A 54,589-nucleotide genomic window follows, 5' to 3' on the forward strand; every position below is an offset into this window, starting at 1 on the left:
ATGGTACTGCCTCCATGGTGTGGGGTGGGAGAGTAGGTTGCCGCCGCATTTTCTTCGAGGAGGGGCGGGGTCCTTTTTGGGCCCCGCCCCTTTTTTTGTGCTCGAGCTTGTGAACACGTGAAAACGTGTCCACGCACCCACCGCACCCCACCTCAATCCACGATCTCGATCTCCATCGCATTAGCCAATGCGAGGAGGAGTCCCTGGGCGTCCGTGGTCTTCACCGAGACCCCTTTCAGGCTCTCGACCCCCGTCACGCCGAACAGTTCGCAGTCGGCGAACCGGGCCTTCTCCGCCCTCGTCCGGTGGAAGCGCGCGCGTTCCAGGTTGCAGCCCTCGAAGCGCACTCCCCTGATGTCGGCCTCCTGGAAGTCGACCTCGGACAGGTTGCAGTCGCGGAAGACCACGTTCTTCAGCGTCGAATAGCCGAACGAGGCCATGTCGACCCTGCACCCCTCGAACACCGTGTCCCGGACGGTGCACGCGGACCATACGGCACCGGTCAACCTGCTCCCCGTGACCGTCGCCCGCATGAGCGACCCGTCCCGGACGCGTACCCCGGCCAGGTCGGCGTTCTTCATGTCGACGTCCGACAGGAGCGCGCCGCGCAGGTCCGAACCGGTCAGGCGCGTATGGGTGAACGTGCATCCCTCGAATTCGGTGGCCAGGACCGCGCGGTCGGTGAGGTCCAGTCCCCCGAACGCCAGCGCGAGGTACACGCCCTCATCCCGGAGGTCGTGCTCGGGGAGGTCGGCCTCCGTGAGCTCACCTGGGATCGCGGGGGCCTGGGGCCGGGCGGCGCGTGCGGCCCGGTTGCGGTTCGACGGTGGCATGGGGGCAGCCTAGTCGGGACCACGGACGGTGCCGCTCGTTGTAGGCTTCCCCCTCCACCGACCACCCCTGCTCCCTCTCGAAGGGAAGACCGTCCCATGTCCTCTGAGACCTCGGCGAGGCTTCTGCGGCTGCTGTCCCTCTTTCAGGCCCGCAGGGACTGGACCGGAACAGAGCTCGCGGACCGGCTCGACGTGACACCGCGGACGGTGCGGCGCGACGTCCAGCGCCTCCGGGACCTCGGCTATCCGGTGGACGCGACCCCCGGGGTCGCCGGCGGATACCGCCTGGGGGCGGGGTCGGCCCTGCCGCCGCTGCTCCTGGACGACGAGGAGGCGGTCGCCGTCGCCGTGGGGCTCAGGTCCGCCGCGGCCGGCGGGGCGCTCTCGGGGATCGAGGAGACCTCGGCCCGCGCGCTGGCCAAGCTCGAGCAGGTGCTCCCCTCCCGTCTGCGGCGCCGTGTCGGGGCCGTGCACGCCTACACCGACGCGATCGGACGCCGGGCCCCGATGGTGGAGGGCGGGCACCTGACGGAGATCGCCGCCTGCTGCCGTGACACGGAGAGCCTGCGCTTCGCCTACCGCGACTACGCCGGGAACGAGACACGGCGCCTGGTGGAGCCGCACCGGATGGTCCATGTCTCGGGGCGCTGGTACCTGTTGGCCTGGGATGTGGACCGGGACGACTGGCGGGTCTTCCGGCTGGACCGGATCGTGGACCCGCTCTCCCGGGGACCGCGCTTCCGTCCGCGCACTCCCCCGGACGACGCGGCCACCTACGTGGCGAAGAGCATCTCCAGCTCGCCCTATTCGCACACGGCGCGGATCCTCCTGCACGCGCCCGAGGCGGAGGTGACGCAGCGGATCTCCCCGCTGGTCGGGGTGCTGACCGCGCTGGACGACGGCACGTGCGAGCTGCGCACCGGCGCCCACGGGTGGGAGACCCTGGCGATCCACCTGGCGTTCCTCGGGTTCGAGTTCACCGTGCTGGAACCGAAGGAGCTGGTGGGGTACCTGCGGGATCTGGGAGACCGGATCGGGAGGGCCGTGGGCTCCGACGGCTCCCCCAGTGTCCCCGGGGCCACCGGTGTCCCAGGCGTACCGGGGGCCACGGGTGCCTCGCACGCCTCACCCGCTCTGCACGGTCCGTACGGTCCGGACGGTCCGCATGATGCGGGCGGTGCAGGTGCTCGGGGCGGTCCGGAGGGCGGATAGGGCCGGGGGAACCGATGCGGCGGTGGGGGCCGTCCCCGCGCCACTGAAATGTCGACAAAGCGGCAGGTCGATATTTCGACTCGTCACTAAAGCGGGAATCAGCGTGTCCGAAACCAGGGCCTTCCGCGGTCCTCCCCGCGCCTGCGCGCCCGTGGCCGCACGGCACCGGCGCCGGGCACACGCGCCTCCGCCCGCACCGCCCGTGGTCGGGGTGCGGGTCGTCGCGGCGGCGCTCGGCCGGCCGCCCTCCCCTGCGGATCCGTGCCGGTCCCACCCCATCGGCCCGCCGCGTCGTCGGCGGGGCGACGGCACGCCTGAAGAACGCGGGGCGGTCCCCGCGTGCCACCGTCGTCCGGCGGGGGAGCCGGTCTCGGACCTGCGGGGGCTAATCCTCGTCGTTGGCCGGAACAGGCGGTGCGTCCATGAGCTGGCGCACCAGCGCTATGAACTCTTCGTCGCTCATCGCGGCCCAGTCCACACGCTCGTTCATGGTGACCGGTTTCCCCGGCTTGAAGATCGATAAGCATGATGAGCCGGATCCGGCCGATGTCATCGTGGTGAACAGGCCGTGGCGCCCGGTCGTGTCCGTCGGCGCCCCGATGGCGGACGATCTCGCCCGGTGGGCCCAGCGTCCCCTCCTCCGCCGGGCGGGGGCGGCTCAGATGCGGCGGTTCACCGCGCCGCGGCACTGCGGGCAGCGGCAGCGCTTGTTGAAGCCGGTCACCGTGCCGTGCGGGATGTCGGGATCGCGCTGGGCGGTGAGCGTCGCGTCGAGCTGATCGCCGAACTGCCCGAGAATCCTGGCGGCGGAGAACACCCGCTGCGGGGTGAGGCCGAGCTCGCGCGCGGCGTCGTCGATGTGCGTCCCCTTGCGCAGCTTCGCGATGAGGCGCGAACGCACCGGCGGCGGGAACTCCTCCTCGGCGTTCGCGATCAACTGCTCGGCGTCGTCGATGGGGTGGCTCATTATCGTCCTTCTGAAGGGTCTGTCCTGGTGCATGGTACGCGTTCGGTGACCCATGTGTTCTGTGGTGACCCTGGTCACCTGTGGTAGGGGAAGCATTCCCGTTCGCGTAGGCGTTCAAGATGGACGAAAGTCGGGACCCCGGGACCCGAATGTTCCCCTCCCGGGCCGGAGCCGCGTGAATGGCGCCGCTCCCCGGACGAGGTGCGCCGTACCCGGTGAAGCGAAGACGGCGCGGGCCTTGAATCGCAGGGGTGCACCATGGCCTGGCTCGTCATCGTCCTCTCCGGGCTCCTCGAAACCGTTTGGGCCACCGCCCTGGACCGGACCGAGGGCTTCACCCGCCTCCTCCCCTCCCTCGTGTTCGCCGCGGCCCTCGTCGGAAGCATGGCGGGGCTGTCGTACGCGCTGCGCAGCATTCCGGTCGGCACCGGGTACGCCGTTTGGGTGGGCATCGGCGCCGTCGGCACCGCGGTCGCGGGGATGGTGTGGCTGGGGGAGCCGGCGAGCCTGCCGCGAATTCTGTGCCTGCTGTTGCTGGTCGGCGGCATCGTCGGGCTGAAGGTCCTGCACTGAGGGGGTGAAGGTCCCGCCCGTAAGGCGGGGGCACGGGCCCATTCGCGGCCGATTTCTAGGAATTCATTGCTAGAGGCTAGGCATAGTGCTTCGCTAGTGCCACGGAAACGGTACTTCGCGTGTACGGGGACAGCGCTATGACCAGCCCCACCGTCCGTCGACGCCGACTCAGCGCGGAGCTGCGGCGACGCCGTGTCCAAGCCGGAATGACGCTCAGCGACGTGGCCGACGTCCTGGAATGGTCCCCGGCCAAGCTGGGCCACATCGAGACGGGGATCCGCAAGTGGCCCTCGGTGATGGAGGTATCGGCGCTGCTCAAGCTGTACGGGGTGACGGGAGGGCAGCGCGAGGCCATCCTCACCCTGGTGCGGGAGTCGCGGCTGCGCCCGTGGTGGACCGAGTACGAGGACGTGCTCTCCTCCGCCTACGTCGGCAACGAGGCCGGCGCGGTCGCCATCGACACCTACGCGGGCATCCTCGTGCCCGACCTGCTGCAGGTGCCGGAGTACACGGCGCTGCTGGCGCGGGCGCAGGGGCGGGGCGAGCGGTCGGCCGAGCGGATGGTGGCGGCGTACCTGAAGCGCCAGGAGGCGCTGGACCGGGACACCCTGTGGCGGTACCACGCGGTGCTCGAAGAGGACGCGCTGCGCCGGGTGTCGGGCGACCCCGACCTCCTGCACGCGCAGTTGCGGCGCATCGTCGACCTGCAGCGCGGCAACGACCGGGTGACGGTGCGGCTGCTGGCGGCGTCGGCGGGGCCGCACGCGGGATCGGCGGGGCCGTTCACGGTGCTGGAGTTCGATGAGGACGAGGCGTCGCTGGCCTATGTGGACGCCCCGCACGGCGGTTCCATCGTGGAGTCGGAGGAGGGGGTCCACGGCTGCCAGGAGGTGTGGCGGCGGCTGAACGCCACCGCCCTGACGCCGGAGGAGACCCTGACCAACCTCAAGCGGCTGTCACTGCTGACCTGAGGCGTCCCCGCCGGCCTCCCCGGGGGCCGCCCCGGGCCCGGTGTCCTGTGCGGCCCTGGGGCCCCTGGGGCCTCCGACACCTCCGGAGTCCCCTGCGCCCCCGGTACCCCCGGCATCCCCGGCCTCGGCGGCGCCCTCCCCGCCCCCTGAGGGCGCGGGCAGGCCCGCGGCGGCGTAGGCCTCCTTCTCGTCCAGCGTCTCGTGCTCCAGGAGCGCGTGGGCCATGGCGTCCAAGCGCGCGCGGTTGTCGGTCAGAAGGCGCCGTGCGACGTCGTAGCACTGCTCCACGATCCTGCGCACCTCGGAGTCGACCGCGTCCAGCGTCGCGGGGGCGAACACCTGTCCGGGGCGTTCGCCGTCGGGGCCGGGCAGTACCGTCATCGGCCCGATCGCCTCCGACATGCCCCACCGGCCCACCATCTGACGGGCGATGGCGGTGGCGTTCTCCAGGTCGCTCTCGGCGCCCGTGGTGACCACGTCGAAGACCAGGGACTCGGCGGCCATGCCGCCCAGGGCGCCGGTGATCCGGCCCCTCAGGTAGGCGGCGTCGTAGCCGTACCGGTCGTCCTCGGGCGTGGACAGCGTCACCCCCAGGGCGCGGCCCCGGGGGACGATGGAGATCTTGCGGACCGGGTCGGCGCCGGGCTGGAGCATGCCCAGAAGCGCGTGACCGGACTCGTGGTAGGCGGTGCGGGTGCGCTCCTGCTCCGGCATCACGACCGCCCTGGCGGTCCCGAGCTGGACCTTCTCCAGGGCGTCGGCGAAGTCCGCCGCCCGCACCGCGTCCTCGCCGCGCCGGGCGGCCAGCAGCGCCGCCTCGTTCACCAGGTTGGCCAGGTCGGCGCCGGTCATGCCGGGGGTGGAGCGGGCGACGGCGCCCAGGTCGGCGTCGGGGCCCAGCGGGACACCGCGGGAGTGCACGGCCAGGATCGCCTCGCGGCCGCGGGTGTCGGGCGGGGAGACGGCGACCGTGCGGTCGAAGCGGCCGGGGCGCAGCAGGGCGGGGTCGAGCACGTCGGGGCGGTTGGTGGCGGCGATGACGACGATGCCCTCGGTGCCGCTGAACCCGTCCATCTCGGTGAGGATCTGGTTGAGGGTCTGCTCGCGCTCGTCGTTGCCGCCGACGGAGCGGGCGTCGCGGGTGCGGCCGATGGTGTCGATCTCGTCGATGAAGACGATGGCGGGGGCGACCTTGCGGGCCTCGGCGAACAGGTCGCGGATGCGGCTGGCGCCCACGCCCACGATCATCTCGATGAACTCCGAGGCGCTCGCGCTGAAGAACGGGACCCCGGCCTCCCCGGCCACGGCGCGGGCCAGGAGGGTCTTCCCGGTGCCGGGCGGTCCGGTGAGCAGGACGCCCCGGGGCAGGCGGGCGCCGAGGCGGCGGTACCGGTCGGGCTCTTTGAGGTAGTCGACGACCTCCTCCAGCTCGGACTCGACCTCGTCGATCCCGGCGACGTCGTCGAAGGTGACCCGGACGGCGGAGGTGTCGACGGGGGTGGCCGAGCGGCTCTTGCCGAGCCCGGCCATGCCGCCCATGCCGCCCATCATGCTGCGGCCCTTGCGCAGCATCCAGTACCAGAGGAGGCCGAACAGCAGGACGGGGAGCAGGGCCCAGAAGAGGTTGGCGAGCAGGCCGCGCTGCTGGGTGACGGGTTCGGCGCGGACCACCACGTCCTTGTCGACCATCTGCGCGTAGATGTCGTCGTCGGCGAAGACGGGGCGCTCGGTGGTGAAGGTGGTGTAGGTGTCGCCCTTGGACCCGCCGGGGACCTGCTGGGCCTTCTTGAGGGTGCCCTCGATGGTCTCGCCGCGCGAGTAGACCTCCTTCACGTTGCCGGCCGCGACCTGCTGCGTGAAGGAGGTGTAGGGGACGGTGGCGGCGCCGCGGCCGTCGGTGAGCCAGGTGAGGCCGAAGACGACCAGGTAGACGGCGGCGAGGGTGACGAAGAAGCGGATCCAGGAGCCCTTGGGGCGCTTGCCGGGCGCGTCGCCGCCGGCGCCTTCGGCGCCTTCGGCGCCGCCGTCGCCGGGCGGTACGCCCTCGGTGCGCCAGGGTGCCCGGTCGCTCCCCTTCCCGGCGGCCGGGCGGTCCCTGCGCCCGCCGCCCGGCCGGGAACCGGCCCCGGTCCCTGATCCGGGGCCCGACCCGGATCCCGGGTCGGCACCCCGCCCCGCGCTCCCCTCCCCGGCGTCCGAGCCGCCTGGCCGGTCCCGGCCCGGCCCCTTGCGTTCGTCGGCCATGGTCCGCCTCCCTGCGTCTGCGCTGCTCACGGTAGGTCGGCGGGCCGCGCGGAGGTGTCCGGACACGCCCAGGTCCCGCCGAATCGAAGCGAAGCGGACACCGCCGCCGACCTGGGCAGCCGAGGGAAACACGCGGCGCGGCGGGAGATGCGCCGGGGGGTTGCTAGTCTGCAGGGAGACAACCCCATAAAGTTCTCTACCGACGCCTTCCGCTCGGGTGGAAGGGCAGAGGGACTCCGGCCTGGTGCCGGGGGCTTTCGCTCTCCGAGCCGCGCGTCCTTTCCTGACCCGAATATCCGTGATCGAAGAAGGGGTCCACGCCGTGAAGAAGATCATCGTGCTGGTGCTGGTGGCCCTCGGGGCGTTCGCCGTCTACCGGAAGATCCAGGCCGACCGCGCCGAGCTCGACCTGTGGACGGAAGCCACCGCGGCCAGCGAGAACTAGTCCAGCGCAGACCGGCGAGCCACGGCACGGCCGCGTGCCGGTGGCTGCCGTCTGCGTTCCACCCGTGGGCGGCGTTCGTCCCCTTGCGGTGCCCACACCATCCCCTCCGCGAGGGCGGTATGCTCTACGCGTTCCCATGCCGCCGCACGGCGGCATGCCCGGGGCCATAGCTCAGTTGGCAGAGCGCTGGTTTTGCATACCAGAGGTCAGGGGTTCGACTCCCCTTGGCTCCACTCGCATCGACCCAGGTCGCAGACGTGACGACGGCCGCCCTCCCACTCAGGGAGGGCGGCCGTTGCACATTCAGTGCACATGAGTCCGGCCGATCGGATCGTCCCCGTGCTGAACGGCGCCGAGGGACACCTCCGAAGCCGTTGGGCCCACCACCGCCGGTGGCGTCATGCCCGCCACTGGCGGTCGCCGAGTAGGGCCGCCTCGGATCCTCCGTCGGCGAAGATCAGTCGACGATCTGCGCCTGGATGGCCTGCATCGTCTGCTTCGCCGTGGACTCCATCAGGTCGTCCTTGTCGGTGAAGTAGTGCCAGACCAGCCCCTTGGCCACGCCGGCGCGCTTGGCGATCCGGGTCAGCGACGCGCCCTCGTAGCCGCGCTCCACGACCTCCTGAACGGCGGCCTCCATGATCTGCTTCCGCCGTTGCTCCTCGCTCAGCCGCTGACGCGGGCGCCGGTCAGGGGGGCTCGTATCCACGGCGCACATGTTACGGCCGATCCCGCGCGGAGCCGGATCACCCCGCGTCCGGCCAGTGGGGGCCGAGGTAGGGGTCGGGGTTGGCCCGGGCCCAGTCGGCGAGGACCTTGGCCAGACCCGCCGCCTGCGCTCCGCCGGGAGGCGGGTTCCGCTTCAGTACGAAGACCAGCGCCACATCGCGTTCCGCCGCGAAGTCCACCACGTTCTCGGTGACCACGGCCCTGCCCTCCGATCGGGCCGTCGCCGCGACGAGTGCGTCCTCCGCCGCCTGCAGTCCGATCTCGAACACGTGCACCGCATCGTGGCCGTAGGTATCGCGCAGCAGGCGCGCCGTGGTGGGAGGGTACATCTCGTCGATGAGGAACATGCTCATGTCAGCAGCGCCTCGCGTCCCTCTGCGGCGCGACGGCTGCGCTCGGCCGAGGCGCGGTTGCGCTCGATGCGGCCGTTGACCTCATCCGCGTGCTCGGAGGCATAGTCCACGGCGATGCGGACGAGTCGGGGGTGCAGCTCCGACTCGGCGCTGAGCGTCGAGATCCGGTGCTCCTCGCTGCCGTCGAGTTCCTGCAGCCGGGCGACGACCTCCCAGACGTCGGGCCCTGCGGCGAGGGCCGCGCGTCGGTCGTGGGCGGGACCGCGGAAGACGATGCCCGGGAAATCCCGCTGGTCCACGCCTTCGATGATGAGGCGCTCCAGCAGGGCCGTGGCGCTCACACCCTCCTGGGCGGCTCTGCTGTCCAGCCGGTGCTTCGCCTCATCGCTGATCCGGAACGACGTGCTTCTCGCCATGTTCGTCTCCCCCGAGCTCGCGTTGACCGTACCGCAAGTGTAGCTCGCATGCGCTACGGCGAGCCTCGGGTGATGCCTCCCAGGCGGGTCGGGGCGGGCGCCGTCCGGCAGGAATGACGTACTTCGACGGGAGAGTGTCACTGCCTTCTCCAAGGCGTTGAGCTGGTGATATGCAAGGTCATTCGAGGTGACCTCCTGTGGTTCACCGGTCGGTGGGCCGGTACATTCCTGCCATGCACACCGTCGCCGTCCTCGCGCTCGACCGGGTGATCCCGTTCGACCTCTCCACTCCGATCGAGGTCTTCGGGCGGGTCCGGCTGCCCGACGGGCGGCCCGGGTACCAGGTGCGGATCTGCGCCGAACGCGACGAGGTCGACGCCGGGGCCTTCACCCTCCGCGCCCCCTGGGGGCTGGACGGGCTCCGGGACGCCGACACGGTCATCGTGCCGGGCGTCGCCGACCCCGCGGCGCCGCTCGCGCCCCCGGTCCGCGACGCGCTCAGGGCGGCCGCCGAGGCCGGGACGCGGATCGCCTCCCTGTGCGTCGGCACGTTCCCCCTCGCCTCCACGGGGCTCCTCGACGGGCTGCGGGCGACCACCCACTGGCGCGCGGCGGGGGCCCTGGCGGACGCGCACCCGGAGGTCGACGTCGACCCGGACGTGCTGTACGTGGACAACGGCCGGATCCTCACGTCGGCCGGCGCCGCCGCCGGGCTGGACCTGTGCCTGCACATGATCCGCCGCGACTACGGCTCGGCCGTCGCCGCCGACGCCGCCCGGCTGTCGGTGACGCCGCTCGAACGCGAGGGCGGTCAGGCGCAGTTCATCGCCTACGACCACGCCCCCGCGCCCCAAGGGGCGGAACTGGAGGGGCTGCTCGATTGGCTGCGCGCCAACCTGGGCCGCGACCTCACCCTCGCCGACATCGCCGCCCGGGCCGGCACCAGCACCAGGACCCTCATCCGGCGGTTCCGCGACCAGACCGGCACCACTCCGCTCCAGTGGCTCCACCGGGCCCGTATCCGCCAGGCGCAGCACCTGCTGGAGACCACCGGGCACTCGGTCGAACGCATCGGCGGCCAGGTCGGTTTCGGGTCGCCCACCGCGTTCCGGGACCGCTTCAAACGCACGGCCGGCGTCACCCCTCAGGCCTACCGGCGGATGTTCGGCTCGGGCGGGCGGCGGCCGGCGGCCTGAGCCCCTGCACCGGCTCCGGCCCCGGGACCGACTGGGCCGTCCTCCCGTGCGGGAGGGCGGCCGTCGGCGTCTCCGGCGCGTCGTCCGCTACGCCCCACCGGCCTCCTCCTGTCGGGGCAGGCGCAGGAAGGCGGCGACCAGCGCCGCCGCGGCCAGCGCGACGGCGGCGTTGGTCCCGATCGCGAACCGCAGGCCCGGCAGCAGGGCGGCGCCCGCCCCGGTCGCGATCGCCGACATCACCGGGGTCCCCAGCGCGATGCCGACCTGCTGGCTCAACGTCACCAGGCCGGTCGCCAGGCCCTGCCGGTCGGCCGGGACCCCCGTGGTGGACGCCACGGTGTAGCCGACGATCGCGGCGAGGTTCGCGGCGCCGCCGATGAACGCGGCGATCAGCAGCGGGACCAGCCAGGCGCGGTCGTCGGAGACGAACGCGAGCGGGAGGGTCGCGGCGGCCTGGACGGCGAAGCCGATCACGATCGTGGTCCTGGCGTTCGTCCGGCCGATGACCTTCGGGGCGACGAGGCCGCCGAGGACCGTGCCGATGCCGAGCACCCCCAGGATCAGCCCGGCGGTAAGGGCGGTGAAGCCGAGGACCTCCTGCAGGTACAGCGTCAGCAGGAACACGAGCGATGTCTCGGTCGCGAAGGCGAGGAGCCCCGCCGTGTTGCCCCAGGCGATGGTGCGGCGCCGCAGCAGCGACGTCGCCACCAGCGGCTCGGCGACACGGGACTCGATCGCGAGGAAGACCGCGAACAGCACGAGCGACCCTGCGATCGGCCCCCAGGCGCCGGGGTGCGTCCAGCCGTCGTGGCCCGCCGTGTCGATCCCGAACACCAGGGCGGTCAGGGCGAGCGTGATGGCCACCGCGCCGGGGACGTCGAGCCGGGGCCGGCGCCCGCGGGCCGGTTCGCGCAGGACGAGCGGGCCGACGAGGATCACGGCGGCGGCGACGGCGACGTTGACGAAGAACGCCCACCGCCACGAGACGGCCCCGGTGAGTACCCCGCCGAGGACCGCGCCGGCCGTGAACCCGGCGGCCATGAGCGCACCGTTGAGCCCGAGCGCCCGGGAGCGGGCCGGCCCCTCGGGGAACATCGTGGTCATCAGCGACAGCGCGGCCGGGGTGACCATGGCGGTCGCGACGCCCTGTCCCACGCGGGCGGCGATCAGCACCGCCGGTCCGGCGGCGAGCCCTCCGGCCAGGGAGGAGGCGCCCAGCAGGGCGATGCCGACGAGGAACAGCCGCTTGCGCCCGAACAGGTCGGCGACGCGGCCGAAGAAGAGCGTGAACCCGGCGGCGCACAGCGCGAACGAGGTGACGATCCACTGCAGCGCCGAGGTGGCGAGCCCGAGCTCGCCGCCGATGTGCGGCAGGGCGACGTTGAGGATCGAGAAGTCGACGGCCAGGGTGAAGTTCGCCGTCAGCAGGACCGCCATGGCGGTCCTCTGCGCCGCGGTGAACCGTTCGGAGGGCGGGGCGGCCGGTGGCGTCGACGGGGGTGTCGACGGGGACGGGTTTTCGGTCGTGGTCATGGCGCCCACCCTCAGCCGCCCGGAACCGGGTAGCCAGCCTCCCCGTCCGGGGAGCCTCGGGTTGCCTGGCACTGACAGGGGCAGGCTCGACCACGGAGGAGGGGGCACAATCGGCCGCATGGAACGACGCCCCTTCGACACGCCTCCGTCCGGCGCGGCCACCGCGGCCACCGCGGACGCCGTGGCCACCGTGGACCCCGAGCGCCCCGTGACCGAGCTCGGCGAGTTCCTCCGTTCGCGCCGCGACCGCATCACCCCTGAGGACGTCGGCGTGCGCAGCTACGGCCGGCGCCGGGTTCCCGGCCTGCGGCGCGAGGAGCTGGCGCAGTTGGCGGGGGTGTCGATGACCTACCTGACCCGGCTGGAGCAGGGGCAGTCGCAGAACGCCTCCGACGCGGTCATCGACGCCCTGGCCCGCGCGCTGCGGCTCGACGCGGACGAGCGCGCCCACCTGTACGCGCTGGCGCGCCCGGCGCCGCCCAAGCGCCCCCGGGCGGTGAGGCCCGAACAGGCCGAGCCCGGCGCCGAGCGCCTGCTGCATGCGATGGGCGGGGTGCCCGCCGTGCTGCTGGGGCGGTTCAACGACGTCCTCGCCTGGAACCGCGCCGGGCACCGGCTCCTCGGCGGCCACCTCGGCTTCGACGCGCCCGCGCACGCCGACGACCGGCCGAACCAGATGAGGATGCTCTTCCTGGACGAGCACACCCGCGACCTGTACGTCGACTGGCACGACGAGGCCGCGCTCGCGGTCGCCTCCCTGCGGTATGTGGCGGCGCAGTTCGCCGACGACCGCCGCCTCGCCGAACTGGTCGGGGAGCTGAGCGTCAAGAGCCCCGAGTTCGCCCGGCTGTGGGCCGGTCACGACGTGCGGCTGTGCACCGGCGGCACGAAGCGGTTCCGCCACCCCGAGGTCGGCGAACTCGAACTGGGCTATGAGGTGCTGCACCTGCCCGAGGGCGACGGCCAGCGCATCCTCACGCACACCGCCGACCCCGAGAGCGCGTCCGCCGCCGCGCTGAGCCTGCTGGCGTCGCGGTACCCGTCCTCCTCCCGTGCGGAGCCCCGGTCCCGGTCCCGGTCCCGGTCGGAGGGGTGACGGCGACCGTGCGCCGCCGTCGCCGCAGGCGCCGTGCAGGGGGCCTCGCCCCGGAGCGTTCTGAGTGCGGGTCAGGCCGGGCGGCGGTCCCTGTCGGGGTGCGGCACGGTCCGGTACAGGGCCGCCGACACCGCGGCCAGCCACACCCACCCGGCGACGACGGCGGCCCACAGGGACACCACACCGGCCGTGCCGGTGGAGAGCGCGGCGCCGCCGATGAATCCGAGTGCGACCACGGTGCCGCAGCCGAGTGAGAGGAGCCGGAGCCCTGACGCGCCGCGCCGGGCGAACCAGGCCGCGGCCAGGAACGCGGCCACGGCCAAGGAGAGGAATCCGACGCCGCCGAAGGCCAGGTGCAGCAGGCCGCTCGCCGACACGGTGCCCTCCGCCGCCCCCTGCGGGTAGCCCGCCGCGGGGTCGGGCGGGAAGAGCCCGCTCCCGATCAGGGACAGCCCGTAGACGCCGACCAGCAGGCTCACGGCGGGGGCCCGGCGCGGCCCGTGCGCGGTGGCCCTCCACACGCCGGCGGCCGCGGCGAGGACCATGAGGCCGCTCAGGATGAGGTTCGCGGTCTGGACCCACCCCGACTCGCCGATCATGAGCAGGCTCAGCGCGTGCCGCCCGAAGTCGAATCCCGTGCTGGTCAGGCCCAGGGTGATACCGACGGCCAGGTAGAAGGCCCCGGCCACCACGCCCCACCCGAGCAGGGACCTCGTCACCGCCGCGCCGCGGTCGAAGCCACCGTCGGGGCCGGGTGCCGATTCCGCCATGCCGACTCCCCGCGTCGTGCCCCGGAATCCGAGTCTTCCACCCACGCGGTGCTCTGTACAGGTGTTTCCCCAGCGCAGCGCCCGAGCCGCGATGCCCGGGACGGCCGTCACGCCCACGACCGGAGCTTGTCCGGGTTGCGGACGGCCCAGATGTGGGTGATCAGCCCGTTCTCGACCTGGAACGCCGTCACGGTCACCGTCCGGCCGTCGCGTTGGGCGACCAGGCCGGGCCGACCGTTGACGGTCCGCTCCACGAGCGTCAGGTCGTCCACCCGACCGGCGAAGCCGAACAGCGTGCGCGCGATCCGTTCGGCGCCGCTGATGGGGCGGCGCGCCGTGCGGACCCGGCCGCCGCCGTCCGCGGTCACCGTGGCATCGGGGTCGAGAAGCCGGACCAGGGAGTCGATGTCGCCCTCCTCCCACGCGCGCTTGAACGCCTTCACGACCCCGGCCTGCCGGGCCGCCGGGCTCGCGGGCGCGTGCGCGGTCCGCACGCGGCGGCGGGCGGACACGGCGAGCTGGCGGCAGGCCGCCGGAGTACGGCCGACCACCTGCGCCACGTCGGCGAACGGGTAGCGGAAGACGTCGTGGAGCACGAAGGCCACGCGCTCCGCCGGGGTCATGGATTCGAGCACGACGAGGAAGGCCATGGTGACCGACTCGTCGAGGGTGACGCGGTCGGCCGGGTCGCCGAAGGGGCCGACCGGCCCGCCGCCGTCCCGCTCCGCCGGTCCGGGCAGCGGCTCGGGGAGCCACTCGCCCACGTAGGTCTCCCGCCGGACGCGCGCCGAGGAGAGCACGTTGAGGCACAGGCGGCCGACGGCCTTGGCCAGCCACGCGCCGGGGGAGTCGATGTCCTCGCGCTGCCCCGGGGACAGTGCGTACCAGCGGGTGTAGGCGTCCTGGACGACGTCCTCGGCGTCGGCCAGGCTCCCCAGGAGCCGGTACGCCAGCCCCGTGAGCCGGCGCCGTTCGCCCATGACGACGCTCAGGCGGGGGTCGACGGGGTCGCTCACGGGTTCGGACGGGACGGTCACGGCGGCGTCGCCTCCTTCGGTGGACGTCGGTCCTCACCCCCTTCGACCGGACGCGGCGGCCGATTGTGACACCGGGCGCCGCCTCACATCCGGGGCCGCTGCGCGGTCGTGTCGGTGAGAGACCGTTCGGACCCCGCTGGGAGGAGACCCGCCATGTCCGCACACCCCGCCCGCCATGAGGCCGTCGTCATCGGAGGCGGCTACGCCGGAGTGCTCGCCGCCAACCGCCTGCGCAAGCGCGGCGACGTCCGCGTCACCCTGGTCAACCCCCGCCCGGCCTTCATCGACCGCCTCCGGCTGCACCAGTTCGCCGCCGGGACGGGAGGGGCCGAGGCGGACTTCCGCGGCCTGCTCGGCGACGGCGCCCGGCTGGTCGTCGACCGGGCCGAGCGCATCGACACCGCCGCCCGCGAGGTGCGCCTCGCCTCGGGCGGGGCGGTGCCCTACGACCACGTCGTCTACGCGGTCGGCAGCACCGCCGCGGTCCCGGCCTCGGTGCCCGGCGCGGCCGACCACGCCGTCGCGGTCGGGGAATGGGAGTCCGCCCGGCGGCTCCGCGACCGGCTGGCCGGGCTGCCGCCCGAGGCCCCGGTCGTCGTGGTCGGCGGCGGGCTGACCGGCGTCGAGACCGCGGCCGAGTTCGCGGAGCGCGGGCGCAAGGTGACCCTGGTCTGCGGCGGGATGCTGGCGCCGTCGCTCAGCCCGGGGGCGCGCCGGTCCATCGCGGTGTGGATGGTGCGGAACGGCGTCACCGTGTTGGGGTCCGCCGAGGTGGCCGAGGTGCGGTCCGACGCCGTCGTGCTCTCCTCGGGTGAGGTGCGGCCGAGCGCGCTGACCATCTGGACGGCCGGGTTCGGGGTTCCGGAGCTGGCCGCCGTGAGCGGGCTGCGTACCGACTCCGTCGGCAGGCTGCTCACCGACGAGACGCTGACCAGCGTCGACGATCCCCGCGTGGTGGCGGCGGGGGACGCCGCGGCACCGTCCGGGCAGCCGCTGCGGATGAGCGCGCAGGCCGCCACGCCGCTGGGGGCGCAGGCCGCGGACACGGTGCTGAGCAGGATCGCGGGGACCGAACCGGCGCCGATCGACCAGGCCCTCGTCGGGTCGTGCGTGAGCCTCGGCCGGAAGGCCGGGCTGCGGCAGTTCGCCGACAAGGACGACGTCGCCCGGGAGCTGTACTTCGCGGGTCGCCTCGGCGCCGCGTACAAGGAGATGACCTGCAAGCTCGGCTTGGCCAAGATTCGCCGCGAGGCCCGCAGGCCCGGCTCGCTCTTCTGGTTCAAGGGCGGTTCGCGGCCGGCGGCACCGGTGGCCCCGGTGTCCGCGGCCACCGTGGACGGGGAGTGAGCCGTCCCGGCCCCCAGGTGTGCCATCGGGGCCGCGTCCGGTGGAGCGGCGCGGCCTTCGGCCACCACGGACACCCTCACGAGTCGCCCCTCAAGGTGTCGAAGCCGGACCGGGTCCGACCTGGAGCAGAGACCATCTGACCTGGTCGGACAGAAGGGCGCGGGCGGGGGCCGCTTTCGCTGGGCGGCTGAGGGGCGCCCGCCGGGGGCGGGTGCGGCTGACGGAAGCCGCGCCACTTTGGGCAGGTCGGCCCGCTGGCTATGGCCCTGGGGTGGGGGTCGATCCTTCTTTGAGGCCTTGACGGCGGTTCGTTCTTGCGTGAGGCGGCTTTCGGCCGCCCGCCGACGGCGGGCGCGACCGGCGATGGGGCACCCGCTCCGATGGGCGCCGTCCGGTCGCGGTGCAGGCGGAAGGGGAGGACGACCCACTTCTCCCGGGGCCGCCGCCTCGTCCCCGGGCCCGTCCTGGGAGAGCGGTGGGCCTCCCCTCACGCAGAGCGGGTCCGGAAGCGCTGCCGGTAGGCGTGCGGGGTGGTGCCCAGGCGGCGCCGGAAGGACCGGACCAGGGTGTCGACGCTGCCGAATCCGCAGCCGGAGGCGATGCGCTCCAGCGTGTCCTCGCTCGTCTCCAGCCGGATACGGGCCTGTTCGAGGCGGGCCGACTCGACGTAGGCGGCGGGGGTCGTCCCCAGCTCGGCCTTGAAGATGCGGGCGAGCTGGCGTTCGCCGACGTGCGCCACCTCGGCGAGGTGGGCGGCGCTCAGGTCCCCGTCGAGGTGGTGCTGGACGTAGAGGCGCAGCTCCTCGATGCGGCGCGTGGCCGAGACGGGTTCGAGCGGGACGCTGAACTGGCTCTGACCGCCGGGCCGCTTGAGGTACATCACCAGTTGCCGGGCGACGCGCAGCGCCACCTGCTCCCCGAAGTCCTCGGTCACCAGCGCCAGCGCCAGATCCAGGCCGGAGCTGATCCCGGCCCCGGTCCACACGTCGCCGTCCCGGATGAAGATCGGGTCCGCGTCGACGTGGACCTCGGGGTGCTCCTCGGCGAGCTGGGGCGCGGTCGTCCAGTGCGTGGTGGCGCGCTTGCCGTCGAGCAGTCCGGCCGCCGCCAGCAGGTGCGCGCCGACGCAGACGGAGGCGGTCCGGCGGGACCGCCCGGACAGCTCGCCCACCAGCTCCACCAGGTACGGGTCGGCCAGCGCGCGCAGCCGCCCCGTCCCGTCCTGCTCCACCGCGCCCGGCACCAGCAGGGTGTCGATGCGGCGCCCGGCGAGCGCGTCGAAGGTGACGTCGGGCAGCACCCGCACCCCGGCCATGGTCACCACCGGGTCCAGTGTCCGCGCCGCGAGCAGGACGTCGTACCCCAGCGTGCCGGAGCTCTCCCGCCGGACCAGGGCGAACACCTCGGACGGGCCGGTGACGTCCAGCAGGTCCACACCCTCGAACACGACGATGACGACGAGGGGGCGTTCGGCGGGGGCGGTGTCCTCGGTCTCCACTGGGCCTCCAAGGGGTGGGCCGATGGCGGTGTCCGGTGCGGATGCCCGGTGCGGATGCCCCGGGGCGCGATGTCCGGATCTGCGCATCAGGTGTCATTGCCGACACCCGGCGCCCCACACTAGCTTCTTCACGTGACCCGGAGGGCGCCCGGCCCCGACCGGCCCCCTCCCCCTTCCAACAGTTCCGACCACTGACGACGAGGTGCTCCGCCATGCCTTCGACCACCCTGCGCGCCGTGAACGGACTGGACGCGTCCCCCGCCACGCTCGACGACGCGGTCCTGGTCCTGATCGACTACCAGAACACCTACACGACCGGCGTCATGGAGCTGGAGGGGTGGCGCCCCGCGCTCGACGCCGCCGCCGGCCTGCTCGCCCGCGCCCGGGAGGCCGGGACCCCGGTCGTCCACGTCCAGCACGACGGCGGCGAGGGGAGCCCTTACGACATCCGGGCGGAGATCGGCGCCGTCCACCCGAGCGTCGCCCCGGTGGAGGGTGAGCCGGTCGTGGTGAAGAACGCCCCCAACTCCTTCGTCGGCACCGACCTGGAGGAGCGGGTGCGGGCCACGGGGCGGCGGAACATCATCGTCATCGGCTTCATGTCGCACATGTGCGTGACCTACACGTCCGAGGGCGCCTTCCTGCGCGGCTTCACCCCCACCGTCGTCGCCGAGGCCTGCGCCACCCGCGCGCTTCCGTCCGTCACGGGCGGTGTCACCGCCGAGCAGCTGCACGCCTCCGCCATGGCCGGGATCGCCGACCTCTACGGGGTCGTCGTCGCGGGCGCCGGCGACGTGAAGTGACCGGCCGCCGCCCTCCCTCCGCGGCCCGCCCCCGACCCCGGCGCCTCAGAGCTGGCGCAGGGCGCCGCCGTCAATCGCCCACTCCGCGCCGGTGACCTGGCGCGCCTTCGGCGAGAGCAGGTAGGCGATCACCTCGGCGACGTCCTCGGGGGCGCCGATCCTGCCGGTGGGCAGCCGCCGCTCCTCGCGGATGAACCGGTCGACCGCCGTGTCGGGGTCGGTGCCGAAGCGGTCGGCGAGCTGTTCGGCGAACCCGCCCGGCGCGTCGAACAGGGCCGTCCGGGTGGGGCCGGGGGAGACCGTGTTCGAGCGGATGCCGACCGGCCCGAGCTCGATCGCCAGGGACTTGGACAGCGACAGCAGCGCCGCCTTCGTCGCGGCGTACGGGGCCAGGATCGGGTCGGGCATGCGGCCCGCCTCGCTGCCCAGGTGGACGATGCTCCCGTCGGCCCCGCTGGCCTTCATGGCGGGCACGGCGGCCCGGACGAGCCGGACCGGGGCGAGCAGGTTGACCTCCAGCGCCGACCGCCACGCCCCGTCCTCGAAGTCCAGGGCCGAATCGTGGGTGGTGAACAGCGCGGCATTGTTCACCAGGCCGTCGACCCGCCCGAGGCGGTCGAGGGTCTCGGCGACCACGGCCTCGGCCGCCGCCGGGTCGGTCAGGTCGGCCGCGAGGAACACGGCAGCGTCCGGGAGCAGCCCGGACTCCGGGTCCTTGCGGGCGACCGCCACGGGGCGCGCCCCCTCGTCGGCGAGGGTGCGGACGGTCTCCAGGCCGATTCCGCTGGTACCGCCGGTGACGATGACCGCCTTGCCGTCGAGCCGCAGGTCCATGGGGTCGCTCTCCTTCGGGTCGGGTGGTGGGGGCGGGGGCCGCGCCGAGGGCGGGCCTCACGGTGTGCGCCGCGGTGCCGGTCCAGCATCCGTCGGCGCCCTGAGGGCAGCCACCCCCTCGCTGTGGCTAGCACTCCCGGTGCCAGGCCCGGACGCCCGTCACGGGCGGGGTTTCCATTACTCCATTCCAGATGCCATCATCATTGCGATGGTGATGGCATCTGGAAGGAGCGGCGATGGCGGTGCGGCACCTGTACGTGGCGCGGCACGGAGCGGCGGATGCGTTCGGGGAGGTGACCGATGCCGGGCTGCGGCAGATGGGGCTCCTCGCCGAGCGGCTCGCGGCGCTGCCCGTCGACGCGGTCTGGCATTCGCCCCTGCCCCGGGCGGTGCGTTCGGCGAAGGTCGTCGGTGAGTGCCTGCCGGGCGTCCCCGTCCGGGAGGCGGAGGAGCTGATCGACCACGTTCCGCACGTGCCCGACGATCCGCCGCCGGGGTGGGCGGGGTTCTTCGACGGGTTCGACCCCGCGGAGGCGGCCGAGGGCGCGCGCCTGGCGGGCGCCCTCCTCGACCGGTTCGCCCGGCCCGCGGAGACGGAGACCCACGAGGTGCTGATCACCCACGGCTACCAGGTGGCCTGGCTGGTGCGGCACGCGATGGGCGCCCCGCCGGACCGGTGGCTGGGTCTGTCGTGCGGCAACGCGTCCCTCACCGCGATCGGCCACTACGGCGCCGGGCCGCCGTCGCTGGTGCTCTACAACGACATGGGACACCTCCCGCCCGACCTGCGCTGGACCGGCTTCGGCCCGGGCACGCGCCCCTGAGCACGCATGGACAGGCGGGTGTGCTCGGCGTTGATCTCGGGAGAAACGACGCTTCCGGGCCGCTTTTAGGGGCGCATTTCCCGAGATCAACGCCGCGGGGGCGGCGGACGCGGCGGGTCTTCAGGTCGATACGTCGACGTAGCGCTGTGCCACCTGGCACCTGAACGGGTCGCCGCCGGTGTAGATCTCGCGCGGCGACCCCGATGGGCGGCATGTCCCGCGTGCGGCGGCGTCCCGCACCGCGTCGAAGGAGCGCAGGATCGTGGGGAACTGGACCTCGCCGAACGGAACGTCGGTCAAGAACTCCGTTCCCTCGGGCTCGGTGCCGTCGGCCGCACCGCTGTCGGTGACGGGCACGCGGACCTCGATCGGCCCGTCCGACTCCCAGCTCACCTCGCCGTGGTAGACGACGATGAGCGGCTGGGCGGGGTCGAGGGCCGCGCCGGCGCGTTGGACGAGCGCGGCTGCGGCGCGCTCGATGTGCGAGGGGAGGTCGGCGGCGGTCGTCCGCAGCGTGCGTGACAGGAACGCCCGGGGTCTCGCCTCTCGGCTGCGCACGGTGGGCGCGTTCTCGGGCGGCCGTGCTTCGGAGAGGCCGCTCGCCAGGCCGTCGAGCAGGGCGACGGCGCGTTCGTGCGCCCGGACGGTCTCCACCCGGTACGCCTCGATCAGGGCGCGCCGCCGTTCCCCCGTGGCGTCGAGCACCGCGCCGATCCGCTCCAGCGGCATTCCGACGCGGCGCAGCAGCGCGATCGTCCGCGCCCGTTCCGCCTGGGAGGGCCGGTAGTAGCGGTAGCCCGTGTAGTCGTCGACGAGGTCCGGCAGGAGGAGCCCCCGCCGCTCGTATATGCGCAGCGCCTTCGGCGAGAGCCAGGTGAGGCGGCTGAACTCCCCGATCGACAGCCTGGCGGTCCTGGTCACTTCAGCAAGTATGCGACTTCGATCGCCCACTTGGTGCGGTCGGGCTCGGTCTGCGGGTCGGTGAGGAACTGCTCGGTGCGCGCCCGCCAGTGGATCCCGTCCGCCCGCTCCTCGATCGCCGGTTCCAGCCCCTGCAGGGCGGCCCACCGCCACATCTCGCCGTGCACCCCCTTCAGGGCGTCCGGGCCGCCCTCCGGGCGGGTGACCAGGTAGCGGCCGGCGGGGAGGGCGCCGGTCTTGAAGCCCTCACCGATCTCGATGCGGGCGGCCACCGGAACCGACACGGTCACGTCCATCGGATCGGCCGCGGTCCGCATGCGGTGGTACTGGTAGACCGGTCCGCCCTCGGGGATCCCCCCGGCCGCGGCGAGCGCGGCGTAGATCCGCGGAACGTGCGCGTTCACGCGGTCCCAGTGGGCGAGTTCGCCGGTCGTGGACACGCCCACCCAGGGGCGCTCGGCGCGCTCTTCGACGGTGAATTCGGTCATCGGTCGTCCTCGTGGTCGCCACCCGGCTCTCGGATGGGCCGGAACCGATCCCACTGTCTTCCCCAGGGGCAGAGTCAACCCTCGGCAGCGCCGACGGCGTCCGGCCCATCAGCCCCGGCTTCGGCGCACGGCCGCCTGCGCGGCCCGCAGGCGGGGCTCCTCGTCGTCGGCGGGCGGCCCGTCCGACACGTCGTCCGCCCATGCGAGCAGGGTGCGCAGGTGGGCGTCGGCGGTGTCCGTCGTCGTCGCCGGGTCACCGAGCACCAGCTCTCCCCCGGCGCCGTCGACCGCCACCACGTCCCCCTCGGCGAGGGTCCTCCCGCCCGCGCGGACCGTCGCCGCCGCGGCGTCGACCTCCAGCCCGGCGATGCCGACGGCCGCGGGCCTGCCCATCGACCGGGCCACGACCGCCGCATGGCTGGCGGCGCCGCCCCGCGCCGTGGCGATCCCCGCCGCCGCGGCCAGCCCCCGCACGTCGTCGGGCGAGGTCTCGGGGCGGACGAGGACGACCGGGCCGTCGGCCGCCATGCGCACCGCCGCCTCGCTCGTCGTGGCGAGCCGGCCGACGGCCACACCCGGGCACGCGCCCACGCCCCGCCCGACGACGTCGGCCTGCGCCCCGGCGGTGATGCGCGGTGCCCGGACGTTCCGGATCCCCTGCGGCGGGACGCGGAGCAGCGCCTCCTCCCGCGTGATCACCCCCGCCTCGGCGAGGTCCACCGCGACGCGCACCCCCGCGGCGCCGGTGAAGCGGCCGGGACGGGCCTGGAGCAGCCACAGTCCGCCCGACTCGAAGGTGAACTCCACGTAGCAGGCGTCGCGGAAGTGCCCCTCGGCGCGGGCCAGGGCCCCGCCGAGCGCGTCGGCCACCGAGGGCTCCCGGGAGCGGAGCTCGTGCAGGGGCAGGGACGGTTCCCGGCCGGACACCACGTCCTCACCCTGGCGGGCGAACAGGACGTCGCCGGAAGGGGCGTTCTCCCCGGTGCCGGGGTCGCGGCTGAACGCGACCCCCGTGCCGCTGCGGCCGTCGCGGTTGCCGAACACCATCGCCTGCACGACGACGGCGGTGCCCAGGTCGTGCGGGATGCCGTTCAGCTCGCGGTAGGTCCGGGCGCGCGGCGCGTCCCAGGAGGAGAAGACGGCCTCCACGGCCGTCTCCAGCTGTTCGGCCGCGTCGTCGGGGAAGGGGCGGCCGTGCCGCCGCTCGATCCTCTCCTCGGCGGCGGCGATCGCGGCGCGCAGCCGGTCGGTGTCCCCGACTCCGGGGTTCCCGTCGGCGTCCCCGGGGGCGGCGGCGTCCGCGGGGACCCCCGGGAGCGCGGCGGCGAAGCCGGTCAGCAGCCGCAGCCGGGATTCCAGCGCGAACCGCGCGTCCCCGGTCTCGGCGGCCAGCGCGGCGGTGGCCCGGGAGGTCAGCCCCAGGTCGAGCACGGTGCTCATCATCCCGGGCATCGACACCCCCGCCCCGGAGCGGACCGAGACGGCCAGCGGCGCGTGTTCACCGCCGAACCGCCGCCCGGTCGCGGCCTCCAGCCCGCGCACGGCGCCGGCCAGTTCTTCGCGGAGCCCGTCGGGCGGCCGCCCCTCGCTCAGGAAGCGCCGGCACGCCTCGGTGGTGACGACGAACGCGGGCGGGACCGGGAGGCCGAGGCGGTGGAGGGCCACCAGGCCGTGCGCCTTGGCGCCCAGGGCGTCGGCGCCCTCGTCGAGGTCCGCGGACAGCGGGCGGATCCACCTCATCGCGGGATCCCGAGGGTGGCGAGGAGGTCCTCGTGGAGCTCGGCCCACACGGTGTGGAACGAGGCGGTGTGGTCGGCCACGTACTCCGTCGCCCCGGCGCGGGCCCGGTCGAGGGCGTCGGTGAGGCGCACCCGGTAGCGGTCGAAGCGGGGAAGCGCCGCGGCCAGCTCGCTGTAGACGGGGGCGGCGCGCCGGTGCAGGTCGGCGAAGCGGTCCAGCACGCGGGCGTCGTAGTCGGGGTCGCTGTGGTCGTTGACGGCCGGTGTCCCGTCGACGGGCTTGAGCTGCCAGGCGGTGCACAGGTCGAGGAGCTCGGGGTTGAGCTCCAGGAAGCGCTCGAACGCCGCCGCCACGGCGTCGCGGGCGCCGGACTCCTCCAGGCGGCGGGCGGTCCGCTCGGCGTGGGCGGCGCGTCCGGCGTCCGTTAGGCCCCACCCGGGAAAGGGCGCGGGGTGGCGGGTGACCAGCCCGTCGACCGCGAGGTCGATCAGCGCGGACTCGGCCTCGGGAGCGGTGAGGCCGACGGCCTCGGCGACGCGGCCGGTGTCGGCGTGCCCACCGCAGCGCAGTGTGTGGAGCACCGCCAGGCCGTGGTCGGCGTCGGCGTCGGGGCCGGGGGCGGCGTCAGGGGCGGGCGGAGGCGGGGTCATGCGTCCTCACCTTTCTTCCGGGGGGGTGGTTTCGGTCCGGCAGTGCCCGTGCCGGTCTCGGGGAGGCGGGAAGGTCGGGGACGGCCGCCGGGGCGGCGCGATCGGCACGGTGCCGGGCCGGGTCCGGCTCGGGCTCGCAGCCGTGAGCGGCGCCGCACTCTTCTTCGTCGTGGCCTGACGGTGTCATCGGGGTGCGTCCCCACCGGAGGTGGTCGTGTGCCCGGCGGAGTCGGCGGCCCCGGCCGCCGCCGCTGCGTGGGCGGCTCCCCTGCCCTGTGCCCGGGCGGTGATCCGCCCCTGTCCGATCCGGACGGCGGCCTCGGTCCGATCGTCGGCCCCGGGCAGGCCGAGCGCCGCGGCCACCGCACCGGTGTCGTCGATGACCAGCCGCAGGCCGTCCCATGCCCGCGCCGGGAACACCCGCCGCAGACACGCGACCAGGTCGGCGACGCGCAACCGGACGAGGGCCCCGGTCTCGGCCGGGTCCCCGGTGGCGACGGCGACCGTGACCTGCTCCCCCGGCGGCGCCGCGCGTACGGCCTCCTCGGCGGCGGCGAGGCGGTGGGCGCCCAGGACGGCGACCACGCCGTCGGCGCCGAGGTCGACCGGTGCGCCGCCGATCACGTCCACCGGTCCGGCCGGCGGGGACCAGGGTTCCCGGACGGCCGCGGCGGGCGGGACGTAGGGCAGGTGCGCGGGCGCCCAGGTGTCGGCGAGGTCGAGGTACGCGAGGTGTTCGCAGGCGCGGATCCGGTCGAAGGGGTCGCCGGAGCCGGGGGCGCTCTCGGCGAGCGCCCCGCATCCCGCCAGCAGCGTCAGCACTACTTCGGCGAGGCGGACGCGGCGCTCGGCGTGCGGCTCGCAGGACTCCAGCCCGATGGCCAGCAGGAGGGCCTCCAAGTGGGCGGTCTGGGCGAGCACCGCCCGGTCGTGGTCGCGGTCGGCGGCGCCGGTCAGGGAGCGCAGCGACAGCCGGCCCCCGGCGGCGGGGTCGTCGGCGAGGGGGATGCGCTCCAGCCAGGCGCGGGCGAGGGCGCCGAGCGCCTCGGCCGCCGTCCCGGGGGAGTCGGCCGGTGCGGGGGCGCCGCCGGAGCCCCCGCTTTCGACCAGGTCGACCAGCACCGCCAGATACAGGGCCCGCTTGCTCGGGAAGTTGGAGTAGACGGCGCCCCGGGTCAGCTCCGCCCGTTCGGCGATCCGGTCGACCTTGGCCGGGGCGTAGCCGTGCTCGGTGAACTCCGCCCGGGCCGCCGCCAGCACCGATGCGCGTGTGCGGGCCTGCTGCTGGACCCGTGTCAGCCGGACCATCGCCGATCCCTCCCCGTTCCGCCGTTCATCCGGGATCAGGATACGCACACAATCCGAATGATGGCGACATCTGAATGCGCGTCCAGTGGAAGGGCGCCGTCGGCGGATCCGGCGGGTCGGGCCGACCCCGTGTCCCGTGCGCGGCGCCCCTGCGTCGTTGATCTCGGGAAATGCGCCCCTAAAAGCGGCCCGGTAGCGTCGTTTCTCCCGAGATCAACGCCGAGCACACCGGCGTTTCCACCACTCGATCGCCCCTGAGGCGGCACGTTCACCGCACTCGGTGGCCGAACCACCGGGCCGTGTCCGCTGCATCCGCCGATGCACTCCCGGAGGGGGCGCGCGTCCACCTGAGAACCCGCCGGACGGCGGGAAGGCCGGTCAGTTCCCCACGGCGCGCAGGGCTCCCGGGCGCAGGCCGGTGAGGCGGTCCAAGGCGGCGGCGGTGGCCGCGTCATCGGGGATGTACGCCAGCAGGTACTGGCCGTCATAGTCGGGCAGGTCAAGGCACTCGAACGCCAGGCGCAGCTCCCCCGCTCCGGGGTGCACCCAGCGGTGCACGCCCCTGCGCGGTGGGAGGGTCGCCGCGTCCCGCCACCGCGAGGCGAACTCGGGGAGCTCCGACAGCTCCTCGACCAGCGGGAGCATGTGCCCGTCGCCCCAGGCCGCCTGGGAGCGCAGCCGGGCGGTCTGCGCGTCGGCCACCCGCTCCCAGTCGGGCAGCGCCGAGCGCGCGCGGGGATCGGCGAACACGAACCGCGTGAGGTTGGGCTCGGGCCCGTCCAAGAGTCCGGACGCCTCCACCAGCCGGGCGAACCCGTTGGTGTGGGCGAGCACGTCGTCCAGGCGGTTGAACACCGCCGCGGGCGAGGGCTCCAGGCGCTCGACCAGTGCCCGGACCGTGGGCCGGACGGTGCGCCGGGGCGGCTCGGCGCTGTGGCACTCGCGGCCGCCGTCGGTCTTGGCGAGCCGGTGCAGGTGCACATAGGCGTCGGGCGTCAGCTGGAGCGCCCCGGCGAGCGCGGTGAGCACCTCCGCGGACGGGTTGCGGTCCCGGCCCTGCTCCAGACGGGTGAGGTATTCGACGCTCACCCCGGCGAGCGTGGCGACCTCGGAGCGGCGCAGGCCGGGGGCGCGGCGGCGCGGCCCCTCGGGCAGTCCGGCCTGGGCCGGGGTGAGGGCATCGCGGCGGGAGCGAAGGAACGCCCCGAGTTCGTTTTCGCCCATGTCGGCAGTCTAGGGACAGCGGCCGCGCTGAGGGTGGCCCCCGTGGGGCCACCCCCGCGGCGGTCTGTTCCCGGCCGCGGCACGGCGCGAGCCTGAAGGGCATGGACACCTTCAACGAGACACCGCTCAGAATCGCCGTCGTCATCGGTTCCACACGCCCGGACCGGCGCGGCGACTTCGTCGGGATCGACCGCAAGGGCGCCGTCGTGGGCCGGTGGGTGCAGGAGAAGGCGCAGGCCCGCGGCGACGCCGAGTACACGCTGGTGGACCTCGCCGAGGTCGGGTTGCCCATGTTCGACGAGCCGCTGCCGCCGGCGGCGGGGCAGTACACCGGGGACCACACCCGGTCCTGGTCGCGGACGGTCGACGGGTTCGACGCCTTCGTCTTCGTCACCCCCGAGTACAACCGGTCGGTTCCGGCGGCGCTGAAGAACGCCGTGGACTACCTGTACACGGAGTGGCACGACAAGGCGGCCGCCTTCGTGGGCTACGGCGCCGTGGGCGGAACGCACGCGGTGGACCACCTGCGGGGGATCCTCTCCGAGGTCCGCGTCGCGCACGTCCAGGCCCAGGTGATGCTGAACCTGTACACCGACTTCGAGGACCTGCAGCACTTCGCCCCGGCCGACCACCAGGAGGAGGCACTGGGCTCGATGATCGACCAGCTCCTCCCCTGGGCGCGGGCGATGCGCTCGGTGCGGGAGAAGGACGCGGTCCACGCGCCGGCGGGGGCGTGAGCGGCATGCGGCACTTCCTCTTCGGCCGCACCGGGCTGCGGGTGTCGGAGCTGTTCCTTGGCGGCACGCCGTTCTTCGCGCGCGGCGACGGCGAGGCTCGGCGGAACCACCGCCGCCTGCTGGACACCTACGCCGAGGCCGGAGGGAACACCATCGACACCGCTTCGGCCTACGGGGACTCCGAGGAGGTCCTGGGGGAACTCCTCCACGGAGACCGGGACCGGTGGGTCCTGGGGACGAAGTTCGGGCTGACCCGGGACCCGGACGACGCCAACGCCGGGGGCACGCATCGCAGGAACCTCGCCCTGTCCCTGGACCGGAGCCTGCGGCGGCTCCGTACCGACCGCATCGACGTGCTGTGGGTCCACCTGTGGGACCGCCACACCCCGATCGAGGAGACGATGCGGGCCCTGGACGACGCGGTCCGGGCCGGAAAGGTGCTGTACACGGGCATCTCCGACTCCCCGGCGTGGGTTGCGGCGCGGGCGGACGCGCTCGCCGAATGGCGCGACCGGACGCCGTTCGCGGGCATCCAGGTGCCCTACAACGTCGCGGCGCGCGGGGTGGAGCGGGACCAGTTGCCCATGGCCGGGCACCTGGGCCTTTCGGCGGCGGGGTGGCGCCCCCCCGCCCGGGGCGTGCTGGCCGGGGCAGGGGGCGGGACGCCGTCGGAGCGCGAGCGGGCGGCCGCCCGGGCGGTGGCCGAGGCGGCCGCCGAGACCGGGGCCGCCCCCGCCCAGGTGGCGATCGCGTGGACGCGGGCGCGGCGGGGGTGGGTGCACCCGATCATCGCCGCCTCGACCCCGGAGGTGCTGAAGGAGAACCTCGGCGCCGCCGGCCTGGAGCTGGATGCGGAGGTGGTGGCGCGGCTGGACGCCGCCGCGGAGCCGGAACCCGGCTACCTGGAGGCGTTCACCTCCGATGCCGGGACCTCCCCGGGGGTCGTCGGCCGGGTCGGCGTCGTGTCCCGGCACGGTGGGGCGGCGTGAGCCCCGAGTGAGCCGATGCCGCCGTCCTGACGGGTGGATCCGCCCATCTGGACGGCGGCGCCCCGGTCGTGGAGAGACCATGTCCTCATGGCGCTGAGGAAGATCACCGTCATGGTCGACGAGGAGGACCTGAGGATCCTCAGGGAGGCCGCCGCCCGGGAGGGGCGTCCCGTGTCGGAGTACTTCCGGGAGGCCGTTCACCTCGCTGCGCTCCGGGCCCGCCGGTGGTCCGGGGAGTGGGACATTCCGGAGCCCGCCTCCGACGCCTCCGGCGGGCGGAACCGGTTCTGTCCCCGTTCCGGGGGCCTGTGCCAGAATCCCTGCTGTGGGCAGCATCGACGCCGATGAACAGCGACTCCGGGAACTCGTCCTCCTCCGCCGTGTCCGGGACCGGATCGACCGGGAGTACGCGCGGCCGCTGGACGTCGAGGCCCTGGCGCGGGGCGTCCACATGTCCGCGGGGCACCTGAGCCGCCGGTTCCGGCAGGCCTACGGCGAGTCCCCCTACGCCTACCTCATGACGCGCCGCATCGAGCGGGCGATGGCGCTCCTGCGCCGCGGCGACATGAGCGTCACCGACGTCTGCTTCGAGGTCGGCTGCTCCTCCCTCGGGACCTTCAGCACCCGCTTCACCGAGCTCGTCGGCATGCCGCCCAGCGTCTACCGGCGCGAGGCGGCCGGGACCGAGGGCATCCCCTCCTGTGTTTCCAAACAGGTGACCAGACCGGTCAGGAATCGAGAAGCTCCGCCGACCCCTCCTCGCCTAGCGTGACCTGCACGGGCACGACGGCCGGGACGGCCACGGCGGTGCGGGCGATCCTTCCGCCGCACTCCGCCCCGGGCTCCCCGGCCCCCGCCGGCGCCGGGCCCCGCTGAGCGGCCCCGCGGCCGTGCCCGCCGCACGCCTGTCAGTGCGCTGTCAGTGCGAGGCGGCACCATGAGGGGTTCACACGACCGCCCCGCCGAAGGAATGACGGATGGAGAGACGATGACCACGGCTCCGAGGACGGACGAGCGGTCGACCGCGCTGCACGTCGCCGACAGCCACGACATGATCCGCGTGCACGGCGCCCGCGAGAACAACCTCAAAGACGTCGGCATCGAGATCCCCAAGCGCCGCCTGACCGTGTTCACCGGCGTCTCCGGGTCCGGCAAGAGCTCCCTGGTGTTCGACACCGTCGCCGCCGAGTCCCAGCGGCTGATCAACGAGACCTACAGCACCTTCGTGCAGGGGTTCATGCCGAACCTGCCCCGTCCCGAGGTCGACCTCCTCGACGGGCTCACCACCGCCATCATCATCGACCAGCAGCCCATGGGCAGCGACCCGCGCTCCACGGTCGGCACCGCCACCGACGCCAACGCCATGCTGCGCATCCTGTTCAGCCGCCTCGGGCAGCCCTACGTCGGGCCGCCCAACGCGTTCTCCTTCAACGTCGCCACCGTCCGGGCGAGCGGCGCCATCACCGTCGACAAGGGCTCCAAGAGCAAGGCCGAGAAGGCCACCTTCACCCGCGTCGGCGGCATGTGCCCCGAGTGCGAGGGGCGGGGCCAGGTCACCGACTTCGACCTGACCCAGCTCTACGACGACTCCAAGTCCCTGGCCGAGGGCGCGCTCACCATCCCGGGCTACACCATGGACGGCTGGTACGGCCGCATCTTCATGGGCTCGGGCTTCCTCGACCCGGACAAGCCCATCCGCGACTACTCCGGCGAGGAGCTGGACGCCCTCCTGCACAAGGAGGCCACCCGGATCAAGGTCGACGGCGTGAACGTCACCTACGAGGGCCTCATCCCCCGGATCCGCAAGTCGTTCCTGTCCAAGGACCGCGAGGCGATGCAGCCGCACATCCGCGCGTTCGTGGACCGGGCGATCACCTTCACCGACTGCCCCGCCTGCGGCGGCACCCGGCTCAGCGAGGCCGCCCGCTCCTCCAAGATCGGCGGGGTGGGCATCGCCGACGCCTGCGCGATGCAGATCAGCGACCTGGCCGCCTGGGTGCGCGGCGTCGACGACCCGTCGGTGGCGCCGCTGGTGGCCAACCTGGCCGACACGCTCGACTCCTTCGTCGAGATCGGCCTGGGCTACCTGTCGCTGAACCGGCCCTCGGGCACGCTCTCCGGCGGCGAGGCGCAGCGGATCAAGATGATCCGGCACCTGGGGTCGTCCCTGACCGACGTCACCTACGTCTTCGACGAGCCCACCATCGGCCTGCACCCGCACGACATCCAGCGGATGAACGACCTGCTGCTGCGGCTGCGCGACAAGGGCAACACGGTGCTGGTCGTGGAGCACAAGCCCGAGCTGATCGCCATCGCCGACCACGTCGTCGACCTGGGCCCCGGGGCCGGGTCGGACGGGGGCACCGTCTGCTTCGAGGGCACGGTCGAGGGGCTGCGCTCCTCCGGCACCACGACCGGCCGCCACCTGGACGACCGGGTCGGGCTCAAGGAGCGGGTGCGCACCCCCTCCGGCGTACTGGAGGTGCGCGGCGCCGATGCGCACAACCTGCGGGGCGTCGACGTGGACGTGCCGCTGGGCGTGCTGGTGGCGGTGACCGGCGTGGCGGGCTCGGGCAAGAGCTCGCTGATCCACGGGTCGGTGGCCGGGCGGGAGGGCGTGGTCTCGGTCGACCAGAGCGCGATCCGCGGGTCCCGGCGCAGCAACCCGGCGACCTACAGCGGCCTGCTGGAGCCGGTCCGCAAGGCCTTCGCCAAGGCCAACGGGGTCAAGCCGGCCCTGTTCAGCGCCAACTCCGAGGGCGCCTGCCCCGAGTGCAAGGGCGCCGGGGTGGTCTACACCGAGCTGGGGGTGATGGCCACCGTCGCCGTGACCTGCGAGGAGTGCGAGGGCAGGCGGTTCCAGGCGGCGGTGCTGGAGTACCGGCTCGGCGGGCGCGACATCAGCGAGGTGCTGGAGATGTCGGTCTCCGAGGCCGAGGCCTTCTTCGGCTCCGGGGAGGCGCGCACCCCTGCGGCCCATAGGATCCTGCGGCGGCTCGACGACACGGGTCTGGGCTACCTGCACCTGGGCCAGCCGCTGACCACCCTGTCCGGCGGCGAGCGGCAGCGGCTGAAGCTGGCCACCCGGATGGGGGAGAAGGGCGGCGTCTACATCCTCGACGAGCCCACGACCGGGCTGCACCTGGCCGACGTCGAACAGCTCCTGGGGCTGCTGGACCGGCTGGTCGACGCGGGCAAGTCGGTGATCGTCATCGAGCACCACCAGGCGGTCATGGCGCACGCCGACTGGATCATCGATCTGGGCCCCGGGGCCGGGCACGACGGCGGGCGGGTCGTCTTCGAGGGCACCCCGGCCGACCTCGTCGCCGCCCGCTCCACGCTGACCGGCGAGCACCTGGCGGACTACGTCAAGGGCTGAGGGCCGGGGCGGACCCGTGCGCACGCGGCGGCGGCCGCCCGGCCCGGGAGGGGGCGGGGCGGCCGCCGCGCTCGTGGAGGCGGCCCGACCGCTACACCGAGGGGTCGCGGTTGTACAGCCGCTTCGCCCACAGGTAGGAGGCCAAGGCGATGGCGGCGCACCAGCCGAGCGCGAGCGGGGCGCTGTCCTGGATCCCCGTGCCCATCAGCAGCCCCCGCAGGGTCTCGATGATCGGCGTGAAGGGCTGGTACTCGGCGAACCACCGCAGCCCCGACGGGAGCGTGTCGGTCGGCACGAACCCGCTGCCCAGGAAGGGCAGGAACATCAGCGGCATGGGCACGTTGCTCGCGTTCTCCACACTCCCGGACGCGATGCCGAGCGCCACCGTCAGCCAGGTCAGCGCGAAGGAGACGACGAGCACCAGCCCGACGGCGGCGAGCCACTCCCCGGGGCCGGCGGAGGGCCGGAACCCGAGCAGCACCGCCACCCCGGTGACGACGGTGACGGCGAACAGCGCCTGGATGAGGCTCCCGACGACGTGCCCGGTCAGCACGGACACCCGGGCGATCGCCATGGTGCGGAAGCGGGCGACGATGCCCTCGGACATGTCCATCGCCACCGAGATGGCGGTGCCCTGCGCGGTGGTCGCCATCGTCATCAGCAGGATGCCGGGGACGATGTAGTCCAGGTAGGCGGCCCGGCCGCCGGAGTCGCCGCCCAGTCCGGTCCCCATGGCGTCGCCGAAGACGTAGACGAACAGCAGCAGCATGAGGATCGGCATCCCGATGAGCATCAGCGTCACGGACGGGTACCGCCACATGTGTTTGACCTGGCGGCGGACCATCGTCGCCGAGTCGCCGAGGGCGTGGGTGAGCGCGGTCATGGCTAGGCCGCCTTTCGCTGGGCGTGGACGGGGGGGTTCTGCGTGCCGGCGCCGTCGCCGGCGCCGTGCCCGGTGAGGGCGAGGAAGACGTCGTCGAGGTCGGGCGTGTGCACCGACAGCTCCTCGACCGCGATGCCCGCGTCGTCGAGGCGGGCCAGCAGCGACCGCAGCCCGGTGACCCCGGTGTCGCCGGGCACCTGGAGGGCCAGGGCCTCGTCGTCGCGGCGGCCGCCGAGGAGGCGGGCGGCGTCGTCGAGGCCGGCCGCGGTGTCGAAGCGCAGCCGCACGTGCCCTCCGGCGACGCGCCGCTTGAGCTCGTCGGCGGTGCCCTCGGCCGCGATGACGCCGCGGTCGAGCACCGCGATCCGGTCGGCCAGCCGGTCCGCCTCCTCCAGGTACTGGGTGGTGAGGAAGACGGTGACCCCGTCGGCGACCAGGCCGCGGATGATGTCCCACAGGCCGCGGCGGCTGCGCGGGTCCAGTCCGGTGGTGGGCTCGTCGAGGAAGAGCAGGCGCGGGTCGCCGACCAGGCTCATGGCCAGGTCGAGGCGGCGGCGCATGCCCCCGGAGTAGGCGGCCGCCGGTTTGCGGGCGGCGTCGGTCAGGTCGAACCGCTCCAGCAGCTCGGCGCCGCGCCTGCGCCCGGCGCGGCGGCCCAGCCGGTGCAGGTCGGCCATCAGGCGCAGGTTCTCCTCGCCGGTGAGCAGGCCGTCGACCGCCGAGTACTGGCCGGTGACGCCGATCCCGGCGCGCACCGCGTCGGGCTCGCGCACGGGGTCGTGGCCGAGGATGCGCATCCGGCCCTCGTCGGCGCCGATGAGCGTGGTGAGGATCTTGACCATGGTGGTCTTTCCGGCGCCGTTCGGGCCCAGAAGCGAATACACGGTCCCGGCGGGGATGTCCAGGTCGATGCCGTCGAGCACGGTCTGGTCGCCGTAGGACTTGCGCAGCCCGGCGGCCGCGACGGCCGTTCGGGCGGGGGATGGTGTCATGTCGGCCTCTCTTCCGTGCGCGGGGCACGATTGATCCGGTGATCCGATGTGTGTCGTGGCGGTGGGGCCGTCGGCCCCGGTGCCGGAGGCGGGAGGGGAGGTGCGTGCCCCGGGGCCCGGCCGTCCCGGCGGTGCGGAGCGGCCGGGGCGCCGGGGTCAGGCGCGGCGGACGACCACGTCGCCGTAGGCGGACCTGGCGTACACCTCGACCGTCTCCTCCGAGGCCTCCGGGCCTTCGGCGGCGTCCAGGGAGGTGTGCACGGTGCCGTGCTTGGAGTCGACGTCCAGCCAGGCGGCGGTGCCCTCGCGGATGCCGACCTCCACCTCCCCGTAGTTGGCCTGGAGGTTCACCGCCCCGCGGACGACCTCGCCGACCCGGATGACGCCGTAGGGCGTGCGGGCCTCGACCGAGTCCAGCGCGCGCTCGGCGCTGAGGTCGCCGTGGGAGGTGGCCATGCGGAGCGGTCCGGTGACCGTCCCGAGGGTGATCGAGCCGTTGGTGCTCTTGACCGTCGCCGACCCGTCGACCGTCTGGGCGCGGATCCAGCCGTTGGAGGTCGTGAGCTCGGAGGTCCCGGTCGCGCGGTCGACGGCGATGTTGCTGGAGTTGGCCGTGATCCGGGTCGAGCCCACGTGCCCCTCGCACCGGATGTTGCCGTACCCGGAGGCGGCGACGATGTGCGACTCGGCGGGCAGCTCGACGGTCACGTCGACCATGCCCTTCTGGAGCATGCGGCCCACGGCCGAGGCCTTCTGCGAGGCGACCGTGAGGCGGCCGTTGCCGTAGTCGACCTGGACGCGCTCGGCGGCGCGGACGTCGGCGTCCTTGCCCGGGTCGCGGGGGCGGACCTCGACGACGGTGTCGGTGCGGTCGGTGGCGTTGACCAGGACGCCTCCGGCGACGATGTCGATGTCGGCGGTGATCGGCTCGGGCGTGGCGAATTCGGGCATGACAGTCTCCCCGTCTGGCGGTGGTGGGCGCCTTCGCTGGCCGAAGGCGTGCGGTGGGTTCGGTTGTCGGTGCCCGGCGGCGCCGGGCGGGGGCGGGCCGACCGGCCGGGTCAGCGGACCCAGCCGGTGTAGCCGCGGCCCACCCGGCGGCCGGCGTTGCGGTCGGTGCCCCGGGCGCCCGGGTCGAGGGCGGCGCCGACGGCGCGGACCAGCCAGGCGTTGACCGAGAGGCCTTCGAGGCGGGCGGCCTCCTCGACCCGCGGCTTGAGGCGGTCGGGCAGGCGCAGGGTGATGCGCGAGGTGCCGCCGTCGTCGGCCTCCGGCGGCGGCGCGGCGGCGGGCTCGGGGGTGACGTCACCGTGGTGTCGCGGTGCCGCCGGGGCGGCGTCGCCCGTGGGGGCAGGGTCGGAGGGGGGCGGCGTCACGATGAAGTCGGCCTGCCCGCCGCGCAGCCGCACCTCGACCGAGCCGGGGGCGACGTCGCGGGTGATCTCGTCGGCGGCCGAGGACAGGGCGTCCAGCAGGGCCAGGCGTGCGGCCGGGTCCAGGGCCGCGCTCAGGCGCTCGGCGATCACCCGGGTGTCCTCGCCCCCGGCTTCGGCGGCCGCCAGGAGCTGGCGGCGGAGGTCGTCGACATACGGCGTCAAATCCATGCCACCACTATGACGTCACGAGTGACGTCATGTCAAGCACCGGAGTGGCGTCATATGGGGGTCGGCGTGACGCACCCCTGGTCGCGCGGGTGCGGACGGCCCATGTACCAGGGGTTCGGCGGCCGGTCGCCGGGCTTTGCCGTCCGTAGAGCGAGATTGTCGGTGGCGGGGGTCACACTCGAAGAGTCCGGAATCACCGGTCACCGATCCGACGGCGAAGGAAACACGCCATGATCACCACCGACTTCCTGACCGGATCCCCGTGCTGGGTCGACCTCGGGGCGCCCGACACGGACGCCGCCGCCCGCTTCTACCGGTCGGTCCTCGGCTGGGAGGCCGAGTCGGCCGGCCCCGACGCCGGCGGCTACACGTTCTTCAAGTCCGGCGGCCGGACCATCGGCGCGGTCGGCCCGCTCGGCGAGGACGACGGCCGTCCCGCCTGGATGGTCTACTACTCGGTGCCCGACGCCGAGGCGACCGCGGCGGCGGTCGAGAAGGCGGGCGGCACGGTCCGGGCCGCTCCCATGGAGGTCATGGGCTTCGGCGCGATGGCGCAGTTCAGCGACCCCCAGGGCGGGATGTTCGCGGTGTGGCAGCCCAAGTCCTTCCCGGGCTTCGAGGCGGCCGACACCCACGGCGCCCTCAACTGGGCCGAGCTGTGGACCACCGACGCGGCCGGTGCGCGGGCCTTCTACGACCAGGTCTTCGGTTGGTCCTTCGAGGACACCGAGCTGCCCGGCGGCGGAGGCACCTACACGCTGCTCACCCCGGCCGGCGCCGGGCCCGAGCGGATGCACGGCGGCATGATGGAGATGCCCGCCGAGAACCTGCCGCTCACCGGGGGCGACGCCGACTGGCACCCGGTGTTCCAGGTCGACGACTGCGCCGCCGCGACGTCGGCGGTCGAGCCCGCCGGGGGGAGCGTGCTGATGGGGCCCGACGACGCCCCCGGCGTGGGCCGCCTGTCCGTGTGCACCGACGCGGCCGGGGCCGACTTCGTCCTGCTGGAGCCCGCGCCCGCGTGAGGCGTGCCCGGCGTGGCGGGGGGCGGTGTCCGTGGATACTCTGAAGGACGGGACCGCCTCCCGTCCCCCGTTCGGGGCCGTGGGCCCCGGCCGCTTCAGGGTCGTCTCAGGGCCATCCCCGATGCGGCCCGCGATCCGGCGCGGGCAGGATGGAAGGGCAGGGGCGGTCCGGCGAGCGGATGGAGTGAACGTGGCCGTGCATGATCCGATCCCGCGTCCGGGCCAGGTCCCCCAGGTCCGGCTCACCCACGCCGACCGCGACCAGGCGGCCGAGCGCCTGCAGGAGGCCTACGCCGACGGCCGCCTGGACGAGGAGGAGCTCGACGAGCGCCTCTCCGTGGCGATGAAGGCCAAGTTCCCCGCGGATCTGGAGCCGCTCTTCCGCGATCTGGCGGTGCCCGGCTCCTCCGCAGCGGCGGCGCCGCACATGCCGCAGGCGCCCGCGGCCCCCGAGGCCCCGCCCTCCGGAGAGGACAAGGTCTGGGCGGGTGCCGCGCACGCGTCCGGGTACCTGATGCTCCCCGTCGGGCCGCTGCTGGTCCTGCTGCTGCGCGGGAACACCTCGCCCTTCGTGCGCCGCCACGCGATGGAGGCGCTGAACTACCAGCTCACCGTGGTGGTCGGGTCGATCATCGGGTTCGGGCTGTTCTTCCTGGTGATCCCCGCGCTCGCGGCCACGCTGATGCTGATGGGGTGGCTCTTCCTCCCGGCGGTCGCCGGGCTGGTGGCGCTGATGGGCGGCCGGTGGAGGTACCCGCTCACCTGGCGCCCGGTCAAGGACGGCTGACCCGGGAGCCCCACGGACCGGCCAGATGGGCCGGGGCGCGGCGTGCCGGGGGCGCCGGCGCGTCGGCGGAGTGCAGGAGCGCCAGGCCGCGGTCGAGGTCGCGGTGGAACCGGACGAATGCGGCGGCCAGGCGCCGGAGGGGGCGGGCGAGCGGATCCATCGCGGTCTCCCTTGCGGATCGGTGTCCATCGAAATAGACAGACTTGTCTGTACACGAATGATGAATAGACGGGTCTGTATAGTCAAGGGGCGGTCCCGGAACGGTGCCGAACGGGGCGGATGGGCCGCCTGGGCCGGACGGGGACGGACGAGGGGGACGGCCGATGAGTGTGCACGCGCCGACGGCGGAGGCGGCCGAGGACGCGGCCGATGAGCGGCGGGCGCAGAGCCCGGCGGCGCAACGGATCCTGGACACGGCCTCCGAACTGTTCTACGAGCACGGGATCGGTGCCACCGGCGTCGACACCGTCATCGCCCGGTCGGGCGTGGCGAAGATGACCCTGTACAAGCACTACGGCTCCAAGGACGAACTCGTAGCGGCCTACCTGCGTAGGCGCGACCGCCGGTGGCGGGAGCGCCTCACCGCTGCCGTCGAGGACCGGACCGGCCCGAACGAGCGGATCGCGGCAGTGCTCGACACCCTCGATGCCTGGCTGGAGGGCGAGGTCGAGGCGTACCGCGGGTGCGCCTTCGTCAACGCCGCCGCGGAGCTGCCCGACCCCGGGCACCCGGGGCGGGCCGTCATCGCCGACCACAAGCGGTGGATGCGCTCCTACCTGGGCGACCTGTCGGCCGACCTCGGTGTGAGCGACGCCGGGGCCCTCGCCGAGCAGCTCTTCACCGTGTTCGAGGGGGCGACCGTCGCCGCCGTCGTGGACGGCCGCGCCCGGGCGATGGGGGCGGCGCGCGGCGCGGCGGAGGCGCTCATCGCCGCGCACCGGCCCGCGGACGGATGAGGGCGCCGAGTGCGGCGGCGACGGCCGCGAGCGCGAACGCGGCGGTGAGCGACCACGTGTCGGCGGCCAGCCCGGCCAGCGGCGCCCCGGCGGTCTGACCGGCGGCGATCATCAAGAAGGCCGCCCCCACCCCGAACGAGGGGGCGTCCGGGTACAGGCGGGTGCCCCACAGGAGCAGCAGCCCGGTGAGCGCGGTGTACACGGCGCCGAACAGGGCGGCCGCGGCGAACGCGGCCGGGGCGGCCGCCGCGGGGGCGAGAACGGGGGCCAGCGCCGGCGCGGCGGTGGCGGCGGCGAGGGCGGGCATGGCCAGGGCCCACGCACGCCGGAGGCCCACCCGGGAGGCGAGCTCGCCGGTGAACGCCCCGAGGGTCCCGGCCGCACCCAGGACGATCCACATGGCGACCGAGGCGGTGGGCCCCAGCCCGGCCTCGGCCACGGCGAGCTCGCGTCCGAAGGTCCACACGGCCGACGCGGCCCCGCCCATGGCGGCTGCGGCGGTGAGCATGCGGCCGGCCCCTGGGCGCAGGAGCGGTGCGGGCAGCAGGCCCGCGAGGACCGACCGAGTCCCTCCCGCCCCGGCGGGTCCCCCGGGCCGCGTGGGCCCCGGCGGAACCGTTCGAGCGGCCCACAGTGTGGCGGCCAGGGCCAGCACGGCGAAGGCGAGCCAGGCCGGGCGCCACTGGGCGCCGACGAGCAGGGCGACCGGCCCCGACACGGCCACGCCGACCCCCGTTCCGGCGTTGACGACGTTCTGCACGCGGTCCCTGAGGGAGGGGGAGACCCGGTGGGCGACGGCCTCGGCCAGGGGCGGGGAGGCGAGACCGGTGCTCGCGCCCCCGATGAGGAAGCCGAGGGCGAGGATGGAGGGCGAGGGGGCGACCGCGACCAGGGTGGTGCCCGTGGTGGCCAGGGCCCCGGCGGCGACGGCGACCCGGCGCGGGGCGAAACGGCCTGACAGGAGCATGGAGGCGGCGATCGCGGCGCAGTAGGCGGCATAACTCCCGGAGGCGATGAGCCCGGCCGCCGCGGCCCCGAGCCCGAACTCCTCCCGGAAGGCGGGCACGAAGAGGCCGTAGGCGAAGCGGGCGATGCCGTAGGTGACGGCGATGAGCGCCATTCCGGACGCGGCGAGCCGAAGGGACCCGATGGGCGGAGCCCCGCTCGTGGCGGACGGGGCGGTGGTGGGTGCGGTCGTCATGGGAGGAGTATAGACAGACAGGTCTGTCTACTGTGAAGGGCCGACGAGAGAGTCCCGGATCACGCCGACGGCGGGAGGCAGGGGGAGGGGGTGCACCGGGCCGACGGGCGGCGCATACCGGGCATGGCGGGCGGATATGCGAAGTGGGGTATCCGGTGTGGTGAAAGGATCGCCTCAGAGGTGATCAGGTGGTGGAACCGCCACTCCGTATGGCCCTGGCCGCCCGAGGCGCCCACCCGGACCGCGAGTGACCCGGCACTGGCGGGCAGGGCCGGGGAATCGCCCCTTTCACTCCGTCGCCGCCCACCGCGGCGACCACCCGCGCGCCGGACGGCGCTGCCGCATGGGCCGATGGCCCGGGCTTCGTCGGCGCCGTCCCGACATGACGGGGGCCGCCGCACGCTACCGGTGCGGCGGCCCCCGTCGGCCCGGACCCACGGCCCGTCCTACTTCTTCGCGGCGCCGTCGGCCTCGGGGCCGGCGCCGACGCCCGCGACCTCCCCGGTCTTGGCCTTGGCGGCCTCCTTGGCCTCGCGGGCCTTGGACTGGAGCTGCTCGCGGGTCTCGCGGACCTGCTCGCGGGCCTGGTCCAGGTTCTCCTGCCACTCGGCGTCCTGGGCGGCCTTGCGCAGCCGGATGGCGCCGTACACCGCGGCGGCGCCGAGCGCGGCCACCCCCGCGAACACCACGGCCTTGGGCACGCGGCGGCCGCTGTGGCGGGCCGCGATCAGCCCGCGGCGGGTCCGGTTCGGCTCCACCCGCTGGGCGGCGGTCGTGAGCAGGTCGGCCACGCGCGGGGCGACGGTGTCCTCGACCCGCAGTGCGGCGGACTCCAGGCGCGGCGCGGTCCACCCGCGGGCGCGCAGCAGGCCGCGTTCGGCACCCGCCCTCGCCTGGTCGGCGTAGGGGCCCAGACGCTCCCTCTGCTCCCGGGCGAGCTCCTGAAGACGCGCCATCGCCGCCTCCGCGTCCACCTCCGCCTTGCGACGCTTCATCTGGATGGCCACGGTGAACTCCCTTTCTCCGAAGGATGTGGACAACCCCCTGCCCGCTCGCACCGGTTTCCATGCGCCCGGGCGGGGTCTTGCCGCTCACACCGGCGATCACCCCTTCGCCGGGATGAGGGCTGAGCGGGCGTTATACGCGCGTTATATCAACATAGGTGTCCTAAGGCCGACACCGGGTGTTCAACACGCATTCCGCTCCCTCCGCTCCCTCCTCTGACGTCGCAGGTCGCCCGGGCGTTCCGCGCCGGGGCGGCAGCCCGGGCGGCGCGGCGGGCAGGGGGCGGCGGCCGCGCGGGGCCCATGGGCGAAGGCTTCGGGACGCCCGCCCTGGGCCCGGTACGGTGGGGGCGTAAGCAACGGCAATGGAAAGGGACGCGGGTGACCGACGTCAACGGCCGGCCCAAGGCGCGGCTGAACACCAACAAGGGGACGATCGTCGTCACGCTCTTCGCGGACGAGGCCCCGGAGACGGTCGAGAACTTCATCGGGCTCGCCGAGGGCACCAAGCAGTGGGTCGACCCCACCACGGGCAGGCCCAGCAACGGCAGGCTCTACGACGGCACCATCTTCCACCGGGTCATCGAGAACTTCATGATCCAGGGCGGCGACCCGCTGGGCAACGGCCGTGGCGGCCCCGGGTACAAGTTCAAGGACGAGTTCCGCGACGACCTGAAGTTCGACCGCCCCTACCTGCTGGCGATGGCCAACGCAGGGCCGAACACCAACGGCTCGCAGTTCTTCATCACCGTGGGAACCCCGGACTGGCTGAACGGTCGGCACACCATCTTCGGCGAGGTCGCCGAGGGCGCCGAGATCGTCCAGGCCATCTCCGAGGTCGCCACCAACCCGCAGGACCGCCCGCTGGAGGACGTCACGATCGAGTCCGTCCAGATCGAGCGCTAGGCCCGCAATGGCCGCACACCCCACCCCTTCCTCCGGGCCGGGCGCGGCTCCGGTGTGCTACCGGCACCCGGACCGCCCGGCCCGCATCACCTGTACCCGCTGCGAGCGGCGCATCTGCCCGGACTGCATGAACGACGCCTCGGTGGGCCACCAGTGCCCCGAGTGCGTGGCGGAGGCGAACCGCAGGGTACGCGCCCCGCGCACGGTCTTCGGCGGGCGCCCGACCACGGCCCCGTACGCCACCTGGACGTTCCTCGGGCTGATGGCGGCCGGGTACCTCCTGCAGACGGTGGACTGGAGCATCACCGGCGCGTTCGGGATGAACGCGCTCGCCGCGGTCTTCGGCGGCGAGTGGTACCGGATGATCACCGCCGCCTTCCTGCACGGCGGGGTCATGCACCTGGCCTTCAACGCGTTCGCGCTCTTCGTGGTCGGGCGCCAGCTGGAGGCCTGGCTGGGGCACGTGCGGTACGCGGCCCTGTGGCTGCTCAGCGCCCTCGGCGGCTCGGCGGTCACCGTGCTGGTGACCGCGGTGACGGGGCTGGCGACCGGCACCCTGGTACCGCAGCTGTCGGTGGGCGCCTCGGGCGCGGTGTTCGGGCTCTTCGGCGCGGTGCTGGTGCTGGGCCGGCGGCTCGGCCTGGACACCCGGTTCGTGCTGCTCCTCCTGGCGGTGAACCTGGTGATCACGTTCCTGCCGGGGCTGAACATCGCCTGGACCGCCCACGTGGGCGGGCTGCTGACCGGCCTGGCGCTGGGCGCCGGGTTCGGCTACCTGCCCCGGGGCGGCCAAGGGCGGCCGGGGAGCGGCTCCGGACCGGGGGCGGTCCACCTGCTGGTCGCCGCCGGCTGGGCGCTGCTCATCGCGGCCGTGGCGGTCGCGAGCGCGGTGGCGCTGATCGGCGCGTTCGGGGCCGCCTGAGCGGACCGGAACGGTGAGGGGCGGGACGCGGGTCCCGCCCCTTCGCCGTGTGGGGGGCGGACCGGCGGGCGGGCACACCCCGGGGCCCGCAGCGCCGCCGCCGCGAGTCGAACACACCTACCCACAGCCTGTGGACAACCATGTGGACAGAACCGTGCCGGGTTGTGGACAAACGTCCGATTCCCCCCAGTGAGCAGGGGAAACGGGGTCAATGCCAGCGTGTGGACAAGATGACGCAGATGATGATCCCGCCGAAGCCGATGGCCAGGTTCCAGTTGCCCAGATCGGCCATGAACGGGATCTTCCCGTCCACGCCGGCGATGTAGTAGGTGGCGATCCACAGCACGCCGGCGATGCCGAACGTGAGCATGGTCGGCACCAGCCAGCGGGGGCTGATCTTGGGCTTTACCGCCTCCGCGGGAGGCGTGTAGACGGCCTTCTTGGCCTTACTCTTGCGATCGTTGCGGGACTTGGGCACGGTCGCTGCTCCAATTACCAATCGGCCGGAACGGGCGCGTTGCGGGGTCCAGTGTACGCCCGGGTCACTCCCTGCGGCCCCACGCCGGGACGTCCCAGCCGGCCTCGTCCCCCTGGCCGTCGCCGCCGTCCTGGCCCCCGTCGTTTCCGTCCTGGCCGCCGCCGTTCTGGCCGTCGTCCCCGTCGGGCGGAGGGCTCTGCGGCTCACGCGCGATGGTGACGGTCACCAGGGTCCCCGGGGCGACCTCCTCGCCGGCGGCCGGATCCTGGGCGATCACCCGCCCGGGCTCGGCCTCGTCGCTGTCGGCCTGCTGGAACGAGCTGTTCAGGCCCTCGTCGGAGAGCAGCTGGGCGGCCTCCTGCTGGGTGCGCCCGCTCAGGTCGGGCACCTGCACCTGCCCGGAGCCCTCGGACACCACCAGGTCCACCGCGCTGCCCGGCGCGGCGTCCTCGCCCGACCCCGGCGAGGAGCGGATGACGACCCCCTCCTCGTACTGGTCGGACTCCTCGCGGCTGACCTGCCCGACGGACAGGCCGTTGTCCTGCAGCGTCTGCCGGGCCGTGTCCTCGGCCATCCCCTCCAGGTTCGGCACCTGCACCGCCTCGGGGCCCGACGACACGTACACCGTGATGGCGTCGTCCGCGGCGACGTCCTCACCCGCCTCGGGGTCCGTCCGGGTGACCTGGTCCTCGTCGAAGTCCTCGCTGGGCTCGGCCTCCTGGGAGATGTCCCCGGTGAAGCCCTCGTCCCGGAGCGTCTGCTCGGCGTCGTCGAAGGAGGAGCCCGAGACGTCGGGAACGCTGATGGTGTCGGGCGTATCGCCGCCCCCGCCGCCGTCGTTCCCGTTGTTCATGAAGAGCAGGAAGCCCACCAGCGCCGCCGCGGCGATCAGCGCGAGCACCAGCACGGTCCACAGGGCCGCCTTGCCGCCCTTGCCGTCGCGGCGGTCGTAGTCGTCGTCGTAGCGGTCGTACCCGCGGTCCTCGTCCACGGGCGGCAGCGCCGTGGTGGACCCGGCCGCGCCCATGGCCATGGTGCTGGGCGCGGGCTGCATGCCCTGGAGGCCCCGCTCCAGGTCCTGGCGCATCTCCTCGGCGCTCTGGTACCGCTCGTCCCGGTCCTTGGCCATGGAGCGCAGCACCACGGCGTCCAGCCACTCCGGGATCTCCGGGTCGACGTCGGCCGGCGGCACCGGGTCCTCGCGCACGTGCTGGTAGGCGATGGAGACCGGGGAGTCGCCGGTGAACGGCGGGCCGCCGGTGAGCAGCTCGTAGAGCACGCACCCGGTGGAGTAGATGTCGCTGCGGGCGTCCACCCGCTCACCGCGGGCCTGCTCCGGGGACAGGTACTGGGCCGTGCCGATGACCTGGGACGCCTGGGTCATGGTGGCCTGGTTGTCGTTCATCGCCCGCGCGATGCCGAAGTCCATCACCTTGACCTCGGCCTGCTTGGTGAGCATCACGTTCGCGGGCTTGATGTCCCGGTGCACGATGCCGTTGCGGTGGCTGTACTCCAGCGCCCGCAGGATGCCCCCGGTGATCTCGGCGCACCGCTCCGGAAGCAGCTTCCGGCCGTCGTCGAGGATCTCCTTCAGGGTGCGGCCGTCGACGTACTCCATCACGATGAACGGCAGCGGGACGCCGTCCACCATGTCCTCGCCGGTGTCGTAGACCGCGATGATCGACGGGTGGTTCAGCGACGCCGCCGACTGCGCCTCGCGCCGGAAGCGCTCCTGGAACGTGTGGTCGCGCGCCAGGTCGGCGCGGAGCGTCTTCACCGCCACCAGCCGGTCCAGGCGCAGGTCGCGCGCGCGGTGGACCTCCGCCATGCCGCCGCGCCCGATGAGGGCGTCGAGCTCGTAGCGTCCGCCGAAGAGCCGTGGCTGTGACATGTGCTGAACAGTTCCTTATGTCGTCGCGGTGGCCGGGCGCCCCGTCGGTACCTTCTGGGTGGGTCGTCGGGTCAGGGGGTCTCGCCGGTGTCCCCGCCGCCGGTGTCGGTCCCCCCGCCGGGCTCCTCGTCCCCGCCGCCGGTGTCGCCGCCGTCGTCGGGCGGGGGCGTGGTCCCGCCGCCGGTGTCGCCGCCGTCGTCGGGCGGAGGCGTGGTCCCCCCGTCGGTGCCGCCGCCGTCGTCGTCGGGGCCGCCGCTGGGCGGCGGCTCCTGGGTGATCGTCGGCTCGCCTCCGGTCTGGGGCGGTGTGTAGCCGCCGGTGCCGTCGGTGCCGGTCCCGGTCGCGTCGTCCTGGGTGTCCTGCTGTTCCTGCTCCGTCGGCCGGTCGGAGCCGGTGGGCGTCGCCGTCGGCGAGGCGTCGCGGCTGTTGCCGACGTTCCGGCCCTCCTGGCCGTCGTTGTTCCACAGGGCCCCGGCGAAGGCCACCCCGACCACCACCGCCACCGCGGCCACCACGGCCGCGATCACCAGCGGGAGCCGGCTGCGCGGTCCGCCGGACCCGCGGGCCAGCCTATCCGAGGAGGTGGCCCGGTCCGCGGACCAGGACCCCGTGGCGGTGCGCCGGGCGGCCGGGTCGGCCACCACGGTGCGGGTGGGGTCGGTCAGGTCCATCGCGGTGGTGGCGCCCAGGTCCGGCGCACCGTGGCGGAGCGCCTGGGCGGCGCGGGCCACCTCGCCCGCCGACTCCGGCCGCTCGGCCGGGTCCTTGGCCAGCAGCGCCTCCACCAGGTCGGTGAGTGGGCCGGGAAGGTGCTCGGGCAGCGGCGGGGGCGGCTCGCGGGTGTGCGCGAGCGCCAGGGCCAGCGGGCTGTCGGCGGTGAACGGCGGCTGCCCGGCCAGGCACTCGTAGGCGACCACGCCGAGCGCGTAGATGTCCGAGGCGTGCGTGGCCGGGCGGCCGGAGGCCTGCTCGGGGGAGATGTACTGGGCGGTGCCCATGACCATGCCGGTCTGGGTGAGCGTCACCGACTGGTCGCCGCGGGCGATGCCGAAGTCGGTGAGCTTGACCGTGCCGTCGTCGGTGACCAGCAGGTTGCCGGGCTTGATGTCGCGGTGCACCACGCCGCGGGCGTGCGCGGCGGCGAGCGCGGCCGCCGACTGGGACAGGATGTCCAGGGTGACGCCGGGCTCCAGCCCCTCGTTGCGCTTGAGGATGGAGGAGAGCGGCTCCCCGGGGACCAGCTCCATGATCAGGTACGCGCGGTCGTCCTGCTCGCCGTAGTCGTAGACCTGGGCGATGCCCGGGTGCGACAGGCCGGCGGTGATCCGCCCCTCGGTGCGGAACCGCTCCCGCGAGGTCGGCTCGGCCATCTGCGCCGGGTGCAGGAGCTTCACCGCGACGGGGCGGTTCAGCAGCGTGTCGGTGGCGCGCCAGACCGTGCCCATGCCGCCGGAGCCGATCTGCTCATCGAGCTGGTAGCGGCCGCTGAGGACGGTCCCGGACAGGCCCGTGGGGTCGTCGGGGGTGCCGCCGCCGGGGTCGTTGTCGCTCACTCGTCGATCACAGCTTCCATGATGCCCTTGGCGATGGGGGCCGCGGCGGTGCCGCCGCTCATGCCGCCGTGCTCGACGACGACGGCGACCGCGATCTGGGGGTCGTCCGCGGGTGCGAAGGAGATGAACCAGTTGTGCGTGGGGCCGCTGCCGGTCTCGGCCGTACCGGTCTTGCCGGCCACCTGGATGCCGGGGATGGCGCCCTGGGGGCCGGAGGCGTCCTGCCCCTCGGTCACCAGGATCATCATGTCCTTCAGCTGGTCGGCGGTCTGTCCGCTCACCGCGTCGGAGAAGGTCTCGGGGGTGTGGCCCTCGATGGTGGACAGGTCGGAGTCCTTGACCGATTCCACCAGGTAGGGCGTCATGATCTCGCCCCCGTTGGCGATGCCCGAGGCGACCATCGCCATCTGCAGCGGCGTCGCCTCGACGTTGCCCTGCCCGATCCCGGAGCGGCCGAGGAGGTTCCGGTCGCCGGAGGGGTTGGGGTACAGGCTCTCCAGGGCCGGGACCGGGGTCTGGATCTCGCCCTGGTTGAACCCGAACTTCTCGGCCTGCTCGGTCATCTTGTCGTCACCGAGCTCGATGGCCCAGTTGGCCATGGAGGTGTTGCAGGACTGCTCGATGGAGTGGGCCAGGCTGTCCGGCTCGCCGCCGTTGCAGGGCCCGCCCCAGGCGTTGGGCAGCGGGGCGCCGAGGTTGACGCTGGCCGGGGCGTCCATGGTCGAGTCGGGGGTCTCCCCGTTCTCCAGGGCGGCCGCCGCGGTGACGACCTTGAAGGTGGAGCCCGGCGGGTACCGCTCCTTCAGGGCGCGGTTCAGCAGCGGCTTCTGCTCATCCTCGGCGAGCTCGGTCCACGCGGCCTCCGCGTCCTTCGGATTGGAGACGTCGCTCACCGGGTTGGGGTCGAACGTCGGGTTGGAGTACAGCGCCTTGATCGCGCCGGTCGACGGGTCGAGCGCGACCGCCGCCCCGTTCTTGCCCAGCGCCTCCAGGCCGTCCATTGCGGCCTGCTGCGCGGCGGGGTCGATGGTCATCTCCACGCTGGCGCCCTGGTGCTCGGCGCCGGTGATGGTGTCCATGAAGTTCCGCACGGCCAGCCGCTCGTCGGAGCCGTCCAGCAGGGAGTTCTCCGACTTCTCGACCCCGTCGCCGCGGATCGGGAAGGTGCCCACGGCGTGCGCGTAGAGACCGCCCCCGGCGTACTCGCGCTGGTAGCTCTCGCTGTCGCCGCCGACCGGCTCGGACAGGGCGACCTCCTCGCCGCCGATGACGATCGGCCCGCGGGGCAGGTTCAGCACCTCGGCGTACTGCCGGGCGTTGAACGGATGGTTGCGCAGGGACTCGGCCTGGAACGCCTGGATCCAGGTGACGTTGAGCAGCAGGACGCCGAACAGCGCCATGCTGAAGAAGGCGAGGCGGCGGATGGGCGTGTTCATCGTTGGATCACCTGGGTGGCGCCCTCGTCCTGGATGGCCTGGGGGGCGGGCTTGCGGGCGTTGTTGCTCATGCGCATCAGCAGGGCCAGCATGATCCAGCTGGACAGCAGCGCGGATCCGCCCTTGGCGACGAACGGGATGGTCGCACCGGTCATCGGGATGACCCGGGTGACGCCGCCGATGACGACGAAGGTCTGGAAGCCGATCAGGAAGGAGATGCCCGAGGCGAACATCTTGATGAACAGCTCCTTGGAGGCCAGCGCGATGCGCATGCCCCGCTCCACCATCAGCACGAGGGCCAGCAGCATGACCATGATGCCGGTCAGCCCCAGCTCCTCGGCGAACGCGGCGAAGATGAAGTCGTTCTGCACCTCGATGATGTAGCCGACGTCGCCGCCGCCGAAGCCGGAGCCGGTGACGCCGCCCTCGGCCAGGGCGAAGATGCCGCGCACGAGCTGCTGGCTGTTGCCGGAGACGTTGCAGAAGGCGTCCGGGCTGTTGTTGATCACGTCGTCGGTGCAGTACACCTCGGGGGAGAACGCGTCCAGCCAGGTCACCATGCGGACCTTGAAGTGGGACACGAACGGGTAGAGCACCGCGCAGGCGCCGAAGAAGGCGGTCAGCCCGATGACGATCCACGAGGACCGGTGCGTGGCCACGTAGATCATCGCCAGGAAGGTGCCGAACAGCAGCAGCGAGGTGCCCAGGTCGTTCATCAGGATGACCAGGACGATGATGCAGAAGCCCCACATGGCGGCCATCGGCGCCATGTCGCGCATGCGCGGCAGGTTCAGGATGGTGAACCGCCCGGCCTTGATCTGCTTGCCGGCCAGCGAGAGCACGTCGCGCTTGCTCACCATGTAGCCGGACAGGAAGATCACCAGGGCGATCTTGGCGAACTCCGAGGGCTGCAGGGTCGTGAAGCCGAGGTTGACCCACTGCCGGGCGCCGTTGACCGTCATGCCGATGCCGGGGATGAGCGGCATCAGCAGCAGGACCACGGCGCCGAGCCCGATCATGTACGGGTAGCGCTGGAGGGTCCGGGGCTCTTTCAGGAAGAAGATGATGGCGGCGAAGAGCGCCATGCTGACGGCGGTCAGGAGGAGCTGGCTCATCGGCCCGGCCCGGTCGATGCCCCCCTGGTCCAGGCGCCACAGCATCGCGATGCCCAGGCCGTTGAGCAGGGTGGCCAGCGGCAGCAGCAGCGGGTCGGACCACGGCGCGAAGAACCGGATGAACACGTGCGACAGGATGGCCAGCCCGCCGAACACCCCTCCGTAGAGGAAGAGCTGGGGCGGCATCTGGCCGTTGCGTGTCAGGCCGATCTCGATCAGGGCGAACATGGTCGCCCCGATGGCCGCCAGCGTCATCGCCAGCTCGGCGTTGCGCCGTTTGACCGGCGGCAGCGCCTGGCTGTTGGTGGCGGTGCTCATCGCGACTCCCCGGAGGGGCCCTGCTGGGCGCCGCCGGTGCCCTGATCGGCACCCTGCTCCGCGCCGGCGTCCGGGCCGGCCTCCGTGCCGGTGTCCGTCCCGGCGCCGCTGTCCGACTCGGCACCGGCATCGGCCTCGGCGCCCTGGTCGGCCCGGGCCTCCTCGTCGGCGGCGGTGCGCAGGTCCTCCAGGCGGCCGTCGGCCTCGGCGCGGTCGGTGAACTCGATGGTGCGCTCGACGGCGCCCCGCTCGGTGTCGGGCAGGGCGTCCAGCGCGATGCCGGTGTCCTCGACCTCCTCGGCCAGGCTGTATCCGGCGATGTCGGTGTTGATGCCCTGGTACAGCGCGACGGTGCCGCCCTGCTGGGACTCGCCGATGAAGTAGCGGCCGTTCACGTACGAGGTGCCGAAGTACCACCCGGCGCCCGCCACCAGGGCCACCACGACCACGAACACGGCGATCATGGGCCACCAGCGCTTGGTGCGCGGGGCGTCGTCGTCATCGTCGTCGGGTGCGGGCCCGGCGGGGCCCATCCCCGGGGGGCGCGACATCTCCGCGGTGTCGCCCGCCGAGCGGTTGAGGCCCTGGGCCCGGCCCGCGGGGGTGTCCGGGGTCATGGCGGGCTCGCGGCGCTGGTCGGCGGCGCCGACCACGGACGGGGCCTGGGTGGGCCCGAGCGGGTCGGTGGCGCTGTCGATGACGTCGGCGACCACGGCGGTGATGTTGTCCGGCCCGCCGCCCCGGTTGGCCAGGTCGATCAGGCGGCGGGCGGCCGCGTCCGGGCTCCGCTCGGCCTGCAGCGTCTCCCGGATCGTCGCGGCGCTGACCACGCCGGACAGGCCGTCGGAGCAGAGCAGGTAGCGGTCGCCGGGCCGGGCCTCGCTGATCGCGATGTCCGGGTCGACCTGGGAGCGGCCGTCCAGGGCGCGCAGCAGCAGGGAGCGCTGCGGGTGGGTGGCGACCTCCTCCTCGGTGATCTTGCCCTCGTCGACGAGGGTCTGCACCAGGGTGTGGTCGTGGGTGATCTGCCCGAACTCGCCTTCGCGCAGCAGGTAGGCGCGCGAGTCGCCGATGTGGATCATGGCCACCCGGGCGCCCGACCACAGCATCGCGGTCAGCGTGGTGCCCATGTTCTCCAGCCGCGGCTCCTCCCGGACCCGCTGGGCCAGCGTGGTGTTGGCGGCCTCGACGGCGCGCTGCAGCGCGTCGGTCATGTTCTCGGTGGAGGGGACGTCGTCGTCGAGCGGCATCAGAGCCGAGATCGCGATGGCGCTGGCGATCTCGCCTCCGGCGTGCCCGCCCATCCCGTCGGCGACGGCGAGGAGGTAGGGGCCGGCGTAGGCGGAGTCCTCGTTGCCTTCGCGGAGGCATCCCACGTCGGAGTACGCCGCGTATCGGAGAGCGATTGTCATTTGCGCAGTTCCAGGACCGTTTTGCCGATGCGGATGGGTTGCCCCACCGAGATGGGCTGCGGGCGGGTCAGTCGCTGCTGGCCCATGTAGGTGCCGTTCGTCGAGCCCAGGTCCTCGACGAACCAGCGGCCGTTCTCGGAGTAGATCCGCGCGTGCCGGCCCGAGGCGTAGTCGTCGTTGATGACGAGCGTGGCGTCGTTGGCGCGGCCGATGAGGATCGGATGGGGGCCGAGGGGGAGGGAGTTCCCGGCCAGTGGGCCCTTGGTGACCACGAGGGTGCGCGGCTCGTTGCGGCGCCCGCGCGGGGCCTTGGGGGCGGCGGGGCGCCGGGGCGCGCCGCCGTCCTGACCGGAGGGGGAGGGGCGGGGGCGCCGTTTGGACTTCGCGGGGGATCCGATGAGGTCGGTGCGGATGACGCCGACGGCGAAGATGACGAACAGCCAAAGCACCGCCAGGTAGGCGATCTTGATCAGCATGAGGGTCAAGTCGGACATCGAACTGCTCTTCAGCCCCTGTCGTGCTCTGGCGGGCGGCGCAGGCGCCGCCGCGTTCTCTCGGCCCGAACCCTAGGAGATCGTGTCGGAAAAACCCAACGGACCCGGAAGCTCCTGGTCGGTTCCCTCTCTTCTGCTCTGCGCGGTTCTCGGTCCCCCCGGACCGTTCCCGGCGGGCTCCGCCCCCTTACAGACGCAGCGGGGGCGCGTTCGGTTCGCCCGATCCCGGACCGATCGCGCGGACCCCGCGGGGGGCGCCGCCGCGGCCGGCCGCGGGCCCGGGGGTCAGTCGCGGCGGAAGGTCATCGTGGTGCGCCCGAGGCTGATGCGGGTCCCGTCGACCAGCCCGACCCGGCGCACCTGCTGTCCGTTGACGAAGGTGCCGTTGGTGGAGCCGAGGTCGACCAGCACGGCCTCGTCGTCCTCCAGGCGGATCTCGGCGTGGTGCCGGGAGACGCCGTTGTCCACCAGCCGCAGGTCGCAGTCGGTCCCCCGGCCCAGGAGGGTGACCGGAGTGGTGAGCTCGTAGGACTGCTGCATCCCCTGCCCGGCGGTGGTGCCCTCGGTGGCCGCGCCGCCGGGGGAGATGAGCAGCCGCGGCTTGCCCGGCGCGGACTCGGCGCCGCGCGGCGGGTCGCCCACGGGGCGGCGGATCTCGCCGCTCTCCACGGTGGAGCCGCGCACCACCCCCGAGCGGATGCGGAAGCGGCCCGTCTGCAGCTCGGCGTCGGAGGAGAAGTGCACGCGCACCGGTCCGACGAAGGAGTAGCCCTGCTCGGTGGCGTAGTCACGGGCCAGCTTGGCGAGCTCCTGGCCGATGCTGTCGGCCATGGCGTCCATCTGCTCGCTGTCGCCCGCGGACAGCTCGACGATGAAGTCGTTGGGGACCAGGGTGCGCCCCTGGGCGACGATGGCCGCCCGCTCGTCCATCTCCCGCTGCACGGCGCTGGCGATCTCGACGGGTTCGAGCTTGGACTTGAAGGCCCGCGCGAAGGTGCCTTCGATCATGCCCTCAAGGCGCCGCTCGAAGCGTTGGAGCACTCCCACGAGGTACCTCCCTTACTCCACTCCGGTCTAGAACGATCGTAACCGGGTAACCGCGTCCACTGTTTCACGTGCGTCGGACGCACCGCCCGCCGAGGGGTGCGCGCGATCGGGGCGGCGCCGGGGGCCGCCGGAAAACGTGTGCGGAGCGGTCCCTGGGCCGTGCTAGTCTTTTTCCTGTCGCCAAGCGGACGGCACCGGGAAGGACCGCAAAGGTCCGGGTGGCCGCCGCAAGGGGACACCCCATGTATATGTCACTCGGGCGGGTGGCGGAACGGTAGACGCGCACGGTTCAGGTCCGTGTGTCCGAAAGGACGTGAGGGTTCAAATCCCTCCTCGCCCACAGGAGAGGGCCCCGTTGCCGGAGAGATCCGGCAGCGGGGCCCTTGTTCGTGTGCCCGGGGCCTGCGCCCGGGGCGTGTGCCCGGGATCACGCCCCGGGCGGCCGCCGGGGCGCGCCCGCGCCGCGTGGTGGGGGCGCGGCCGGAAGCGGCCCCGGTACGGGCCCGGTCAGGGGGCGAGCACTGCGCCCATCTGCTCGTAGCGGTCGATCTCGCAACCGCCGGACTTGTTGAACTCGGTGGACACGTCGGTCCCGCCCACGTGCCCCTCCACCGTGGCGACCTCGGGGCCGCCCATCTCGAAAGTGCAGGCCTGGTCGTCGGGGACCTCCTCGAAGCCCTCGGCGCCCGCCTCCTCCAGGTCGGCACAGGCCGCCTCGGGGTCGGGGTGGTCGCCGCCGGCGGGCCCACAGGTGAGGGTCCAGTCCTTGGGCTCGGTGTCGCCCTCGGCGGGCGGGTCGTCGGCGTAGGTGATCTCGATGGCCAGTTCGGTCGTCGGGGCGGCTCCGGAGCCGGAGCCCCCGGAGCCGGATTCGTCGTCCGGTGCGGTGACCGTGGTCCCCCCGCACGCGGCGGCCGTGGCGACCACGGCCGCGAGCGCGCCTGAGCGGACCAGCGCGGTTGCGAGGCTATGCGTGCGCATACCCTTTGGACGCGGGGCGCCCGCGGGCGGTTCCCACCGCCGTGCGATCCCCCGGCGGCCCCGGCCAACCGACGTCGTGAAGAGGGGTAGTCCCTGGTGTTCGAGCAGAGCGTTCCCGTGGTCGAGGTCGGCACGGTGCCCGAGGACGGGTACCTGCTGGACGTGCGGGAGCAGGACGAGTGGCGGGCGGGCCGTGCGCCGCAGGCGGTGCACATCCCGCTGAGCGAGCTCGCCGCGCGCGCGGGGGAGGTGCCCCGGGACCGCCAGGTGTACGTGGTCTGCCGGGTCGGGGGCCGCTCGGCCCAGGCGGTGCAGGCGCTCAACGAGGCCGGGTGGCGGGCGGCCAACGTCGCCGGGGGCATGCAGGCCTGGGCGCTGGCGGGCCGGCCGATGGAGGCCGACGGCGGCGCCGACCCCCAGGTGGTCTGACCCGCGTGATCCGCGGGCCGCGCGGTGGCACTATGGCCGGGTGACCCCCGATGGCCCGGACGTGAGCGCCGACGCGGTCCTGGCGTCCTGTCCGGACGCGATCGTCGCCGTCGACGCGCGGATGCGCGTGGCGGCGTGGAACGCGGCGGCCGAGCGGCTGTTCGGCTGGTCGGCCGCCGAGACCCTGGGCCGCCCCGCGCCGATCGTCCCCGGCGAGCTGCTCGCCGAGGAGCACGCGGTGCTGGAGCGGGCCCGCGCCGGGGAGCCGGTCTCCGTGCTCACCCGGCGGCTGCGCCGCGACGGCACCGCGGTGGACGTGCGGGTGGACACCGGGCCTCTGCGCGGCGAGGACGGGGGCGCCGCCGGGTGGCTGCAGGTGTTCCGCCGGGACGCCGACCACGGGGAGCTGCGCTCGCACGCGGCCGAGCGGGCCCGGCTGGTGCGGCGGCTGACCGACGTGGCCGCCGACATCAACGCCGACCTGGACCTGGGCGCGGTGCTGGACCGGATCGCCCGCAGCCTCACCGAGCTGACCGGGGCCGACGCCGGGGGGTTCGCGCTGATCGAGGGCGACCGGCTGCGGCTGGTCAGCCTGGCCGGGCTGTCGGAGCGCCTGCTGGGCTACACCGCCCCGCTGGAGACGAGCCTGTTCGGGGAGCTGCTGCGCAGCGGCCGCTCGGTGCTGCTCGCCACCGACGACACCCGCAGCCTCGACGACCTCATCTGGGCCGACCTGGACGGCCTGCACACCATCGCGCTGGGGGTCTCCTCCGTGCAGGGGCGCCCCTACGGCGCCCTGTACGCCCTGTACAGCGGGCGCAGGGTCGGCCACGTGGAGCTGGAGCTCCTGGAGCTGCTCGCCGCGCACGCCGGGGTGGCCCTGGGCAACGCCATGGCCTACCAGGAGATGGCGCGGCGCCGCGCCAAGGAGCACGCGGTGGTCGAGTCCAGCGCCGACGGCATCGCGGTGATCGACGGCGAGGGCCGGGTGCGCAAGTGGAACCGGGCCGCCGCCGAGCTCACCGGTGTCCCCGCGGCGCGGGCGGCCGGGCGCCGCCCGCCCTTCCCGCTGCCCGAGGGGGAGGGCGCCTCGGTGCGGCACCGGCTTCCGGGGGGCCGCTGGGTGGAGATCCTGGTGACCGGAATCGGCGGCACCGAGGAGCGGGTGGTCGACTTCCGGGACGTCACCCAGGCCAAGGAGCTGGAGGAGGAGAAGGACCTCTTCATGGCCACGGCCGGGCATGAACTGCGCACCCCGGTGACCGTGGTGCAGGGGTTCGCCGGGACGCTGGTGCGGCGCTGGGAGCAGCTCGACGACGCGGCCCGCAAGGACGCGGTGCGCACCATCGCCGAGCGCTCCTCGGTACTGGCCCGGCTGGTGGAGAACCTGCTGCTGGGCTCGGCCGCAGGGGGCGACCTGCGGGTCGGGGCCGAGGCGTTCGACCTGCGGCGTCTGTTGGAGGAGGCGGCCGGGGCCTTCGCCTCCTTCTCCCCGCGGCACACCCTGTGCCTGGAGGCGCCCGATCCGCTGCCCGCGGCGCTGGGGGACCCGGTGGCCACCGACGTCATCGTGGGCCAGCTGCTGGAGAACGCGTTCAAGTACTCCCCCGACGGCGGCCGGGTGCGGCTGCGCGCGGGTGTCGACGGCGGATGCCTGGTGGTGGACGTCGAGGACGAGGGGGTGGGCATCGCCCCCGGGGACGAGGAGCGCATCTTCGGCCGGTTCGTCCAGGGCGAGGCGGGGGACCGGCGCCGGTTCGGCGGCATCGGGCTGGGGCTGTACATCGTGCGCCGACTGGCGCGCGCCCAGGGCGGGGACGTGACCGCCTCCGCACGCACCCTTGGGACGCGGATGAGACTCACATTACATTCGGCGCCTCCCCGGGGCGGCGCGGAGGCCGGGGGCGCCGAGGAGGGCGGGGTTTCGGTCCCGGGGGGCCTCCGGCCGGAGCCGGACGAAGGCCCGGACCAGGGGTGCTGAGGTGTTTCCCCACCCCGTGAACGGGGCATTTCGGCCCTGGCGGGCGTCAAAGCCGAT

Annotated in this window: 54 protein-coding genes, 2 tRNA genes and 1 riboswitch; of the genes, 23 read left to right on the top strand and 33 right to left on the bottom strand. The window is 73.7% G+C overall.

Translation table 11 applies throughout. From position 1 onward, the window contains the following. Positions 1-152: 152 nt before the first annotated feature. Positions 153-833, bottom strand: a complete 681-nt coding sequence (locus O4J56_RS11880) for a pentapeptide repeat-containing protein (RefSeq protein ID WP_270685790.1) — start codon at positions 831-833, stop codon at positions 153-155. Positions 834-929: 96 nt separating this feature from the next. On the opposite strand from O4J56_RS11880, the gene O4J56_RS11885 reads away from it, so the two are divergent. Beyond that, the gene (locus O4J56_RS11885; protein ID WP_270685791.1) at positions 930-2,045 is read left to right on the top strand and encodes a helix-turn-helix transcriptional regulator; all 1,116 of its coding nucleotides are present in this window, start codon (positions 930-932) and stop codon (positions 2,043-2,045) included. Between the two features lie 658 nt (positions 2,046-2,703). Here the strand turns inward: O4J56_RS11885 and O4J56_RS11890 are convergent. Next, a complete protein-coding gene (locus O4J56_RS11890) occupies positions 2,704-3,012 on the bottom strand; it encodes a hypothetical protein (RefSeq protein ID WP_270685792.1) in 309 nt (102 codons plus the stop codon). 176 nt (positions 3,013-3,188) lie between these two features. After that, a riboswitch (guanidine-III (ykkC-III) riboswitch) is annotated at positions 3,189-3,248 on the top strand. 22 nt (positions 3,249-3,270) lie between these two features. Between O4J56_RS11890 and O4J56_RS11895 the strand changes: the two genes are divergently transcribed. Then, positions 3,271-3,585, top strand: a complete 315-nt coding sequence (locus O4J56_RS11895; RefSeq protein WP_270685793.1) for a DMT family transporter — start codon at positions 3,271-3,273, stop codon at positions 3,583-3,585. 137 nt (positions 3,586-3,722) lie between these two features. Then, positions 3,723-4,556, top strand: a complete 834-nt coding sequence (locus O4J56_RS11900; RefSeq protein WP_270685794.1) for a helix-turn-helix domain-containing protein — start codon at positions 3,723-3,725, stop codon at positions 4,554-4,556. Here O4J56_RS11900 and ftsH read toward each other — a convergent pair. Continuing rightward, on the bottom strand, positions 4,542-6,800 hold the full coding sequence (gene ftsH / locus O4J56_RS11905; protein WP_270685795.1) for an ATP-dependent zinc metalloprotease FtsH: 2,259 nt from the start codon (positions 6,798-6,800) through the stop codon (positions 4,542-4,544). The two genes, O4J56_RS11900 and ftsH, sit on opposite strands and share 15 nt — an antisense overlap. 322 nt (positions 6,801-7,122) lie before the next feature. Between ftsH and O4J56_RS11910 the strand changes: the two genes are divergently transcribed. Together O4J56_RS11910 and O4J56_RS11915 are read left to right on the top strand one after the other, a co-directional pair. Next, positions 7,123-7,245 carry a DLW-39 family protein gene (locus tag O4J56_RS11910; protein ID WP_017595396.1) on the top strand — a complete coding sequence of 41 codons (123 nt, stop codon included), beginning with the start codon at positions 7,123-7,125 and terminating at the stop codon, positions 7,243-7,245. Between the two features lie 160 nt (positions 7,246-7,405). After that, positions 7,406-7,478: transfer RNA gene (locus O4J56_RS11915), tRNA-Ala, on the top strand. 224 nt (positions 7,479-7,702) lie between these two features. Here O4J56_RS11915 and O4J56_RS11920 read toward each other — a convergent pair. The 3 genes from O4J56_RS11920 to O4J56_RS11930 are packed head-to-tail and all read right to left on the bottom strand — an operon-like array spanning position 7,703 to position 8,743. Further along, positions 7,703-7,954, bottom strand: a complete 252-nt coding sequence (locus tag O4J56_RS11920; RefSeq protein WP_270685796.1) for a TetR/AcrR family transcriptional regulator — start codon at positions 7,952-7,954, stop codon at positions 7,703-7,705. Between the two features lie 37 nt (positions 7,955-7,991). Then, positions 7,992-8,327, bottom strand: coding sequence for a DUF5615 family PIN-like protein (locus O4J56_RS11925; RefSeq protein WP_270685797.1), 336 nt, complete (start codon positions 8,325-8,327; stop codon positions 7,992-7,994). Beyond that, positions 8,324-8,743 carry a ribbon-helix-helix protein, CopG family gene (locus tag O4J56_RS11930; RefSeq protein ID WP_270685798.1) on the bottom strand — a complete coding sequence of 140 codons (420 nt, stop codon included), beginning with the start codon at positions 8,741-8,743 and terminating at the stop codon, positions 8,324-8,326. The genes O4J56_RS11925 and O4J56_RS11930 overlap by 4 nt, the downstream gene beginning before the upstream one ends. A gap of 233 nt (positions 8,744-8,976) precedes the next feature. Between O4J56_RS11930 and O4J56_RS11935 the strand changes: the two genes are divergently transcribed. Then, complete coding sequence (locus tag O4J56_RS11935; RefSeq protein ID WP_270685799.1) at positions 8,977-9,939, top strand: GlxA family transcriptional regulator; 963 nt, start codon at positions 8,977-8,979, stop codon at positions 9,937-9,939. Between the two features lie 87 nt (positions 9,940-10,026). On the opposite strand, the gene O4J56_RS11940 is transcribed toward O4J56_RS11935, so the two are convergent. Next, positions 10,027-11,472 (bottom strand): MFS transporter, encoded by a 1,446-nt coding sequence (locus O4J56_RS11940; protein WP_270685800.1) that lies wholly within the window; start codon positions 11,470-11,472, stop codon positions 10,027-10,029. A 118-nt stretch (positions 11,473-11,590) separates the two neighbouring features. Between O4J56_RS11940 and O4J56_RS11945 the strand changes: the two genes are divergently transcribed. Next, entirely contained in the window at positions 11,591-12,568 is a 978-nt protein-coding gene (locus tag O4J56_RS11945) for a helix-turn-helix transcriptional regulator (RefSeq protein WP_270685801.1), read from the top strand. Positions 12,569-12,639: 71 nt separating this feature from the next. On the opposite strand, the gene O4J56_RS11950 is transcribed toward O4J56_RS11945, so the two are convergent. Beyond that, positions 12,640-13,338: a DUF998 domain-containing protein gene (locus O4J56_RS11950; protein ID WP_270685802.1), complete on the bottom strand. Its 699-nt coding sequence runs from the start codon at positions 13,336-13,338 to the stop codon at positions 12,640-12,642. Between the two features lie 107 nt (positions 13,339-13,445). After that, positions 13,446-14,375: an RNA polymerase sigma factor SigJ gene (gene sigJ / locus O4J56_RS11955; protein WP_270685803.1), complete on the bottom strand. Its 930-nt coding sequence runs from the start codon at positions 14,373-14,375 to the stop codon at positions 13,446-13,448. Between the two features lie 153 nt (positions 14,376-14,528). Here sigJ and O4J56_RS11960 point away from each other — a divergent pair, with 153 nt between their 5' ends. Then, positions 14,529-15,722 (top strand): NAD(P)/FAD-dependent oxidoreductase, encoded by a 1,194-nt coding sequence (locus O4J56_RS11960; protein WP_270685804.1) that lies wholly within the window; start codon positions 14,529-14,531, stop codon positions 15,720-15,722. 487 nt (positions 15,723-16,209) lie between these two features. On the opposite strand, the gene O4J56_RS11965 is transcribed toward O4J56_RS11960, so the two are convergent. Continuing rightward, positions 16,210-17,220 (bottom strand): GlxA family transcriptional regulator, encoded by a 1,011-nt coding sequence (locus O4J56_RS11965; protein ID WP_270685805.1) that lies wholly within the window; start codon positions 17,218-17,220, stop codon positions 16,210-16,212. 212 nt (positions 17,221-17,432) lie between these two features. On the opposite strand from O4J56_RS11965, the gene O4J56_RS11970 reads away from it, so the two are divergent. Beyond that, positions 17,433-18,023 (top strand): cysteine hydrolase family protein, encoded by a 591-nt coding sequence (locus tag O4J56_RS11970; RefSeq protein WP_270685806.1) that lies wholly within the window; start codon positions 17,433-17,435, stop codon positions 18,021-18,023. Between the two features lie 45 nt (positions 18,024-18,068). Here O4J56_RS11970 and O4J56_RS11975 read toward each other — a convergent pair whose 3' ends face one another. Continuing rightward, complete coding sequence (locus O4J56_RS11975) at positions 18,069-18,857, bottom strand: SDR family NAD(P)-dependent oxidoreductase (RefSeq protein WP_270685807.1); 789 nt, start codon at positions 18,855-18,857, stop codon at positions 18,069-18,071. 236 nt (positions 18,858-19,093) lie between these two features. Between O4J56_RS11975 and O4J56_RS11980 the strand changes: the two genes are divergently transcribed. After that, positions 19,094-19,681 carry a histidine phosphatase family protein gene (locus O4J56_RS11980; RefSeq protein WP_270685808.1) on the top strand — a complete coding sequence of 196 codons (588 nt, stop codon included), beginning with the start codon at positions 19,094-19,096 and terminating at the stop codon, positions 19,679-19,681. A gap of 120 nt (positions 19,682-19,801) precedes the next feature. Here O4J56_RS11980 and O4J56_RS11985 read toward each other — a convergent pair whose 3' ends face one another. The 6 genes from O4J56_RS11985 to O4J56_RS12010 form a co-directional block, all read right to left on the bottom strand. Further along, a complete protein-coding gene (locus O4J56_RS11985) occupies positions 19,802-20,602 on the bottom strand; it encodes a MerR family transcriptional regulator (protein WP_270685809.1) in 801 nt (266 codons plus the stop codon). Continuing rightward, positions 20,599-21,090, bottom strand: a complete 492-nt coding sequence (locus O4J56_RS11990; RefSeq protein WP_270685810.1) for a GyrI-like domain-containing protein — start codon at positions 21,088-21,090, stop codon at positions 20,599-20,601. Before O4J56_RS11990 ends, O4J56_RS11985 begins: the two co-directional genes overlap by 4 nt. Positions 21,091-21,198: 108 nt before the next feature. Next, on the bottom strand, positions 21,199-22,830 hold the full coding sequence (locus O4J56_RS11995; RefSeq protein WP_270685811.1) for a pyruvate, phosphate dikinase: 1,632 nt from the start codon (positions 22,828-22,830) through the stop codon (positions 21,199-21,201). Continuing rightward, positions 22,827-23,480: a helix-turn-helix domain-containing protein gene (locus O4J56_RS12000; protein ID WP_270685812.1), complete on the bottom strand. Its 654-nt coding sequence runs from the start codon at positions 23,478-23,480 to the stop codon at positions 22,827-22,829. Before O4J56_RS12000 ends, O4J56_RS11995 begins: the two co-directional genes overlap by 4 nt. A gap of 183 nt (positions 23,481-23,663) precedes the next feature. Continuing rightward, positions 23,664-24,788 carry a TetR/AcrR family transcriptional regulator gene (locus O4J56_RS12005; protein WP_270685813.1) on the bottom strand — a complete coding sequence of 375 codons (1,125 nt, stop codon included), beginning with the start codon at positions 24,786-24,788 and terminating at the stop codon, positions 23,664-23,666. A 378-nt stretch (positions 24,789-25,166) separates the two neighbouring features. After that, positions 25,167-26,012: a helix-turn-helix domain-containing protein gene (locus O4J56_RS12010; RefSeq protein WP_270685814.1), complete on the bottom strand. Its 846-nt coding sequence runs from the start codon at positions 26,010-26,012 to the stop codon at positions 25,167-25,169. Positions 26,013-26,113: 101 nt separating this feature from the next. On the opposite strand from O4J56_RS12010, the gene O4J56_RS12015 reads away from it, so the two are divergent. The 5 genes from O4J56_RS12015 (at position 26,114) to O4J56_RS12035 (ending at position 31,117) form a co-directional block, all read left to right on the top strand. Further along, positions 26,114-26,749, top strand: a complete 636-nt coding sequence (locus O4J56_RS12015) for an NADPH-dependent FMN reductase (RefSeq protein ID WP_270685815.1) — start codon at positions 26,114-26,116, stop codon at positions 26,747-26,749. A gap of 5 nt (positions 26,750-26,754) precedes the next feature. Further along, positions 26,755-27,738 (top strand): aldo/keto reductase, encoded by a 984-nt coding sequence (locus O4J56_RS12020; RefSeq protein WP_270685850.1) that lies wholly within the window; start codon positions 26,755-26,757, stop codon positions 27,736-27,738. 87 nt (positions 27,739-27,825) lie between these two features. Continuing rightward, a complete protein-coding gene (locus O4J56_RS12025) occupies positions 27,826-28,086 on the top strand; it encodes a ribbon-helix-helix protein, CopG family (protein ID WP_270685816.1) in 261 nt (86 codons plus the stop codon). Continuing rightward, positions 28,064-28,510 (top strand): helix-turn-helix transcriptional regulator, encoded by a 447-nt coding sequence (locus O4J56_RS12030; RefSeq protein ID WP_270685817.1) that lies wholly within the window; start codon positions 28,064-28,066, stop codon positions 28,508-28,510. Before O4J56_RS12025 ends, O4J56_RS12030 begins: the two co-directional genes overlap by 23 nt. Positions 28,511-28,726: 216 nt before the next feature. Then, positions 28,727-31,117, top strand: a complete 2,391-nt coding sequence (locus O4J56_RS12035; protein WP_270685818.1) for an excinuclease ABC subunit UvrA — start codon at positions 28,727-28,729, stop codon at positions 31,115-31,117. Positions 31,118-31,208: 91 nt separating this feature from the next. Here O4J56_RS12035 and O4J56_RS12040 read toward each other — a convergent pair whose 3' ends face one another. The 4 genes from O4J56_RS12040 to O4J56_RS12055 form a co-directional block, all read right to left on the bottom strand. Further along, entirely contained in the window at positions 31,209-32,000 is a 792-nt protein-coding gene (locus O4J56_RS12040; protein WP_270685819.1) for an ABC transporter permease, read from the bottom strand. 2 nt (positions 32,001-32,002) lie between these two features. Next, the gene (locus tag O4J56_RS12045) at positions 32,003-32,992 is read right to left on the bottom strand and encodes an ATP-binding cassette domain-containing protein (protein ID WP_270685820.1); all 990 of its coding nucleotides are present in this window, start codon (positions 32,990-32,992) and stop codon (positions 32,003-32,005) included. Between the two features lie 156 nt (positions 32,993-33,148). After that, positions 33,149-33,943, bottom strand: coding sequence for a DUF4097 family beta strand repeat-containing protein (locus tag O4J56_RS12050; protein WP_270685821.1), 795 nt, complete (start codon positions 33,941-33,943; stop codon positions 33,149-33,151). A gap of 110 nt (positions 33,944-34,053) precedes the next feature. Further along, positions 34,054-34,596 (bottom strand): histidine kinase, encoded by a 543-nt coding sequence (locus O4J56_RS12055; RefSeq protein ID WP_270685822.1) that lies wholly within the window; start codon positions 34,594-34,596, stop codon positions 34,054-34,056. 230 nt (positions 34,597-34,826) lie between these two features. Between O4J56_RS12055 and O4J56_RS12060 the strand changes: the two genes are divergently transcribed. Continuing rightward, a complete protein-coding gene (locus O4J56_RS12060) occupies positions 34,827-35,621 on the top strand; it encodes a VOC family protein (protein WP_270685823.1) in 795 nt (264 codons plus the stop codon). Between the two features lie 190 nt (positions 35,622-35,811). Continuing rightward, entirely contained in the window at positions 35,812-36,408 is a 597-nt protein-coding gene (locus O4J56_RS12065) for a DUF1707 and DUF4870 domain-containing protein (protein ID WP_270685824.1), read from the top strand. On the opposite strand, the gene O4J56_RS12070 is transcribed toward O4J56_RS12065, so the two are convergent. Further along, positions 36,395-36,568: a hypothetical protein gene (locus O4J56_RS12070; protein ID WP_270685825.1), complete on the bottom strand. Its 174-nt coding sequence runs from the start codon at positions 36,566-36,568 to the stop codon at positions 36,395-36,397. The genes O4J56_RS12065 and O4J56_RS12070 overlap by 14 nt on opposite strands. Before the next feature lie 163 nt (positions 36,569-36,731). Between O4J56_RS12070 and O4J56_RS12075 the strand changes: the two genes are divergently transcribed. After that, on the top strand, positions 36,732-37,364 hold the full coding sequence (locus tag O4J56_RS12075; protein ID WP_270685826.1) for a TetR/AcrR family transcriptional regulator: 633 nt from the start codon (positions 36,732-36,734) through the stop codon (positions 37,362-37,364). Here O4J56_RS12075 and O4J56_RS12080 read toward each other — a convergent pair. Then, positions 37,333-38,565, bottom strand: coding sequence for an MFS transporter (locus tag O4J56_RS12080; protein ID WP_270685827.1), 1,233 nt, complete (start codon positions 38,563-38,565; stop codon positions 37,333-37,335). The genes O4J56_RS12075 and O4J56_RS12080 overlap by 32 nt on opposite strands. A 446-nt stretch (positions 38,566-39,011) precedes the next feature. Beyond that, positions 39,012-39,572: a hypothetical protein gene (locus tag O4J56_RS12085; RefSeq protein ID WP_270685828.1), complete on the bottom strand. Its 561-nt coding sequence runs from the start codon at positions 39,570-39,572 to the stop codon at positions 39,012-39,014. Between the two features lie 378 nt (positions 39,573-39,950). Here O4J56_RS12085 and O4J56_RS12090 point away from each other — a divergent pair, with 378 nt between their 5' ends. Then, the gene (locus tag O4J56_RS12090) at positions 39,951-40,475 is read left to right on the top strand and encodes a peptidylprolyl isomerase (protein ID WP_270685829.1); all 525 of its coding nucleotides are present in this window, start codon (positions 39,951-39,953) and stop codon (positions 40,473-40,475) included. 7 nt (positions 40,476-40,482) lie between these two features. Then, entirely contained in the window at positions 40,483-41,397 is a 915-nt protein-coding gene (locus tag O4J56_RS12095) for a rhomboid family intramembrane serine protease (protein WP_270685830.1), read from the top strand. A 208-nt stretch (positions 41,398-41,605) separates the two neighbouring features. Here the strand turns inward: O4J56_RS12095 and O4J56_RS12100 are convergent, their stop codons facing one another. From O4J56_RS12100 to O4J56_RS12135, 8 genes are all read right to left on the bottom strand, one after another. Further along, complete coding sequence (locus tag O4J56_RS12100; protein ID WP_270685831.1) at positions 41,606-41,875, bottom strand: cell division protein CrgA; 270 nt, start codon at positions 41,873-41,875, stop codon at positions 41,606-41,608. 64 nt (positions 41,876-41,939) lie between these two features. Continuing rightward, entirely contained in the window at positions 41,940-43,766 is a 1,827-nt protein-coding gene (gene pknB / locus O4J56_RS12105; RefSeq protein WP_270685832.1) for a Stk1 family PASTA domain-containing Ser/Thr kinase, read from the bottom strand. A 71-nt stretch (positions 43,767-43,837) separates the two neighbouring features. Continuing rightward, positions 43,838-45,319, bottom strand: a complete 1,482-nt coding sequence (locus O4J56_RS12110; protein WP_270685833.1) for a serine/threonine-protein kinase — start codon at positions 45,317-45,319, stop codon at positions 43,838-43,840. Continuing rightward, the gene (locus tag O4J56_RS12115) at positions 45,316-46,755 is read right to left on the bottom strand and encodes a peptidoglycan D,D-transpeptidase FtsI family protein (protein WP_270685834.1); all 1,440 of its coding nucleotides are present in this window, start codon (positions 46,753-46,755) and stop codon (positions 45,316-45,318) included. Before O4J56_RS12115 ends, O4J56_RS12110 begins: the two co-directional genes overlap by 4 nt. Beyond that, the gene (locus tag O4J56_RS12120) at positions 46,752-48,188 is read right to left on the bottom strand and encodes an FtsW/RodA/SpoVE family cell cycle protein (RefSeq protein WP_270685835.1); all 1,437 of its coding nucleotides are present in this window, start codon (positions 48,186-48,188) and stop codon (positions 46,752-46,754) included. The genes O4J56_RS12115 and O4J56_RS12120 overlap by 4 nt, the downstream gene beginning before the upstream one ends. Continuing rightward, a complete protein-coding gene (locus O4J56_RS12125) occupies positions 48,185-49,600 on the bottom strand; it encodes a Stp1/IreP family PP2C-type Ser/Thr phosphatase (RefSeq protein ID WP_270685836.1) in 1,416 nt (471 codons plus the stop codon). Before O4J56_RS12125 ends, O4J56_RS12120 begins: the two co-directional genes overlap by 4 nt. Continuing rightward, positions 49,597-50,094: an FHA domain-containing protein FhaB/FipA gene (locus O4J56_RS12130; protein WP_270685837.1), complete on the bottom strand. Its 498-nt coding sequence runs from the start codon at positions 50,092-50,094 to the stop codon at positions 49,597-49,599. Before O4J56_RS12130 ends, O4J56_RS12125 begins: the two co-directional genes overlap by 4 nt. A gap of 285 nt (positions 50,095-50,379) precedes the next feature. Then, on the bottom strand, positions 50,380-51,141 hold the full coding sequence (locus O4J56_RS12135; protein ID WP_270685838.1) for an FhaA domain-containing protein: 762 nt from the start codon (positions 51,139-51,141) through the stop codon (positions 50,380-50,382). A gap of 257 nt (positions 51,142-51,398) precedes the next feature. Here O4J56_RS12135 and O4J56_RS12140 point away from each other — a divergent pair. Further along, positions 51,399-51,481, top strand: a tRNA-Leu gene (locus O4J56_RS12140). Positions 51,482-51,648: 167 nt separating this feature from the next. Here the strand turns inward: O4J56_RS12140 and O4J56_RS12145 are convergent. Further along, positions 51,649-52,122: an SSI family serine proteinase inhibitor gene (locus O4J56_RS12145; RefSeq protein ID WP_270685839.1), complete on the bottom strand. Its 474-nt coding sequence runs from the start codon at positions 52,120-52,122 to the stop codon at positions 51,649-51,651. Between the two features lie 96 nt (positions 52,123-52,218). Between O4J56_RS12145 and O4J56_RS12150 the strand changes: the two genes are divergently transcribed. Beyond that, positions 52,219-52,551, top strand: coding sequence for a rhodanese-like domain-containing protein (locus O4J56_RS12150; protein ID WP_270685840.1), 333 nt, complete (start codon positions 52,219-52,221; stop codon positions 52,549-52,551). Between the two features lie 40 nt (positions 52,552-52,591). Beyond that, positions 52,592-54,532: a PAS domain S-box protein gene (locus O4J56_RS12155; protein WP_270685841.1), complete on the top strand. Its 1,941-nt coding sequence runs from the start codon at positions 52,592-52,594 to the stop codon at positions 54,530-54,532. Positions 54,533-54,589 lie beyond the last annotated feature (57 nt).

This window comes from Nocardiopsis endophytica (genome assembly GCF_027706725.1).
GTDB classification, from domain to species: Bacteria; Actinomycetota; Actinomycetes; order Streptosporangiales; family Streptosporangiaceae; genus Nocardiopsis_A; species Nocardiopsis_A endophytica.

Coding starts and splice junctions, on each gene's coding strand:
- O4J56_RS12060 (WP_270685823.1), top strand. CDS start 34,827: ATGATCACCACCGACTTCCTGACCGGATCCCCGTGCTGGGTCGACCTC.
- O4J56_RS11980 (WP_270685808.1), top strand. CDS start 19,094: ATGGCGGTGCGGCACCTGTACGTGGCGCGGCACGGAGCGGCGGATGCG.
- O4J56_RS11880 (WP_270685790.1), bottom strand. CDS start 833: ATGCCACCGTCGAACCGCAACCGGGCCGCACGCGCCGCCCGGCCCCAG.
- O4J56_RS11970 (WP_270685806.1), top strand. CDS start 17,433: ATGCCTTCGACCACCCTGCGCGCCGTGAACGGACTGGACGCGTCCCCC.
- O4J56_RS12015 (WP_270685815.1), top strand. CDS start 26,114: ATGGACACCTTCAACGAGACACCGCTCAGAATCGCCGTCGTCATCGGT.
- O4J56_RS12130 (WP_270685837.1), bottom strand. CDS start 50,094: ATGTCCGACTTGACCCTCATGCTGATCAAGATCGCCTACCTGGCGGTG.
- O4J56_RS12050 (WP_270685821.1), bottom strand. CDS start 33,943: ATGCCCGAATTCGCCACGCCCGAGCCGATCACCGCCGACATCGACATC.
- O4J56_RS11935 (WP_270685799.1), top strand. CDS start 8,977: ATGCACACCGTCGCCGTCCTCGCGCTCGACCGGGTGATCCCGTTCGAC.
- O4J56_RS12075 (WP_270685826.1), top strand. CDS start 36,732: ATGAGTGTGCACGCGCCGACGGCGGAGGCGGCCGAGGACGCGGCCGAT.
- O4J56_RS12070 (WP_270685825.1), bottom strand. CDS start 36,568: ATGGATCCGCTCGCCCGCCCCCTCCGGCGCCTGGCCGCCGCATTCGTC.
- O4J56_RS12120 (WP_270685835.1), bottom strand. CDS start 48,188: ATGAGCACCGCCACCAACAGCCAGGCGCTGCCGCCGGTCAAACGGCGC.
- O4J56_RS12045 (WP_270685820.1), bottom strand. CDS start 32,992: ATGACACCATCCCCCGCCCGAACGGCCGTCGCGGCCGCCGGGCTGCGC.
- O4J56_RS12080 (WP_270685827.1), bottom strand. CDS start 38,565: ATGACGACCGCACCCACCACCGCCCCGTCCGCCACGAGCGGGGCTCCG.
- O4J56_RS11960 (WP_270685804.1), top strand. CDS start 14,529: ATGTCCGCACACCCCGCCCGCCATGAGGCCGTCGTCATCGGAGGCGGC.
- O4J56_RS12000 (WP_270685812.1), bottom strand. CDS start 23,480: ATGACCCCGCCTCCGCCCGCCCCTGACGCCGCCCCCGGCCCCGACGCC.
- O4J56_RS12145 (WP_270685839.1), bottom strand. CDS start 52,122: ATGCGCACGCATAGCCTCGCAACCGCGCTGGTCCGCTCAGGCGCGCTC.
- O4J56_RS11945 (WP_270685801.1), top strand. CDS start 11,591: ATGGAACGACGCCCCTTCGACACGCCTCCGTCCGGCGCGGCCACCGCG.
- pknB (WP_270685832.1), bottom strand. CDS start 43,766: ATGTCACAGCCACGGCTCTTCGGCGGACGCTACGAGCTCGACGCCCTC.
- O4J56_RS12095 (WP_270685830.1), top strand. CDS start 40,483: ATGGCCGCACACCCCACCCCTTCCTCCGGGCCGGGCGCGGCTCCGGTG.
- O4J56_RS12115 (WP_270685834.1), bottom strand. CDS start 46,755: ATGAACACGCCCATCCGCCGCCTCGCCTTCTTCAGCATGGCGCTGTTC.
- O4J56_RS11890 (WP_270685792.1), bottom strand. CDS start 3,012: ATGAGCCACCCCATCGACGACGCCGAGCAGTTGATCGCGAACGCCGAG.
- O4J56_RS11900 (WP_270685794.1), top strand. CDS start 3,723: ATGACCAGCCCCACCGTCCGTCGACGCCGACTCAGCGCGGAGCTGCGG.
- O4J56_RS11885 (WP_270685791.1), top strand. CDS start 930: ATGTCCTCTGAGACCTCGGCGAGGCTTCTGCGGCTGCTGTCCCTCTTT.
- O4J56_RS12125 (WP_270685836.1), bottom strand. CDS start 49,600: ATGACAATCGCTCTCCGATACGCGGCGTACTCCGACGTGGGATGCCTC.
- O4J56_RS11925 (WP_270685797.1), bottom strand. CDS start 8,327: ATGAGCATGTTCCTCATCGACGAGATGTACCCTCCCACCACGGCGCGC.
- O4J56_RS12055 (WP_270685822.1), bottom strand. CDS start 34,596: ATGGATTTGACGCCGTATGTCGACGACCTCCGCCGCCAGCTCCTGGCG.
- O4J56_RS11930 (WP_270685798.1), bottom strand. CDS start 8,743: ATGGCGAGAAGCACGTCGTTCCGGATCAGCGATGAGGCGAAGCACCGG.
- O4J56_RS12010 (WP_270685814.1), bottom strand. CDS start 26,012: ATGGGCGAAAACGAACTCGGGGCGTTCCTTCGCTCCCGCCGCGATGCC.
- O4J56_RS11975 (WP_270685807.1), bottom strand. CDS start 18,857: ATGGACCTGCGGCTCGACGGCAAGGCGGTCATCGTCACCGGCGGTACC.
- O4J56_RS11990 (WP_270685810.1), bottom strand. CDS start 21,090: ATGACCGAATTCACCGTCGAAGAGCGCGCCGAGCGCCCCTGGGTGGGC.
- O4J56_RS11995 (WP_270685811.1), bottom strand. CDS start 22,830: ATGAGGTGGATCCGCCCGCTGTCCGCGGACCTCGACGAGGGCGCCGAC.
- O4J56_RS11950 (WP_270685802.1), bottom strand. CDS start 13,338: ATGGCGGAATCGGCACCCGGCCCCGACGGTGGCTTCGACCGCGGCGCG.
- O4J56_RS12025 (WP_270685816.1), top strand. CDS start 27,826: ATGGCGCTGAGGAAGATCACCGTCATGGTCGACGAGGAGGACCTGAGG.
- O4J56_RS11940 (WP_270685800.1), bottom strand. CDS start 11,472: ATGACCACGACCGAAAACCCGTCCCCGTCGACACCCCCGTCGACGCCA.
- O4J56_RS12035 (WP_270685818.1), top strand. CDS start 28,727: ATGACCACGGCTCCGAGGACGGACGAGCGGTCGACCGCGCTGCACGTC.
- ftsH (WP_270685795.1), bottom strand. CDS start 6,800: ATGGCCGACGAACGCAAGGGGCCGGGCCGGGACCGGCCAGGCGGCTCG.
- O4J56_RS12005 (WP_270685813.1), bottom strand. CDS start 24,788: ATGGTCCGGCTGACACGGGTCCAGCAGCAGGCCCGCACACGCGCATCG.
- O4J56_RS12040 (WP_270685819.1), bottom strand. CDS start 32,000: ATGACCGCGCTCACCCACGCCCTCGGCGACTCGGCGACGATGGTCCGC.
- O4J56_RS12020 (WP_270685850.1), top strand. CDS start 26,755: ATGCGGCACTTCCTCTTCGGCCGCACCGGGCTGCGGGTGTCGGAGCTG.
- O4J56_RS11895 (WP_270685793.1), top strand. CDS start 3,271: ATGGCCTGGCTCGTCATCGTCCTCTCCGGGCTCCTCGAAACCGTTTGG.